The 56279-nt window shown below is 64.6% G+C and carries 54 protein-coding genes (2 of these 54 cut by a window edge); 22 read left to right on the forward strand and 32 right to left on the reverse strand.

The window, feature by feature from the left end:
- The 6 genes in view from glp to J1C49_RS08015 are tightly spaced (at most 15 nt apart) and all read right to left on the reverse strand, a layout consistent with a single transcriptional unit that may run on beyond the window.
- Positions 1-793: the 5' portion of a gephyrin-like molybdotransferase Glp gene (glp, locus tag J1C49_RS07990; protein ID WP_227445290.1), read on the reverse strand. The gene continues 374 nt to the left of window position 1, outside the view; the window shows 793 of its 1167 coding nt (coding positions 1-793); the start codon lies at positions 791-793; its stop codon lies off the left edge, out of view.
- On the reverse strand, positions 790-1269 hold the full coding sequence (gene moaC, locus J1C49_RS07995; RefSeq protein WP_227445291.1) for a cyclic pyranopterin monophosphate synthase MoaC: 480 nt from the start codon (positions 1267-1269) through the stop codon (positions 790-792). The genes glp and moaC overlap by 4 nt, the downstream gene beginning before the upstream one ends.
- Entirely contained in the window at positions 1266-2069 is an 804-nt protein-coding gene (gene trpC / locus J1C49_RS08000) for an indole-3-glycerol phosphate synthase TrpC (RefSeq protein WP_227445292.1), read from the reverse strand. Before trpC ends, moaC begins: the two co-directional genes overlap by 4 nt.
- Positions 2066-2743, reverse strand: coding sequence for a uracil-DNA glycosylase (locus tag J1C49_RS08005; RefSeq protein WP_227445293.1), 678 nt, complete (start codon positions 2741-2743; stop codon positions 2066-2068). Before J1C49_RS08005 ends, trpC begins: the two co-directional genes overlap by 4 nt.
- 15 nt (positions 2744-2758) lie before the next feature.
- Positions 2759-3781, reverse strand: a complete 1023-nt coding sequence (gene trpD / locus J1C49_RS08010) for an anthranilate phosphoribosyltransferase (RefSeq protein WP_227445294.1) — start codon at positions 3779-3781, stop codon at positions 2759-2761.
- Entirely contained in the window at positions 3778-4359 is a 582-nt protein-coding gene (locus J1C49_RS08015) for an aminodeoxychorismate/anthranilate synthase component II (RefSeq protein WP_227445295.1), read from the reverse strand. Before J1C49_RS08015 ends, trpD begins: the two co-directional genes overlap by 4 nt.
- Before the next feature lie 130 nt (positions 4360-4489).
- Between J1C49_RS08015 and J1C49_RS08020 the strand changes: the two genes are divergently transcribed.
- A complete protein-coding gene (locus J1C49_RS08020) occupies positions 4490-6118 on the forward strand; it encodes a divergent polysaccharide deacetylase family protein (RefSeq protein WP_227445296.1) in 1629 nt (542 codons plus the stop codon).
- Between the two features lie 506 nt (positions 6119-6624).
- On the opposite strand, the gene J1C49_RS08025 is transcribed toward J1C49_RS08020, so the two are convergent.
- The 3 genes from J1C49_RS08025 to J1C49_RS08035 all read right to left on the reverse strand — a co-directional run bounded on the left by J1C49_RS08025 (position 6625) and on the right by J1C49_RS08035 (position 8708).
- A complete protein-coding gene (locus J1C49_RS08025) occupies positions 6625-7212 on the reverse strand; it encodes a DUF1638 domain-containing protein (RefSeq protein WP_227445346.1) in 588 nt (195 codons plus the stop codon).
- Between the two features lie 169 nt (positions 7213-7381).
- Entirely contained in the window at positions 7382-7555 is a 174-nt protein-coding gene (locus J1C49_RS08030) for a hypothetical protein (RefSeq protein ID WP_227445297.1), read from the reverse strand.
- Positions 7556-8003: 448 nt separating this feature from the next.
- Positions 8004-8708, reverse strand: coding sequence for a B12-binding domain-containing protein (locus tag J1C49_RS08035; RefSeq protein WP_227445298.1), 705 nt, complete (start codon positions 8706-8708; stop codon positions 8004-8006).
- 193 nt (positions 8709-8901) lie between these two features.
- On the opposite strand from J1C49_RS08035, the gene J1C49_RS08040 reads away from it, so the two are divergent.
- Positions 8902-9996: a PA0069 family radical SAM protein gene (locus J1C49_RS08040; protein WP_227445299.1), complete on the forward strand. Its 1095-nt coding sequence runs from the start codon at positions 8902-8904 to the stop codon at positions 9994-9996.
- 112 nt (positions 9997-10108) lie between these two features.
- Here J1C49_RS08040 and bmt read toward each other — a convergent pair whose 3' ends face one another.
- Together bmt and guaA are read right to left on the reverse strand one after the other, a co-directional pair.
- Entirely contained in the window at positions 10109-11125 is a 1017-nt protein-coding gene (bmt, locus tag J1C49_RS08045; protein ID WP_227445300.1) for a betaine--homocysteine S-methyltransferase, read from the reverse strand.
- A gap of 385 nt (positions 11126-11510) precedes the next feature.
- Positions 11511-13094: a glutamine-hydrolyzing GMP synthase gene (gene guaA / locus J1C49_RS08050; protein ID WP_227445301.1), complete on the reverse strand. Its 1584-nt coding sequence runs from the start codon at positions 13092-13094 to the stop codon at positions 11511-11513.
- A gap of 314 nt (positions 13095-13408) precedes the next feature.
- Here guaA and J1C49_RS08055 point away from each other — a divergent pair, with 314 nt between their 5' ends.
- A complete protein-coding gene (locus J1C49_RS08055) occupies positions 13409-14953 on the forward strand; it encodes a trimethylamine methyltransferase family protein (RefSeq protein ID WP_227445302.1) in 1545 nt (514 codons plus the stop codon).
- Positions 14954-15023: 70 nt separating this feature from the next.
- Here the strand turns inward: J1C49_RS08055 and J1C49_RS08060 are convergent, their stop codons facing one another.
- Positions 15024-15311 carry a DUF6477 family protein gene (locus J1C49_RS08060; RefSeq protein WP_227445303.1) on the reverse strand — a complete coding sequence of 96 codons (288 nt, stop codon included), beginning with the start codon at positions 15309-15311 and terminating at the stop codon, positions 15024-15026.
- Between the two features lie 270 nt (positions 15312-15581).
- Between J1C49_RS08060 and J1C49_RS08065 the strand changes: the two genes are divergently transcribed.
- Both J1C49_RS08065 and lipA read left to right on the forward strand, forming a co-directional pair.
- Positions 15582-16694 carry a DUF6456 domain-containing protein gene (locus J1C49_RS08065; RefSeq protein ID WP_227445304.1) on the forward strand — a complete coding sequence of 371 codons (1113 nt, stop codon included), beginning with the start codon at positions 15582-15584 and terminating at the stop codon, positions 16692-16694.
- A gap of 407 nt (positions 16695-17101) precedes the next feature.
- The gene (gene lipA, locus J1C49_RS08070; protein ID WP_227445305.1) at positions 17102-18052 is read left to right on the forward strand and encodes a lipoyl synthase; all 951 of its coding nucleotides are present in this window, start codon (positions 17102-17104) and stop codon (positions 18050-18052) included.
- 393 nt (positions 18053-18445) lie between these two features.
- On the opposite strand, the gene J1C49_RS08075 is transcribed toward lipA, so the two are convergent.
- The 3 genes from J1C49_RS08075 to hpt form a co-directional block, all read right to left on the reverse strand.
- Positions 18446-19321: a cytochrome c gene (locus J1C49_RS08075; RefSeq protein WP_227445347.1), complete on the reverse strand. Its 876-nt coding sequence runs from the start codon at positions 19319-19321 to the stop codon at positions 18446-18448.
- Between the two features lie 8 nt (positions 19322-19329).
- Positions 19330-19785, reverse strand: coding sequence for a cytochrome c (locus J1C49_RS08080; protein WP_227445306.1), 456 nt, complete (start codon positions 19783-19785; stop codon positions 19330-19332).
- Between the two features lie 208 nt (positions 19786-19993).
- Positions 19994-20545 carry a hypoxanthine phosphoribosyltransferase gene (gene hpt / locus J1C49_RS08085; protein WP_227445307.1) on the reverse strand — a complete coding sequence of 184 codons (552 nt, stop codon included), beginning with the start codon at positions 20543-20545 and terminating at the stop codon, positions 19994-19996.
- 80 nt (positions 20546-20625) lie between these two features.
- Here hpt and J1C49_RS08090 point away from each other — a divergent pair, with 80 nt between their 5' ends.
- On the forward strand, positions 20626-21069 hold the full coding sequence (locus J1C49_RS08090; protein ID WP_227445308.1) for a type II toxin-antitoxin system RatA family toxin: 444 nt from the start codon (positions 20626-20628) through the stop codon (positions 21067-21069).
- 96 nt (positions 21070-21165) lie between these two features.
- Here J1C49_RS08090 and J1C49_RS08095 read toward each other — a convergent pair whose 3' ends face one another.
- From J1C49_RS08095 to J1C49_RS08105, 3 genes are read right to left on the reverse strand one after another with little or no spacing between them, the layout of a single operon-like run.
- A complete protein-coding gene (locus J1C49_RS08095; RefSeq protein WP_370639384.1) occupies positions 21166-21645 on the reverse strand; it encodes a CinA family protein in 480 nt (159 codons plus the stop codon).
- A complete protein-coding gene (locus J1C49_RS08100; RefSeq protein ID WP_227445309.1) occupies positions 21642-22127 on the reverse strand; it encodes a phosphatidylglycerophosphatase A in 486 nt (161 codons plus the stop codon). Before J1C49_RS08100 ends, J1C49_RS08095 begins: the two co-directional genes overlap by 4 nt.
- A gap of 52 nt (positions 22128-22179) precedes the next feature.
- The gene (locus J1C49_RS08105) at positions 22180-23328 is read right to left on the reverse strand and encodes a bifunctional 2-C-methyl-D-erythritol 4-phosphate cytidylyltransferase/2-C-methyl-D-erythritol 2,4-cyclodiphosphate synthase (RefSeq protein WP_227445310.1); all 1149 of its coding nucleotides are present in this window, start codon (positions 23326-23328) and stop codon (positions 22180-22182) included.
- Between the two features lie 276 nt (positions 23329-23604).
- Between J1C49_RS08105 and dusB the strand changes: the two genes are divergently transcribed.
- The 10 genes from dusB (at position 23605) to J1C49_RS08155 (ending at position 33910) form a co-directional block, all read left to right on the forward strand.
- On the forward strand, positions 23605-24588 hold the full coding sequence (gene dusB, locus J1C49_RS08110; RefSeq protein WP_227445311.1) for a tRNA dihydrouridine synthase DusB: 984 nt from the start codon (positions 23605-23607) through the stop codon (positions 24586-24588).
- Complete coding sequence (locus J1C49_RS08115; RefSeq protein ID WP_227445312.1) at positions 24585-25679, forward strand: nitrogen regulation protein NR(II); 1095 nt, start codon at positions 24585-24587, stop codon at positions 25677-25679. The genes dusB and J1C49_RS08115 overlap by 4 nt, the downstream gene beginning before the upstream one ends.
- Before the next feature lie 6 nt (positions 25680-25685).
- Positions 25686-27065, forward strand: a complete 1380-nt coding sequence (locus J1C49_RS08120) for a response regulator (protein WP_227445313.1) — start codon at positions 25686-25688, stop codon at positions 27063-27065.
- A 173-nt stretch (positions 27066-27238) separates the two neighbouring features.
- Positions 27239-29500 carry a PAS domain-containing sensor histidine kinase gene (locus tag J1C49_RS08125; protein WP_227445314.1) on the forward strand — a complete coding sequence of 754 codons (2262 nt, stop codon included), beginning with the start codon at positions 27239-27241 and terminating at the stop codon, positions 29498-29500.
- Between the two features lie 13 nt (positions 29501-29513).
- On the forward strand, positions 29514-30935 hold the full coding sequence (locus J1C49_RS08130; protein ID WP_227445315.1) for a sigma-54 dependent transcriptional regulator: 1422 nt from the start codon (positions 29514-29516) through the stop codon (positions 30933-30935).
- An 88-nt stretch (positions 30936-31023) separates the two neighbouring features.
- The gene (gene ccmA, locus J1C49_RS08135; protein WP_227445316.1) at positions 31024-31638 is read left to right on the forward strand and encodes a heme ABC exporter ATP-binding protein CcmA; all 615 of its coding nucleotides are present in this window, start codon (positions 31024-31026) and stop codon (positions 31636-31638) included.
- Positions 31635-32291: a heme exporter protein CcmB gene (gene ccmB, locus J1C49_RS08140; protein WP_227445317.1), complete on the forward strand. Its 657-nt coding sequence runs from the start codon at positions 31635-31637 to the stop codon at positions 32289-32291. Before ccmA ends, ccmB begins: the two co-directional genes overlap by 4 nt.
- A gap of 179 nt (positions 32292-32470) precedes the next feature.
- Positions 32471-33199 carry a heme ABC transporter permease gene (locus J1C49_RS08145; RefSeq protein WP_227445318.1) on the forward strand — a complete coding sequence of 243 codons (729 nt, stop codon included), beginning with the start codon at positions 32471-32473 and terminating at the stop codon, positions 33197-33199.
- Entirely contained in the window at positions 33196-33378 is a 183-nt protein-coding gene (gene ccmD / locus J1C49_RS08150) for a heme exporter protein CcmD (RefSeq protein ID WP_227445319.1), read from the forward strand. Before J1C49_RS08145 ends, ccmD begins: the two co-directional genes overlap by 4 nt.
- Positions 33379-33391: 13 nt before the next feature.
- Positions 33392-33910, forward strand: a complete 519-nt coding sequence (locus J1C49_RS08155; RefSeq protein WP_227445320.1) for a DsbE family thiol:disulfide interchange protein — start codon at positions 33392-33394, stop codon at positions 33908-33910.
- Positions 33911-34117: 207 nt separating this feature from the next.
- Here J1C49_RS08155 and J1C49_RS08160 read toward each other — a convergent pair whose 3' ends face one another.
- The 3 genes from J1C49_RS08160 to acnA all read right to left on the reverse strand — a co-directional run bounded on the left by J1C49_RS08160 (position 34118) and on the right by acnA (position 37965).
- On the reverse strand, positions 34118-34258 hold the full coding sequence (locus J1C49_RS08160; RefSeq protein ID WP_227445321.1) for a hypothetical protein: 141 nt from the start codon (positions 34256-34258) through the stop codon (positions 34118-34120).
- 198 nt (positions 34259-34456) lie between these two features.
- Entirely contained in the window at positions 34457-35179 is a 723-nt protein-coding gene (locus J1C49_RS08165; protein ID WP_227445322.1) for an SDR family NAD(P)-dependent oxidoreductase, read from the reverse strand.
- On the reverse strand, positions 35176-37965 hold the full coding sequence (gene acnA / locus J1C49_RS08170) for an aconitate hydratase AcnA (protein WP_227445323.1): 2790 nt from the start codon (positions 37963-37965) through the stop codon (positions 35176-35178). The genes J1C49_RS08165 and acnA overlap by 4 nt, the downstream gene beginning before the upstream one ends.
- Before the next feature lie 241 nt (positions 37966-38206).
- On the opposite strand from acnA, the gene J1C49_RS08175 reads away from it, so the two are divergent.
- Positions 38207-38920 carry a thioredoxin family protein gene (locus tag J1C49_RS08175; protein ID WP_227445324.1) on the forward strand — a complete coding sequence of 238 codons (714 nt, stop codon included), beginning with the start codon at positions 38207-38209 and terminating at the stop codon, positions 38918-38920.
- Here the strand turns inward: J1C49_RS08175 and J1C49_RS08180 are convergent.
- From J1C49_RS08180 to J1C49_RS08205, 6 genes are all read right to left on the reverse strand, one after another.
- Positions 38884-39759, reverse strand: a complete 876-nt coding sequence (locus J1C49_RS08180) for a lysophospholipid acyltransferase family protein (RefSeq protein ID WP_227445325.1) — start codon at positions 39757-39759, stop codon at positions 38884-38886. The genes J1C49_RS08175 and J1C49_RS08180 overlap by 37 nt on opposite strands.
- Before the next feature lie 218 nt (positions 39760-39977).
- Positions 39978-41036, reverse strand: a complete 1059-nt coding sequence (locus J1C49_RS08185) for a flagellar motor switch protein FliG (RefSeq protein WP_227445326.1) — start codon at positions 41034-41036, stop codon at positions 39978-39980.
- A gap of 103 nt (positions 41037-41139) precedes the next feature.
- A complete protein-coding gene (locus J1C49_RS08190; RefSeq protein WP_227445327.1) occupies positions 41140-41658 on the reverse strand; it encodes a tetratricopeptide repeat protein in 519 nt (172 codons plus the stop codon).
- A 92-nt stretch (positions 41659-41750) separates the two neighbouring features.
- Positions 41751-41906, reverse strand: coding sequence for an adenylosuccinate lyase (locus J1C49_RS08195; protein ID WP_227445328.1), 156 nt, complete (start codon positions 41904-41906; stop codon positions 41751-41753).
- A 523-nt stretch (positions 41907-42429) separates the two neighbouring features.
- A complete protein-coding gene (purB, locus tag J1C49_RS08200; protein WP_227445329.1) occupies positions 42430-43734 on the reverse strand; it encodes an adenylosuccinate lyase in 1305 nt (434 codons plus the stop codon).
- A 443-nt stretch (positions 43735-44177) separates the two neighbouring features.
- Entirely contained in the window at positions 44178-44507 is a 330-nt protein-coding gene (locus J1C49_RS08205) for a hypothetical protein (protein WP_227445330.1), read from the reverse strand.
- Positions 44508-44583: 76 nt separating this feature from the next.
- On the opposite strand from J1C49_RS08205, the gene J1C49_RS08210 reads away from it, so the two are divergent.
- Both J1C49_RS08210 and J1C49_RS08215 read left to right on the forward strand, forming a co-directional pair.
- Positions 44584-44997, forward strand: a complete 414-nt coding sequence (locus J1C49_RS08210) for a DUF6314 family protein (protein WP_227445331.1) — start codon at positions 44584-44586, stop codon at positions 44995-44997.
- 143 nt (positions 44998-45140) lie between these two features.
- Positions 45141-46439 (forward strand): DUF3422 family protein, encoded by a 1299-nt coding sequence (locus J1C49_RS08215; protein WP_227445332.1) that lies wholly within the window; start codon positions 45141-45143, stop codon positions 46437-46439.
- Positions 46440-47036: 597 nt separating this feature from the next.
- Here J1C49_RS08215 and J1C49_RS08220 read toward each other — a convergent pair.
- The 5 genes from J1C49_RS08220 to J1C49_RS08240 form a co-directional block, all read right to left on the reverse strand.
- Positions 47037-48089 (reverse strand): YeeE/YedE family protein, encoded by a 1053-nt coding sequence (locus J1C49_RS08220; RefSeq protein ID WP_227445333.1) that lies wholly within the window; start codon positions 48087-48089, stop codon positions 47037-47039.
- 422 nt (positions 48090-48511) lie between these two features.
- Complete coding sequence (locus tag J1C49_RS08225; protein ID WP_227445334.1) at positions 48512-49495, reverse strand: ABC transporter permease; 984 nt, start codon at positions 49493-49495, stop codon at positions 48512-48514.
- Entirely contained in the window at positions 49488-49646 is a 159-nt protein-coding gene (locus tag J1C49_RS08230) for a hypothetical protein (RefSeq protein WP_227445335.1), read from the reverse strand. Before J1C49_RS08230 ends, J1C49_RS08225 begins: the two co-directional genes overlap by 8 nt.
- Positions 49639-50676: an ABC transporter permease gene (locus J1C49_RS08235; RefSeq protein ID WP_227445349.1), complete on the reverse strand. Its 1038-nt coding sequence runs from the start codon at positions 50674-50676 to the stop codon at positions 49639-49641. Before J1C49_RS08235 ends, J1C49_RS08230 begins: the two co-directional genes overlap by 8 nt.
- A gap of 279 nt (positions 50677-50955) precedes the next feature.
- The gene (locus tag J1C49_RS08240) at positions 50956-52656 is read right to left on the reverse strand and encodes a peptide ABC transporter substrate-binding protein (protein WP_227445336.1); all 1701 of its coding nucleotides are present in this window, start codon (positions 52654-52656) and stop codon (positions 50956-50958) included.
- A 236-nt stretch (positions 52657-52892) separates the two neighbouring features.
- On the opposite strand from J1C49_RS08240, the gene J1C49_RS08245 reads away from it, so the two are divergent.
- From J1C49_RS08245 to argE, 3 genes are all read left to right on the forward strand, one after another.
- The gene (locus tag J1C49_RS08245) at positions 52893-54746 is read left to right on the forward strand and encodes an ABC transporter ATP-binding protein (protein WP_227445337.1); all 1854 of its coding nucleotides are present in this window, start codon (positions 52893-52895) and stop codon (positions 54744-54746) included.
- 400 nt (positions 54747-55146) lie between these two features.
- Positions 55147-55536, forward strand: coding sequence for a VOC family protein (locus J1C49_RS08250; RefSeq protein ID WP_227445338.1), 390 nt, complete (start codon positions 55147-55149; stop codon positions 55534-55536).
- Positions 55529-56279, forward strand: the 5' portion of a protein-coding gene (argE, locus tag J1C49_RS08255) for an acetylornithine deacetylase (protein WP_227445339.1). The gene runs 428 nt beyond the window's last position; only the first 751 of its 1179 coding nucleotides appear in the window; the start codon lies at positions 55529-55531; the stop codon falls past the right edge of the window. Before J1C49_RS08250 ends, argE begins: the two co-directional genes overlap by 8 nt.

Consider the following 56279-nt stretch of genomic DNA (forward strand, 5'->3'; position numbering starts at 1 on the left):
TGTGGAAGGCCTGTTCCATGCCGAGCTCGGCGGCGACCGGCGCAACCAGATCGTGATCCCCAACCGAGGCGCCACCGACCGTGATGACAAGATCCGCACCGCTGGCAAGGTCGAAACAGGTCTTGAGAGACGCGGCGTTGTCGCGCGCAATCGGCAGCAGCCTTGGCCTTGCGCCCAAGGCGGTGAGCAACGCATGCAGACCAAAGGTATTCGAAGCGATGATCTGGTCGGGGCCAAGCGCATCACCGGGCATGACCAATTCGTCACCCGTGGATATCAGCGCGACATTCGGGCGGCGCGCCACGGTGATTTCGGGCAAGTTCATGGATGCGATCAGGGCGATGTCACTGGCGGTGAGAATGCGCCCGGCTTCGACCCGCGCTCCCTTGCAGAAATCGTTACCCGCCGGGCGGATATAGCCCGCGGTGTCCAGCGCCGCGCCGATCACGATGGTGTCCCCGTCGCGGGTGACGTCTTCCTGAATGACGATCCGGGTCGCACCCGGCGGCACCGGCGCTCCTGTGAAAATGCGCACCGCCTGTCCCGCGCCAACGGCGCCGTCAAACCGCGCGCCCGCGGCGCTTTCCCCGATGACGGTCAGCCGGTCGCCGGGCCGTGCTTCGGCCACGGCGTAGCCATCCATCGCGGATGCAGGAAAAGGCGGCTGGTCGCGCTCCGCCACGACCGGTTCCGCGAGCACGCGACCGGCACCGTCCAGAAGGCTCACCCGTTCCGTGCCAAGCGGCTTGGCGAGGGCGAAAAGCAGGGCAAGGGCGTCGTCGACGGTGATCATTTGGCCTCGAAGCGCCCCGATTTGCCGCCATCCTTGAGAATCACGCGTGTGCCGCCGATTTCCATGGTCTTATCGACCGCCTTGACCATGTCATAGACCGTCAGCGCGGCGACGGAGACCGCGGTGAGCGCTTCCATCTCGACACCGGTCTGGCCGGTTGTCTTGACCGTCGCCTCGATGCGCAGTCCGGGAAGGTCGGGGTCCTGCGTCAGATCGACGGTCACCTTGGTCACCGGCAAGGGGTGACAGAGCGGGATCAGCTCCGGCGTCTTCTTGGCGCCCATGATCCCGGCGAGCCGCGCCACCCCGACGACGTCACCCTTCCTGGCGCGCCCTTCGGTGATCAGCGCGAAGGTTTCGGGCGCCATGCGCACCCAGCCTTCTGCGGTGGCAATGCGCGCCGTGACGGCCTTTTCGGAGACATCGACCATATGCGCATGGCCGGCCTCGTCGAAATGGGTCAGACCGCCGCTCATGCCGGCACCGGGTCTGCAAGCAGCGCGCGGGTCGCGCTTTCCACGTCCGTCTGGCGCATGAGGCTTTCCCCGATCAGGAAGGCGCGCGCGCCATGCCCGGCCATATCCGCCAGATCGGCGGGGGTGTTGAGCCCGGATTCGGAAATCAGGAACCGATCCTCGGGAACCGCCCGCGACAGAACCCGCGTGGTGTCCAGCGTGGTCTCGAAAGTCTTGAGGTTGCGGTTGTTGACGCCGATCAACGGCGATTTAAGAGCCAGGGCCCGGTCGAGTTCGGGCCGGTCATGCACTTCGATCAACGCGTCCATGCCCCAGCTTGCCGCGGCATCCTCCAATTCGGCAGCCTGCGCATCGGAAACGCTGGCCATGATGATCAGGATGCAGTCGGCCCCAAGCGCGCGTGCCTCGGCCACCTGGTAGGGGTCATACATGAAGTCCTTGCGCAACGCCGGCAGGCCGGTTGCCTCGCGGGCCTCCACGAGGAACGCCTTGGCGCCCTGGAACGACGGTGTGTCGGTCAACACGGAGAGGCAGGTCGCGCCGCCAGCCTCATAGGCGCGGGCAAGCGTCGCCGGGTCGAAATCCGCGCGGATCAGCCCTTTGGAGGGGGACGCTTTCTTGACCTCGGCAATCAACCCGTAGCCCTGGGTGGCAGCGGTCCTGAGCGCTTTGGCGAAGGGGCGCAAGGCAGGCGCTGCGCGCGCGGCTTCCTCTACCTCGGAAAGGGGGCGGGCGGCCTTGTCGGCGGCCACCTCTTCAAGCTTGTAAGCCTTGATCTTGTCGAGAATTGTCTGGGTCATAAGGTCGTCGTCTCGGTCTTTTCGGGGGCGGGGCCAGCCCAATCAATCGCGGTGTGTCCCTTGGCAATAAGCCACTCGTTGACCCGCGAAAAGGGGCGCGAGCCGAAAAAGCCGCGTCGCGCCGAAAGAGGAGAGGGGTGAGGGCTTTCGATCCGCAACGCCTCCTTGTGCCGGATGACCGCAGCCAGCTGCTGTGCATGTTTGCCCCACAGGATATAGGCGCGCGGCCGGTCGTCCAGACGGTGCAGCACATCGCGCACCAGATGCAGCCAGCCAAGCCGCGCATGGGCGCCTGCCTCTCCGGCAGGCACGGACAGCGCGGAGTTCAGCAGCAACACGCCTTGATCGGCCCAGAACCGCAGATCGCCGGTCACCGGGCAGGCACCGAGATCCGCCTGCATCTCCTTGAAGATATTGGCGAGACTGCGGGGCAGGGGAGTGACCTCCGGCGCCACCGAAAAGGCGAAACCATGCGCATGGCCGGGCGTCGGATAGGGGTCCTGACCGAGGATCACAACCCGCACCGTTTCGGGTGGGCAGGCGTCGAGCGCGGCAAACCGGTGCGGTTCGGGTGGCAGAACGGGACGCGTTTCCGCGGCAAGGGCCGCCCGCACTCTGGGCCACTGCGTTGTCCAGAAGGGCAGATCGGCCCAAGCGGAAGGGATGCGTGACACGGTCTGTGGCGCGTCTCAGGCGGCGGCTTGCGTCGCGGCGGCAAGCGCTTCGAGCTTGGCCCTGGCCGCGCCGCTGTCGATGCTCTCGCGCGCCATGGTCACCCCGTCGCGCAGATCCGCCGCACGCCCTGCGACCACCAGAGCGGCGGCAGCGTTCAGCAGAACGGCATCCCGATACGCGCCTGCGGCCCCATCGAGCAAGGCCCGGAACGCAGCTGCGTTTTCGGCGGGCGCACCGCCGAGGATCTCTTCGAACGGATGCACGGGCAGGCCGGCATCTTCCGGGTGGATCTCCGCTTCGCGGACCGAGCCGTCCTCTTCAAGCGCGGCGAGCCAGCTGACGCCGGTGATGGTCAGCTCGTCGGTGCCGTCGGAGCCGTGGACCAGCCAGGCGCGTTCGGAGCCGAGCTGGCCGAGCGTTTCGGCCATTGGGCGGATCAGGTCGCGGGCGAAGGCCCCGGTGAGCTGGCGTTTGACCCCGGCGGGGTTGGTCAATGGCCCCAGAATGTTGAAGATCGTGCGCGTGCCGAGTTCCGCCCGGACCGGGCCCACATGGGCCATGGCCGGGTGGTGCATGGGCGCCATCATGAAGCCGATCCCGCATTGTGCGATGGCCTTCTCGACCGCCGCGGCATTGATCATCACGGCGATACCCATCTCTCCGAGCGCATCGGCCGCGCCGGATTTGGAGCTGAGATTGCGGTTTCCGTGTTTGGCCACAGGCACCCCTGCGCCGGCGACCACAAAGGCGGTGGCAGTGGAGATGTTCAGTGTGCCCTTGCCATCGCCGCCGGTGCCGACGATGTCCATCGCGCCTGCGGGCGCTTGAACCTTGTGGCATTTGGCGCGCATGACCGCGGCGGCGGCTGCGTATTCTTCGACGGTTTCGCCGCGCGTGCGCAGGGCCATCAGGAGGCCACCGATCTGGGCCGGGGTTGCCGCCCCTTCAAACAGAGTGGTGAAGGCCCGCTCTGCTTCAGCGCGGGTCAGGGGGCGATCGGCGGCGGCACCGATCAAGGGGCGGATATCGTCACTCACGCGGGCACCTTCACGCTGTCGAGGAAAGTCTTGAGCATCGCGTGGCCATGCTCGGACCGGATGGACTCAGGGTGGAACTGAACGCCGTGAACAGGCAGCGTGCGATGGGCGAGACCCATGATCGTGCCGTCTTCGAGCGTGGCGGTCACTTCAAGGCAATCGGGTAACCCCTCGCGGGAGACCACGAGCGAGTGATAGCGCGTTGCCGAGAGCGGCGACGGCAGCCCGGCAAAGACGCTCTTGCCCTCGTGATGCATGAGGCCGGCCTTGCCGTGCACGATCTCGTCATGGCGCACCACCGTGCCGCCAAAAGCTTGCCCGATGGTCTGGTGGCCGAGGCACACGCCCAGAAGCGGGATCTCCGCCTCGGCAGCGGCGCGGGTCAGCGCAAGGCAGATGCCCGCACGGTCCGGATCGCAGGGGCCGGGGCTGAGCACGATGGCGTCCGGGCGCAGGGCGATAGCCTCTTCGGCGCTGAGCGCATCGTTGCGGCGCACATCGACCGCCGCACCAAGCTCGCCAATGTAATGCACGAGGTTCCAGGTGAAGCTGTCATAATTGTCGATCAGCAAAATCATGGGCTCACGGGTCTCCGGGGCTGGCGGCGAGGCGGCGTTCAGCGGTATACATGCACAGGCAGTCAGAGCGAGGTCAAGGGCAACGGCCCGGCGCGCGCTGGCGACGAGCGGGGCAGGAGGCAAGAGCGCCATGGCACGTGGATTTCTGATGGGGTTGGTCTGGGGCACGGTTGTGTCCGGGGTTGGTGTGGGCGCGCTGTCGGTGCTGACCGGGCCCGGGCCGGACGCGGCCAATGACGCTGAACCGCCACAGGCGGTTGTGGAAGACCCCGCGCCTGCGGCTGAGGCGCTGGGAGCAGACCCTGATGTGCCCGCACGGGTGGACGCGGCAGCGGACACTGTCGTGGCGGAGGACGCGCCGGATCAGCCACCAGCTGCGCCGCAACCCGACCCGAACAGGGCCGAAGACGAAGCGGCCTTGGCCCGTGCAGCAGAGGCGGATCCGGATGCACCGGGCCGACGCCCGCCGCCGGAGGCCGCCGTGGACCTACCCGTGCTCCAGACCGATCCGCTTGCTGCGCCGGAAACGCCGGTCGTGATCGGCGCAGACACGACTCCGCTTGCGCCGCCCGATGTGGGGGCACCGCCGGACACGGTCCTGACCGCGCCGCCGGTCCGCGACGAGGCCGCTGCCGGTCGGGGGATCGACGTGACCACCGATGGGCCGGTGCTGCCTGCGGGCCAGGCTGCAGCACCGGGTCTGGTGGATCCCGAGGCCGGGCGCGATACCGCGCTTGCGCCGCTGCAACCGCCAGCGCCGCCCTTGCCGCAGGGCGATTCGGCGCTGATCGTCGAGGAGGTCGCGGAAGACCCGTCCGCGGAGGCGGCGCCGGTCGAAGAGCCCGCGCCGGATGAAAGCGACGCGGTTGCCGAGGACGACGCCGCCCCGCCCGAGGAGCAAGACGCGGCGCCGGAAGAGGAGACCGGCCCACAGATCGGTCGCCCGGCGGTTTCTCTGGTCGAGCGCGAAGGCGCGGTCACCACGAGCCGCCTGCCACGGATTGGAGGGGGCGGTGGCGATGTCGCCGATGCCGATTCCTCTACGAATGCGGACGCGGATACGGATGCGGAAGATGAGGCGCGGCCATTGGCGCGATATGCTGCGTCGGCGGAGGCGGACCCTGCCAAGCCCCGCGTCTCCATCATATTGATCGACGACCCGACCGGCCCGCTCGGACCCGAAGCGCTCGCGCCGCTTCCCTTTCCCGTCACATTTGCCGTCGATCCCCAAACTGAAGGAGCCTCGAACCGTGCCGAAGCCTATCGCGTCGCCGGATTCGAGGTGCTTGCGATTGGCGCGATGCCCGAGGGCGCGCAGGCCTCCGATGTGGAAGTGTCCCTGTCTGCGGTGCTCGACAGCGTGCCCACCGCGATCGGTGTGATGGAAGCGCCTGAGGGTGGGCTTCAAGACAGCCGCACCGTCACGGTCCAGACCGCTCAGGCCCTGGCCGCATCGGGACACGGCCTTGTTCTGATGCCAAAGGGGTTGAATACCGGCGAGCAGCTTGCCGCGCGCGAAGGCGTGCCGTCCGTATCGGTCTTCCGGGATTTTGATGGAGAAGGGCAGGATGAGCGCGTCATTCGCCGCTTTCTGGATCAGGCAGCATTCCGGGCGCGACAGGACGGGGCAGTTGTGATGATGGGACGGCTGAGCGCGGATACGGTTTCGGCGCTGGTTCTCTGGGGCTTGCAGGACCGCGCGGCCACCGTGTCTATCGTGCCGGTGTCGCACATCCTGTTGAACCCGTCGGAAAACTGAACGGGTCGTTCGGGTTTCGGAGACGGGTGCCGCGTTTCTTGACCTTTGGTGCGGAGGGGCGGTTTGCCGCCATGGTTTGACTCTGCGCCGCGTGGCGTGCGCGAGTTGTAGGCACGAGGGCTGAGACCTCCCTTGATGTCCTGATGCCCTTCGCGCCCATGGGATGCAGGCCCTGTCCGGCGCGTGCCACGCAAGGCTGCGGGGTCGCTTGCGGCGGGCGCGGATCCACCCGGTGGCCCTGTGGTCGCTCCCGCTTGCAGTGTCAGGGCCAAGGCCAAGCGTGCCGGTTTTGGTTCGGGCGGCGGGTCGGTCTCCGGGTCTGGATCGGGCGGAAGGTCCGTCTGAAGCCGGATGACTATGCGGCGGCGTTAATCCAACCGGTAAAGGACCGTTCCGCAAAGCGGCGCGCCTTATCAGCCGTATCGATTTCTGAGGCACCGCGTCTGACGGTGCGGACAACAGGCCCCGCCAACCGCCAATGCGCAAATCCGGCGCGGACCGCGTGTCTAACCCTGCGTCACCAGAGGGGTGTCCGCCCATCTCGAAATCGTGCTTTGCAGTTCCCCGTAGCCGGTCAGTCGTCGCTCAAACCGCAAGCCGAGTCGTGCGGCGGCATCCTCTGCCTTGGTGGTCAGCGCGGGATCTTCGGTTTGCGCCAGATAGACCAATACCTCGTAATGCGCGAAATAACTGTCACGCAGGTCCGGGTGCTGATCCAGCCCGAGCGGTTTCCAGACAAAGGCATCAAACTGGCGCACAAGAAAGTCGGTCAGATAAAAGGCGGTCATTTCATCCCGCGCCGCGAAGCGCTCCAGCCCGTCAAAGAAGGCATAGCAATGCGGGCCACGGATCATCTCGACATCCAGCCGCGCACAGGTCGCTTCAAGGACGCCGCCTGTGCCGCAATCCGCGTAGGCCACGAAGATCGTCTTGTAGTGCTGGCGATGGCGCAAAACCGCATCTTCAACCGCGCTTGCAATCCGCTCGGGATGGTTGTGCAGGATTGCAGGCAGGCACGTCAGGTCCAGATGCGACCAGCCGCCAATGCGTTTGATTTCGAGGATCTCCCGGGCGAGGGCGCCGCAGGCAATCATGAGGATCGAGCCGGTGCCGACCGGTTTCAGGCCAGCCTCTGCCAAAATCGCGTCGCTGAGCGAGGCTGCATTCGATGCGCCGCTCTCATTTTGTTGCGCCGGGGAGTCGCTGTCGGAAAATAGCGGCTTGGCACGGCGACCGCGTCGCCGCTGTCCACTCCTGTTCCGCTCAGGCTTGGCCGTCGTCATAAGGGGTATCGGCCAATGCCCAGCGCAGGATCAGCGCGAGACAGAGCAGCATTGGCACCACGGTCACAAGGCCCCATGCGTTCAGTGCCCAGATCGTGAGGCCCCCGGCCGCAAGAACCGAAAAGATCAAAAGTGCCAATGACGTCACAGGCATGCTCATCTCCTTTGCCCAAATAATATGGGGCAGATTCGGTTAAAGAAAAAGGCAGGATGCAAGAATTTCCCAAAGATTGCGCGGAGCCGCGCAGGGTCTTGGCCGGCAACGCCGATTTTGACACATGCGAGACAGGCAGGCCGCTGCGGCAAGGGGCGTGACAATCGCTGTTTTGCGTTGTTTTCAAAGAGCTTTTGACGATGCCATTTTTTGCATCGATTTGCGTCTCGCCATTGCTCAAGGACTGGGCGTCGCCGGTCGCGCGCTGAAACACACCGTTTCTGTTCCGTGTTTTGCGGGCCACTAACGCCGTATTTCACGGGGCAGCCCGTTGGCCAGCGCGCGCTCCGGGTCGGGCTGCTGTTGCCTGAATGCGCCCAGGGGCAGGCGTTCTGCGGTTCGCCGAACCGTGAGGGACGGCGCGGCAAACCGGAAGGGTCTGGTCCGCTCAGCCAGCGGCCATCTGGTTGTGTTTGCGCGCGATGAACGACTTTGCCGTTTCCACCGCCACGGCCGCATCGCGGCAATACGCGTCCGCGCCAATGGCCTTGCCGAATTCCTCGTTCAGCGGTGCGCCACCGACGAGAACGATGTAGTCATCACGGATGCCCTGTTCGACCATCGTGTCGATCACGACTTTCATATAGGGCATCGTCGTCGTCAGCAGGGCAGACATCCCGAGGATATCCGGTTCCTCGGTGGCGATGGCTTCCATATAGGCGTCGACGGCGTTGTTGATGCCCAGATCGACCACCTCGAACCCGGCACCTTCCATCATCATGGATACAAGGTTCTTGCCGATGTCGTGAATGTCGCCCTTCACGGTGCCAATGACCATCTTGCCCATGCGGGGTGCGCCGGTTTCGACCAGAAGCGGCTTGAGAATTGCCATGCCGCCCTTCATGGCATTGGCGGCCAAAAGCACTTCCGGCACGAAAAGGATCCCGTCACGGAAATCCTTGCCCACGATGGTCATGCCAGCCACCAGCGCCTTGGTCAGAATGTCGTATGGCTGCCAGCCACGTTCGAGCAGGATGTTGACGCCTTCTTCGATCTCTTCCTTGAGACCGTCGTAAAGGTCGTCCCACATCTGTTCCACAAGCTCGTCGTCGCTCAGCTCGGACAGGATGATGTCGTCTTCTTCGTCGGACATGATGTCCTCCTCGGCGGGGCTCTGCGCTGGGCAGAGGGGCTTCGTCTCACTCAGGCTGTCCTGAGCATTCGTCTTTTCGGGCCCGTCACACTTTCCCTAATGCGACATGGGGCGCGATATCTCCGACTTTGCGCGGGGCAGGATTGCGAATGTTCTCTTTGTGTTCTAGTTTTGCACTCTGGAGGCATCCGCGATGGACAGACCAATTGAAGCGGCGCGACCGGTTCCGGCAGAGCGGCGCAAGGGGCGCGGCGCGCTGAGTTGTGACACCGGGCGCTACGAGTGCCATGTGCGGGTCGATGAGCATGACGGCTGGGATCTGAGCGAAGAGCAAACCGTGCTGCGCACCGAGGTGAGCGAGGAGCGGCCGCGCTCCGTGATCAGCTATGTGCGCTCGCCGGATCTGCCCTTTGACCGGACGCTCAACCCGTATCGCGGCTGCGAGCACGGGTGCATCTATTGCTTCGCACGGCCAAGCCATGCCTGGCTTGGACTGTCTCCGGGACTTGACTTCGAAACACGGTTGATTGCCCGGCCGGAAGCGCCGCAGGTGCTTGATGCGGAGCTGCGCAAAGCCCGGTATCGCGTGGCGCCCATTGCCATCGGAACAAATACCGATCCATACCAGCCGATCGAGAAAGACCACGGCGTGATGCGTGACTGTCTCGAAGTGCTCGCGGCGTTCCGGCATCCGGTGGCGATTGTGACCAAGGGCGCCTTGATCGAGCGGGATATCGATGTGCTCGCTCCGATGGCGGCGCAGGGGCTGGTGCGCGTCGGGATCTCCGTGACGACGCTTGATCCGGTGCTGTCGCGCAAGATGGAGCCGCGCGCCCCGGCGCCCGCGCGCAGGCTCGCCACAATCCGCCGCCTCGTCGACGCTGGCATCCCGGTGCGGGTGATGGCCTCTCCCATGATCCCGGCGCTCACCGACCCCGAACTGGAGGCCATTCTCGATGCCGCGCAGGGAGCCGGAGCCGACGCGGCCAGCTGGATCATGCTGCGCCTTCCGCTGGAAGTTGCGCCGTTGTGGCGCGACTGGTTGGCCACGCATTACCCCGACAGGGCGCGCCGCATCATGGGGCATTTGCAGGCCATGCATGGCGGGAAGGATTATGACAGCCGGTGGCATGTCCGGATGCGTGGTGAAGGACCCTATGCGGCGCTGATTGCACAACGATTTCGCCGCGCGGTGCGGCAGTTGGGACTGGCCGAGCGTGCCGCGCCCCTGCGCTGCGATCTGTTCCGGGCGCCGCCACGTGCCGGCGATCAATTGTCGCTGTTCTGAAACCGGCCATGACGGCGTGTCACGGCACTGCGGGTGCGCCGTGGCGCGCGCGATGCGGGAACACGCGGAAGACGCGGGCAGATTTGGGAGGACCGCAGGCAAGGCAGCGCTCTCACGCGCGTTTGCGGGGTCGGCGGCGCGTGCGTGTTGGCGCAACGTCGTCCCCGGTGCCGTCACCGGCGGAGGAAAACCCGCCCAGCGCCTCGGTGATCTGCTCCAGTGTTGGCGTCGTGCCACGTGGCCGGCTCTCCAGCGCGGCGCGCATGGCCGCGAGATGCGGAGGGGTCGTGCCGCAGCAACCGCCGATGATCCGCGCACCGCTGTCGCGGGCAAGCACGGCATAATCCGCCATCAGGTCGGGCGTGCCGTCATAGTGAATATGGCCGTCTTCGAATTTCGGGATGCCCGCGTTTCCCTTGGCAATGATCGGACGGTCTGTGCCTTGCGCGGCAAATCCAAGGACCGTGCGTAACAGGTCCGACGCCCCGACCCCGCAATTGGCCCCGAAGGCGATGGGCGGGTTCGGCAGGGCCTCGACCATGGTCACCATGTCAGCGGAAGTCATGCCCATCATGGTCCGTCCCGCGGTGTCAAAGCTCATGGTGCCGCACCACGGCATGTCCACCTTGGCAAAGGCTTCGGCAGCGGCCTTGAACTCCTCGGGTGCCGAGATCGTCTCGACCCAGAGCACATCCGCGCCGCCATCGCGCAGCCCGGCGGCGGTTTCCTCGAACATGGCAACCGCATCTTCGTGGGAGAGCGTGCCCGCTGCGCCCATGATCTCGCCGGTGGGGCCGACGGATCCTGCCACGATGATGTCGCGCGCGCAGGCATCCGCGATCTCGCGCCCCAGTTCCGCGCTGAGTTTCGACAGGGCGTAGGCGCGGTCTGCTGCATCGTGCAGTTTCAGGCGCGAGGCGTTTGCGCCGAAGCTGTTGGTCAGGAACAGATCCGAACCGGCGTCGACAGCGCCACGGTAGAGCGCGCGGATCTTGTCGGTTTCGGTTTCGTTCCAGAACTCAGGCGCGTCTCCCGACATGAGCCCCATGTTGAAGAGGTTGGTCCCGGTCGCGCCATCGGCAAGAAGCCAATCGCGGGAGGCAAGCGCGCGGGTGAGGGCATCAGACATGAAACGGGACCTTTGCATTTGGATGTCCAGCATGTCGCATGGCCCTGATCGTGACGCAAATTCATAATCTGCATGTTTTACATGAGGTGCATTGAGATGTCGGGGCGACGCGCGTCGCTGAAGCGACGACGCCCCGCCCGCCATCCCGCAGGCTTTCCCGCAGCCGGTGTGACGCATCGCTCGTGCGCAGGCGAGGGCGCTGCGCGGGGGGGTATTGGGGGCGCTGCCCCCGGCACAGCGAGGCTGTGCCTCCCCCGGAGGTATTTGTGAGACAGAAGAAACCCCAGCGGGCGGCGGTCTTGCCCGGCCCGGTGCCGCAGGCCGGTGCCGCAGGTGTCGATCGTCTTTTGCGCGTCTCAGGCGCGGGCGCATTCCGGGCCGGAGGTCACTCCCATTCGATCGTGCCCGGAGGCTTGGAGGTGATGTCGTAGGTCACCCGGTTGATACCGCGCACTTCGTTGATGATCCGCGTGGCGGTTTCGCCAAGGAACTCATGGCTGAACGGGTAGTAATCCGCCGTCATCCCGTCGACCGACGTGACTGCGCGCAATGCGCAGGCGAAGTCATAGGTGCGACCGTCGCCCATCACGCCCACGGTCCGGACGGGCAGGATGGCGCAGAACGCCTGCCAGATCTCGTCGTAGAGCCCGTGTTTGCGGATCTGGTCAATGTAGACCGCATCGGCCTTGCGCAGGATCTCGAGCTTTTCGCGGGTGATTTCACCCGGGCAGCGGATCGCGAGCCCGGGTCCCGGGAAGGGGTGGCGGCCGATGAAGTGTTCCGGCAGGCCCAGTTCACGGCCCAGCGCGCGGACCTCGTCCTTGAACAACTCGCGCAGCGGCTCGACCAGCTTGAGCCCCATCTTCTCGGGCAGACCGCCGACATTGTGGTGTGATTTGATCGTCACCGATGGGCCGCCGGAAAAGCTGACGCTCTCGATCACGTCCGGGTAGAGCGTGCCCTGGGCCAGAAACTCGGCGCCGTCGATCTCGTTGGCGTATTTCTGGAACACGTCGATGAAGAGCCCGCCGATGATCTTGCGCTTGGTTTCGGGGTCGGAGACGCCTTCGAGCTTGCCGAGAAACAGGTCCTGTTCCTGAGCATGAATCACCGAGAGGTTCATGTGATCGCGGAACATGCCCACGACCTCGTCAGCCTCGTTAAGACGCAACAGCCCGTGATCCACGAAGACGCAGGTGAGCTGATCGCCGATCGCTTCGTGAATCAGCGCCGCCGCAACCGAGCTGTCGACCCCGCCGGAGAGCGCGCAGATGACCTTCTTGTCGCCGACCTGGTCGCGAATGCGGGCCACGGCCTCTTCGCGATAGGCGCCCATCGTCCAGTCGCCGGTAAAGCCTGCGAGCCGCACAAAATTTTCATACAGCCGCGCGCCGTTGGGGGTGTGATGAACCTCGGGGTGAAACTGCACCGCGTAGAAATGACGCGCCACATCCGCGGTGATGGCGAAGGGCGCACCGGGCGAGGTGCCGTAGACCTCGAAGCCGGGGGCGAGCGTGTCAACGTGGTCGCCGTGGCTCATCCAGACCTGCTCGCGCCCTTCTGCAAACCAGCCCTCGAGCAGTGGCAGATCCTGTTTGGGCTCGACATAGGCGCGCCCGAACTCCGCCGTGCCCTCGCCCGAGACCACGCGTCCGCCCAACTGCGTCATCATCACCTGCTGGCCGTAGCAGATGCCGAGGATCGGCAAGCCCATCTCGAAGAGCGCATCCGGCGCGCGCGGACTGCCTTCACGGGTCACGCTATCTGGTCCCCCGGACAGGATCACCGCTTTCGGTGCGATCTCGGTCAGTGTCTCGGCGGTCAGGGTCTGGTAGGGGTGGATCTCGCAATAGACGTCCAACTCGCGCAAGCGGCGGGCGATGAGCTGCGTGACCTGGCTGCCGAAATCGACGATCAGCAACGTTTCATGCGCGATGGCGGGGCGGGGGGAGACGGCGGACTGGGTCATGTCGCAGTCTCTAGGTCCGTGCGCGGGATTCGGCAACGCCTCCGTGCAGGCAAGGTCGACCCGGTGGCCCTTGTTGGTTTCCCGGACGGGTGGGGCAAGGCGTTTCCGGGCACAGGGCGATGCTTTTCTCCGCATGGGGCGCCGCCTCTTCGCGTCACGGCCGGACGGCGTAAAACGGCGTTGCCGCGCCTGTGTGTCGCTTTCGTCTGCGTAAGGGCGTTATCGCAGCAGGGGGCGTGCGCGCAGCGGGGTAAACCCCGCCCTACGGGCCGTGGCCCGACAGAACCGGAATGGCGCGACACGAGGGTTTGAGCATGGCAGAAGCGGGCACACGCAGACGGGCACGGGGTGGCGGTGGCGCGGCACGACGGGCCGAGCGCAGCGCAATCAGCGTCGAGACGGCGCGGTATATCGAACGCAATATTCCCAATCTGGATATCCTCAACGAAGAGGCGCTCGAAATCATCGAAGCCAACGCCGAAATCCTGCTCGAAGAGATCGGCGTGAATTTTGTGAACAACCCGGCAGCGCTGGACCGCTGGCGCGCGGCCGGTGCGACGGTCGAAGGAGAGCGGGTGCGTTTGCCGAAGGGGCTTGCGCGTAGCCTTTGCGCCACGGCCCCTGCCGCGTTCACGCAGCACGCGCGCAATCCCGAACGCTCCGTGGAAATTGGTGGGCGCTCCCTCGTTCTGGCACCGGTTTATGGCCCGCCCTTCGTGCATTGCATGGAAAAGGGCCGCCGGTATGCCACGATGGAAGACTTCGAGAATTTCGTGAAGCTGGGCTACATGTCCAAATGGCTCCACCATTCGGGCGGCACGGTTTGCGAACCGACGGATATCGCGGTCAACAAGCGCCATCTGGACATGCTGCTGGCGCACATGACCTTGTCGGACAAGCCGTTCATGGGGTCGGTCACCGAACCGAGCCGCGCGCAGGATAGTGTCGATATGGCCGAGATCCTGTTCGGCAAGGAGTTTGTCCAGCAAAACACGGTGATGACCTCGCTTATCAACATCAACTCGCCGCTGACCTTCGATGACGTGATGATGGGGGCGCTCGAAGTTTATGCGAAAAACAACCAGGCGGCGATCATCTCACCCTTTATCGTGGGCGGAGCCATGGCGCCGGTATCGGTTGCGGGGACGTTGACGCAGGTTTTGGCCGAGGTTCTGGCAGGCATTGCCTATGCGCAAATCATCCGGCCGGGCGCTCCGGTGATCATGGGCACGTTTGTGACCTCGATCGACATGAATTCCGGCGCGCCGACCTTCGGGACACCCGAAGCGGCTCATATCACCTATGGCGCTGGGCAATTGGCCCGGCGGCTGGGCTTGCCTTACCGCTCGGCGGGCTCGTTCAATGGCTCGAAGCTGCCCGATGCACAGGCGGCTTACGAGACCGCGAACTCCCTGAATGTCGGGTTGCTTGCGGGGGTCAACTTCATGTTGCACGCCTGTGGCTGGATGGAAGGCGGGCTGGTGTCTTCCTACGAGAAATTCGTGATGGATGCGGATCAGCTCGGCACGTTGCATCACCTTGCGAAAGGCGTGCAGATCGATGAGAACGCCCAGGCGATGGACGCGATCCGCGAGGTCGGTCCGGGGGGGCATTACCTTGGTTGTGCGCATACCCAGGCGAATTTCAAATCCGCCTTCTGGCGGTCTGACCTGCTGGATTACAAGCCCTACGAGACCTGGGTCGAAGAGGGCGGACGCGACAGCGCGAGCTTCGCGACGCAGCGGTGGAAAAAGCAGCTTGAGAGCTACCGCAAACCCGAAATGGACCCGGCGACGGAAGCGGCCTTGCGCGACTATGTGGCAGAAAAGAAGGCGTCGATGCCAGACAGCTTCACCTGACCATCGCAAAGACCGCCTGTCTTGCTGTCCGTTGCGCGGAAGGGTCCGCGCAACCGGGCGGTTTCGGGTTTTACTCGGTCTTGGAGCGCAGCAGGCGTGCTTCGCCCATCATGGCGACCAGGATTTCCACGTGTTTGGAAATGGAATAGCTCGCGGCCTGTGCGCGGCGCTGGTCGTTCAATTCGCCTTCGATTTCCATCAGGGTCATCAATGCCTTTCCCGGTCTGGGCAGGCGTCCATACCCGATCAGGCGATGCAGATGCGGATCGCGCCGGTATTCCTCTGATCCGATTCGTGCGGCGCGAATGAGGAGCCGCGGACGGCGCAATGTCGAAAGTATCCCCAGGATATCCTGCATGGTTCTTGTCCCTCGTGACAGTGAGTCGTTTGCAACATCTCCACTGATACACAACCTTAGCGAGTGTTGCGCCCTTGCGCGCCTCTCCGAACGGTCGTTTCAGATTTGTTTATCATTCCTCTCAAATAGTTGGAAAATCCCAGATGCGTTAAGCATCCGGTAATAAATGCACGTATAGGTTGTCAATCCAAGGTTGAATCTGCTGCTTGAACCGTTGTTTGAACGCCTGGGGCTGGGCTTTGACGCGGGGATCACGAGGGGAAAGTCGATATGGCAGAGCGAGAATTTATCCACAGCCCCGGGCCGGATTTGCCCGGTTGGGTGCCAGACGCCGCGCGCGCCTATTTGGCGCATACGGAGTACGGCCAGCCGATCCGCCAACTTGCACGGGATGCGGGCATTCATGCTTCCACGGTGCTGCGCCAGGTGCGCAGGATCGAGACCCGGCGGGACGATCCGCTGGTTGATGCGGCCTTGCGCGTCCTTGGCGGCGCGCAGAAGGATGAGGCGTCAACCGGATTTGGTCTTGGCGCTTGCGACGAGGGCGCGATGCCCGGCTTGCCCGATGAGGCAACGCTGGCCCGCGAAGCGCGGCGCGTCTTGCGGCGCCTGTGCGAGAGCGGGGCGGTGCTTGCCGTGGCTGCCGAAATGGATAAGGCGGTTGTGGTGCGCGACACTGGGGATGGCGGGAGCGCCCGTACCGCGGTGGTCGACGCGCCGATTGCGCAGGCCATGGCGCTCAAGGACTGGATCGCTTGCGAGGCACCCGGTCGGATTTCGCGCTACAGGATTACCGCAACCGGCCGAACAGCGCTGAGCGCGCTCATGGCGCAACAGGAAAACCGGGTGCGAGGTTTTGCTGAAGCGCAGGCCGGTTTTGACAGCGGCGTGGCCGCAGAAGCGGCGCTCGAAGAAATCGACCGCGACCCGCGCAGCCGCAAGGGCAAGTATCTGCTTGCAGAAAGTCCGTTGACGGTTCTGTCGCGACGACGCGACAAGGACGGCACGCCTTTCCTGCCCGATGCGCTGGTGCTCGCGGGCGAACGGCTGCGCGAGGATTTCGAACTGGCGCAAACCGCGCAGGCACCGGGTCAAAGCTGGGATGCCTTCGTCGCAATGGGGCTGGAGACCGAACAGACCCCTGCGGCGGTGCGCGGCAGCATTCCCGCGCGCGTTCGGCTCAGCCGCGCGTTGCGCGATCTGGGCCCGGGGCTGGGCGATGTCGCTTTGCGATGCTGCTGCTATCTCGAGGGTCTGGAGGCGGCGGAAAAAGCGTTGGGCTGGTCGGCACGGTCTGGAAAGATCGTGTTGCGCATCGCGTTGCAACGGCTCAAGCGCCACTACGAGGAACAAGCCGCCGAGGGTGGCGACATGATCGGCTGAGCGCCGCCGCGGGATCCCCCATGCACCGGCCCCAACGCGATCATGCCGGGACCGATGGCGCGGCCTGTCCTGCTGTGCAGGCTGAGGGTGCCGCGATTGTGCCATCGGGGAGAGGCGCAGAGGGGCGCGGGCGCTGATCGTTCATAGCATGTCTCGACCAACGCGCCCCATGGGCCGCCCCGAATGTGGCGCCATCCGAGCCTTGCATTGCTTGCATGTCCGTCACCCCGTCGCGCGCGAGGTTTCGAGGGAGGCAGTGCAAGCTATTGAAATAAAATGGCGATCGCACAGGGAGCACTCGTTAGAACGGGGCTGTTCCGCGCGGGTGTGACAGCGCGGATACTGGTAACTCTCCCTGCTTGCTCTTAATAGAGGGGGAACCGGAACCACTTCGCGGGGAAAATACCGTGCGCGACCTCAAGCTGCCCGACCAGCGCCATCCTGAAAAGGCGCATCGCAAGGACAATGCCCAACCGAAAAAGCCCAGTTGGATTCGCGTCAAGGCGCCCGGCGGCGAAGGCTATAACGAGACGCGCCGGATCATGCGCGAGCACAAGCTTGTCACGGTTTGCGAAGAGGCTGGTTGCCCCAATGCCGGTGAATGCTGGAACCAGGGCCACGCCACCATGATGATCATGGGCGAGATCTGCACCCGTGGCTGCACCTTCTGCAACGTGGCGACCGGACGGCCCGATGCGCTGGACCTCTTTGAACCCGGACGCGTCGCCGATGCGGTGCAGAAACTGGGGTTGAACCACGTGGTCATCACCTCGGTGGATCGCGACGACCTCGAAGACGGTGGGGCAGAGCATTTTGCCCAGACGATCCGCGCCGTGCGGCATCGGTCCCCGGAGACAACGATCGAGATCCTGACGCCTGACTTCCTGCGCTGTGGTCCTGACGCGCTGGAAACTGTCGTGGCAGCACAGCCGGACGTGTTCAACCACAATCTTGAAACCGTGCCGGGCCTTTACCCGGAGGTGCGCCCCGGTGCGCGGTATTTCCACTCGCTGCGTCTGTTGCAGCGCGTGAAGGAAATCGACCCGTCGATCTTTACCAAGTCGGGTATCATGGTCGGGCTGGGCGAGGACCGCCAGTCAGTCTTGCAGGTCATGGATGACATGCGCGCCGCTGATGTCGATTTCCTCACCATCGGCCAATATCTGCAACCGACGCCGAAACATCACGCGGTGGACCGCTTCGTGCATCCGGATGAGTTTGTCGCCTACGAAAAGGCGGCCTATGGCAAGGGGTTCGAAATGGTCTCCGCAACGCCATTGACCCGGTCATCCTATCACGCGGGAGACGATTTCGCACGGCTCCGCGCCGCAAGGATGCGCAAGCTGGCGACCCAATAGCGCGGATCAAGGCGCACAGCAGCCTCTAGGACAGAGAGCTCGAAGCGAGATGCAGGCGCTCGTCTTGCGCATCGCTTGCCTTGCAGGCCGCGGCCGCGACCCTGCACGTCTCACGCCTTGCACGCGGGGCCGGGCGTGATCCGAAGGAGCGCTTCCGCGCGCTTTTTTTCAGGCAGTGTTGCCGGGACACGTCCAAACCTAGGCTGGTTCTGCCCGGGTGCCCGTTGCGGTTTCCGCCAAGACTCAGGTCAGCCGCAGATTGAGGCGGATCATGTTCCGCGCGGAGGCCTGTTTGTCGTCGCGGCACGCACAGGGAGGCGGGCCGCGCCGGTGCCGTCGAGGCACGATCCTCGCGCCGCCATGAGATTGGCGCGCGTCGTGCCAACGAGCGGATCAGGGGGCAGGCAGCGCTTTCACATAGGCGGCGACCGCCGCGCGGTCCTCGGGACCAAGCTTCGAGAAATTGTCTATCACCGCAGCCATATGACCGCCGGCGCTGTCATATTCCGGGGTAAAGCCGGTCTCGAGGTAATACGCGATATCATCGGCGGACCAGTCCAGCTTGTCCGGCGTGAGCGGCGGGATCGTGCCTTGACCCGACGGGTTCGGCGCGCCCGCCATCCAGCGCGCGGTGTCCAGGGCGCCAAGCGCGTTGCGCGGCGTGTGGCATTCGGCACAATGCGCGAGCGCTTCCACAAGATACCGGCCCCGCTCCAGCTCTGAATCGGCTTCGGTGACAAACCCGTCATCCATGAACAGGAATTTCCACCCGCCCACGGAGCGGCGGATGTTGAACGGGAACCCAACGTCATGCGGCTTGGACGGTGTCGCATCCGCCGGGAGCGTCTGCATATAGGCCCACAGATCGACCAGATCCGCGTCCGTCATGCGGACGTAAGACGTGTAGGGAAAGGCAGGGTAATAGTGCTGACCCTCCGGGGAGACGCCGCGCAAAACGGCGTTGGCAAACGCGATTTGGCTCCAGCCGCCGATCCCTTCCTCTGGATGGGACGAGATGTTGGGCGCATAAAAAGTGCCGAAATCAGAGGCGAAGGCCTGGCCGCCGGCCAGAACCAGCTTGTCTTCCGAGCCCTTGACGGTATGGCAGGACGCGCAGCCCGATGCCGTGAAGACGGTTTCGCCGCGCGCAGCATCGCCGGACAGGGCTTCGAAACGCGCTGCCTCAACGGTGCTTGGGGCCGTCACCCACAGGCCAATGCCGGCTGCGATGACCGCAGCCGGGATGGCAAGCATCAAGAGCTTGCGCAGCATCGCGTTTACTCAGGCGTCCGGTAGTTGTCGTGGCACGCCTTGCAGGTGCCGCCGAGCTTGCCGAGCGCGGGGCCGATCGCCTCTTGGCCGGTGCCGGCCACTGCCTGCAATTCCTGCGCCGCCATGGTCAGGTCGCCAAATTTGGACAGGACGTCCGGCAGGTTCTCCCAGATTGCCGGTTCTGCGCGCGTGCCGTCGATGGACATGCTGTCGGACCCCTCCGGCCAGAGCGGGCCTTGGTTGATCATGGTCACGGCAACGATGCTGTCTGCTGCGGCCTGTGCGGCTTCCGCGTCGTACTCGGTCGCGCCACGCGCCATGCCACCAAGGATCCCGAGGTTGATGGCCAAAACTGCAAACTGACCTTGGCGGGCCTGAACCGGCATTTTGAAATCCTGCGCGTAAGCGGCGGTTCCAAGAACGGTTGCCGTAGCGGCTGCGAGGGCGATGAACGTTTTCATGGGGTGCTCCCTGTGTGAGAAAAGCGCTGCGATTAATTGACACAGCGTAAGGACAACGACCTATGCGTGTAAAGTGTAATGTCCAGTTGACAGCTGTGTGAAATCGCTCAGGGCTGCTGCGATTTGCGCACCAAGAAAACGCTTGGTGCCCTGCGGGAAGACGCATCTCAGGCAAATCGTGACATGCTGAGCCGGAGCGCTCAGAGGGTCAGGCAGGCTCTGGATCGGTGAAACGCACCTTGCCGATATAGGGCAGGTTGCGGTTGCGCTGGGCAAAGTCGATCCCGTAGCCCACCACAAACTCGTCGGGGATCTCGAAACCGGTCCAGTCGGCGCGCACATCGACTTCGCGACGCGTCGGCTTGTCGAGCAGCGCGATAGACCGCAGCCGCCGGGGCTCGCGCGATGCAAGCAGTCGCAACACGTGGTTCATCGTGTGGCCGGTGTCGATGATATCCTCGACCACCAGCACGTCGCGCCCTTCAATCGCGCCGCGGAGATCCTTGAGTATCCGCACTTCGCGTGAGCTTTCCATCGCGTCGCCGTAAGAAGACGCCTCCAGAAAATCGACTTCGACCGGAAGATCAAGCTCGCGCACCAGATCGGCGATGAATACGAAAGACCCCCGCAACAGACCCACGACGACGAGTTTGTTGGTATCCGAAAACTCCTGCGTGATATCGCGGCACAGCGCCTCGATCCGGGCCGCAATGGACTTTGCGGAGATCAACTCTTCTACGACATATGGACGCTGGGTCATGGGACATCCCTTGAAATTCCGCGCCGAGCATACGAAATCAGCCAGCAATGTCACGGACGTAACGGTAAAAAAGGGGCGACATGCCGACCCACTCGGAGACCCGCACGCTGCCCTACACGGCGCAGCAGATGTATGACCTGGTTGCCGATGTCGGCTCCTATCCGCAATTTCTGCCGTGGACGGCCGCGGCGCGGATCCGGTCCCGCGAAGAGCGCGGCGACAGCGAGGTGATGCTTGCCGACCTCGTGATCAGCTTCAAGGTGTTCCGCGAACGGTTTGGCTCGCGGGTGGTTCTGTGGCCGCAGGACAAACGCATCGACACCGAATATCTCGATGGTCCGTTCAAGCACATGGTATCAAAGTGGAAATTCACTGATGTCGATGGCGGAGTGGAGGTCGATTTCTTTGTTGATTTCGAGTTTCGCAACCGCATCCTGCAAGGGGCGGCGGGCATGTTCTTTTACGAGGCGATGCAACGCATCGTGCGTGCGTTCGAGCGGCGTGCCGCTGTGCTGTATGGATGATCCGGGCCCGGTCTGCCTGCCGTGAAACGCTGTGGGGTGGCGTGCCTTTCGGCGGGCGATCCGGGGCGGGCAGGTCGCGCCCCTGCCATGTCGATGTCATGGCTCTCGCGCGGCATCCAGCAAAAGCGCCAGCGCATGGGCGACAGCGGCGGCGCGAACGGCGGCGCGGCCGAGGGCGCCATGCTCGACGGTCTGCGTGCGCAGGCCGGCCTGCGTCGCGAGCGCGTAACACACACGCCCTTCGGGCTTGAACTCCGATCCACCGGGGCCGGCAATGCCGCTGATGGCAACGGCGATCTGGGCACCTGCGCGGCTGCGCGCCCCTTCGGCCATCTCTGCGACCACGGGTTCGGATACCGCGCCATGCACATCGAGCGTGGCGGGGGCAACGCCCAGCATCTCGGTCTTTGCACGGTTGGAATAGGTGACAAACCCCCGCTCGAATACGGCTGATGAGCCTGCGATATCCGTAATCGCCGCGGCGACGCCGCCGCCTGTGCAGCTTTCGGCTGTGGTTGTGGTCCAGCCGCGCGCAGAGAGCGTCTCGACCAGCGTTTTCGCGGCGGGCAGGCTCACATCAGCACCCCGTGCGCGATCCCGGCCAGCACGATGACGCCAATGGCCGCAAAGACACCGGCCCAGATGTCATCGAGCATCACGCCCATCGCGGTTCCCATCCGGTCGGCGCGGCCCACAAGCCACGGCTTGGTGATGTCGAACAGACGGAAAAGCACGAAGGCTGCGACCCAACCCGGCCAGAGTCGCCACAGGTCCGCACCCATCATGCCCGCGCCATATCCGACGGGCAGGAGCGCGATCCACTGTCCGACCAGCTCGTCGATCACCACCCAGGACGGATCGTGATCGTCACCGTCACGGATCACCCGGTCGGTGGCGATCCAGCCGGTGACAAAGGCAAAGACCGTCAGGTTCACAAAAAACCAGAACCCGCCAAAAGACAGGATGCCGTAGGCCAGCGGCAGCGCCGCGAGCGACCCCCAGGTGCCGGGGGCAGGGCGCAGGAAGCCGATCCCGCCGAGAGACGCCACCCACTTCATCGCGGGGCTCCCGCGAAGCCGCCCGGCCGGGCGGAAGAGCACGCCCGCCCGATCACGGTGCCACCAGCGTCGCGGTGGCCAGCGCGGCGATGCCTTCTTCGCGCCCGGTAAAGCCGAGTTTCTCGGAGGTCGTGGCCTTGACCGATACCCGCCCGGTCTCGATCCCGAGGATCTGTGCCAGAGCGGCGCGCATCGCCTCCGCATGCGGGCCGATCTTGGGGCGTTCACACACCAGCGTCACGTCGACATGGCTCAGGACGAAGCCCCGCGAGGCCGCAAGCTCGGCGGCATGGCGCAGGAAAATATGGCTTTCGGCGCCTTTCCATTGCGGATCGCTCGGCGGAAAGTGCCGCCCGATATCGCCTTCGGCCATGGCGCCATAAATGGCGTCGGTCAGCGCGTGCATCCCGACATCGGCATCCGAATGCCCCATCAGCGTCGCCGCGTGAGGCACCGCAACACCGCAAAGCATGACGTGATCGCCGGGCCCGAACCGGTGCACATCGTAGCCATTGCCAACGCGAATATCCATTTTGCCGTCCTTCTCGCTCAGGATCCTGTCCGCGCGCCGGAAATCTTCCGGTCCGGTGATCTTGAGGTTCCTTTCATCGCCCGGAACGATGGCCACGTCCAGACCCGCCGCGCGCGCCACCGCCACATCGTCCGCCGCTTCCGGTCCGTCCGTGGGCCACGCGCGATGGGCGGCGAGGATTGCGTCGAAGCGGAACCCCTGCGGCGTTTGCGCGCGATAGAGCCCCGTGCGGTCTCGCGTTCCCGACACGCGGCCCTCCGCGCCGGTCCACAAAGCGTCCGTGACCGCAAGGGCCGGTGCCGCGCCGGGCGTTTCGGCCAATGCCGCGCAGACCCCGTCGATCACTGTTTGCGACAAACAGGGGCGCGCAACATCATGGATCAGCACAATCCCGGGGGGATCGGCGGCGAGCGCCTCGAGCCCGGCCAGGACGGATCCCGCGCGCGTCGATGCCCCCTGCACCAGCGTCACCGGCAAGCCCGCGGCGGCGGCCTTGGCCTCGACGCGGTCATCGGGGTGAATCACCATGACAATTCTGTCGACGCGCTCGAATGCCTCCAGCGTCCAGCGTGCCACGGGCCGACCGGCAACGTGGCGCCATTGCTTCGGGATACCCCCACCAGCGCGACGTCCGCGCCCGGCGGCGACGATGAGGGCGGCAACTGTCATCGGGCGGTCTCCGGACAGGTCGGCCGGGGTCAGGGACGCCCGCACCGAGGGGTGGGTTCAAGGCGGTGAAGCTGCGCATTGCGCCGCGCCGCGCCGCGCGACTGGCAGAGGCACGCGTGCCAGCCATAGGCGCTGCTTTGCGCAAGCGCAACAATCCGGGCAAATCGCCTATTTTTTGGGCGGTGACCCTGTGACACATCGTGCTTTCGTCGTCATTTTATTGAATGACGCCGGGTGCAGGGTTACCTCGAAAGCAGTTGCACAAGGATTGAGCATTTGCCCCTTTCTCTCGGTGACAGGCCCATCACACCGCCTGTCCTGCTGGCTCCGCTGGCGGGAATCACCGATTTGCCGTTTCGCGACCTTGTCAGCCGGTTTGGCGCGGGCCTTGTTGTGTCGGAGATGATTGCGAGCGGGGAATTCCTCACAAGCCGCCCCGGAACCCGCGAAAAGGCAGAGCTTGGTGCCGCGGTGGAAAACACCTCGGTGCAGATTGCCGGGCGTGAGCCTGAACCCATGGCGGAGGCCGCGCGGCGCGTTGCGGACATGGGCGCACGCGTGATCGACATCAATATGGGCTGCCCGGCCAAAAAGGTGACAGGGGGCTGGAGCGGCTCCGCGCTGATGCAGGTGCCCGACCATGCCTTGCGCCTGATCGAGGCGGTCGTGGCAGCGGTGGATCTGCCGGTGACGCTCAAGACACGGCTCGGCTGGGACGACACCGCGCTCAATGCGCCCGACCTGGCGCGCCGGGCCGAAGGGGCCGGGGTGCGTATGGTCGTGATCCATGGGCGCACCCGGTGCCAGTTCTACAAGGGCCGTGCCGACTGGGCGGCAATCCGGGCGGTCAAGGAGGCCGTTTCGATCCCGGTGGTTGCCAATGGCGATATCGTGGACGCCCAGACGGCCCGCGAGGCCCTCGACAAATCCGGCGCCGACGGGGTGATGATCGGTCGCGGCGCGCAAGGTGCGCCGTGGAGACTGGCGGAAGTGTCTGCCGCGCTCTACGGCACCGTTGCGCCACAAATCCCCCGCGATGCCGATCGCGTGGCGCTTGTGATCGAGCATTACGAAGCGATGCTGGCCTTTTACGGTGCCGCATTGGGCAACCGCGTCGCGCGCAAACATCTCGGATGGTATATGGACGCGGCCCGCACCCCGGCGGCGCTGCGCAAACGGGTTCTGACCGCAAAGGATCCGGCGGCGGTGATCGCGCTCCTGTCCGATGCCCTCATGGCGGGGGAGGACGCGGCGGCATGACCGAAGATACCGAGGCCATGATCTGGTCCTCCCTGCCTGTTCCGGCGATTCTCATCGATCCCGACGACCGGATCGGCGACCTCAACCCGGCGGGCGAAGGGTTTCTCAACAATTCCGCGAAATGGCTTCAGGGGCAGCCCGTCTGGGACAGGCTTGCCGTGGACGCGCCCTTGGAAGAGAGCCTGGCGCGTGCGCGCAACCAGGGCACCCCGCTCTTTGTGAACGATGTGGATGTGGGCACCGGCAACCGCGCGCCTCTGGTGTGCAACCTGCAGATCGCGCCGCTCATGGGACGGCCGGGCTGGATGGTGATGCTGATCAGCCCGCGCGAGCTGGCCGGGCGCATGACCCAGAGCCATTCGGTGAAATCGGCCGCCAAATCGGCGATCGGCATGGCCGAGATGCTGGCGCACGAGATCAAGAACCCGCTGGCAGGGATTGCCGGCGCGGCGCAGCTGCTGAGCATGAACCTCGCCTCGGAAGACCTTGAATTCACGGATCTGATCGTTGCCGAGACCCGCCGTATCGTGAAGCTGCTCGAACAGGTCGAGCAGTTCGGCAACCTGTCCGAGCCGGAGCGGCGGGAGGTCAACCTGCATGATGTGCTGGACCGCGCGCGCCGCTCCACGCTTCTGGGTGTGGGCGCGCATATGCGGATCATCGAGGATTATGACCCGTCGCTGCCAATGGCGTATGGCGATCCGGATCAGCTTTTGCAGGTCGTGTTGAACCTGCTGCGCAACGCGTCCGAAGCGGCGGACCCTGTCAAGGGCGGGACGATCCGGCTGCACAGTTTCTATGAGCACAGTTTCCGGTTGCGCCGCGCCGATGGCGAGGGCCAATCCTTGCCCTTGCAGATCGAGATCATTGATGACGGCCCGGGTCTACCCGCCGATATCCGCAGCGATATCTTCGATCCCTTTGTCTCGAGCAAGGAGAATGGCACCGGGCTTGGCCTCGCGCTGGTTTCCAAGATCGTGTCGGACCACAACGGCTGGATTTCGGTCGACAGCGCACCGGGCAAGACCGTGTTTCGAATTTCCCTGCCGCGCGCACCGAAACCGGTGTCGGCGAGCAAAACTGAGGAGTAGAGCAAAATGGACGGGACCGTTCTTGTTGCCGATGACGACCGCACCATCCGAACGGTGTTGACACAGGCGCTGACGCGAGCGGGGTGCAAGGTTCACGCAACGTCTTCGCTGACCACGCTGATGCGCTGGGTGGGTGAGGGCAAGGGCGATGTGGTGATTTCCGATGTCGTCATGCCCGACGGAAACGGGCTGGAAATGCTGCCCAAGATTGCCGAGGACCGCCCCGGGCTCCCGGTGATCGTGATATCGGCGCAGAACACGATCATGACGGCAATTCAGGCGGCCGAGGCGGAAGCCTATGATTACCTTCCCAAGCCCTTTGACCTGCCCGATCTCATGAAGCGCACCGCGCGCGCGCTCGAAACCCGTGGCCGCACGGCGGTGGACGTCGAGCAGGTCACGGTCGGCGCCGACGAGCCCGATGAGCTGCCCCTTGTTGGACGCACGCCGGCAATGCAGGCGCTTTACCGTTTGGTGGCGCGGGTGATGAATACCGATCTTCCGGCGCTCATCACGGGCGAAAGTGGCACGGGCAAGTCCTTGATTGCGCGCGCGATCCACGATTTCTCCGACCGGCGGACCTTGCCCTTCGTGACGGTGACCGGCGCGGATCTGTCGGATCTGGAAGGGCCGGCGCGCGTGCTGGCGCGGGTCAAGGGCGGCACGCTTCTGATCGACGAGATCGCCGATATCGACGACGAGATCCAGGCGCGGATCGTCCGCATGATGGACAGTCCCGGCGATCACGCGCCGCGGTTCATGGCGACTTCGCAAATGGATCCGGCACGGCTCATGGAGGAAGGTCGCGTGCGACAGGACCTGTTCTATCGGATGGACGGTGCCGCGATTGCTGTGCCTGCGCTGCGCGAACGGGTCGAGGATATCGCGCTGCTCACCGAGCATTTTCTGAACCGCGCCGAACGCGAGGGCGCGCCGCGGCGCAAGCTGTCCGAGGAGGCCGAGGAACTGCTTCGGCTCTACAGCTGGCCGGGCAATGTGCGCCAGCTTGAAAACGCGGTGCGGCGGCTGGTCCTGACCTCGCGAAACGAAATGATCCCACGATCCGAAGTGGAGGCCGTGCTCGGCAACCAGCCCGAGACAGGACCGGTGCTTTCGGGTGGCGCGAGCGACAATGAGAAGCTTGGCGCGTCGGTTGCGCGGCATCTGCGGCGGTATTTCGATCTGCATGGCGCGATGCTGCCACCGCCGGGCCTGCACAGCAGGATCATCCGCGAAGTGGAGGCGCCGCTTATCGAAATCGCGCTTGAGGCAACCGGGGGGAATCAGGCGAAATGCGCCGATCTGCTCGGGATCAACCGCAATACTTTGCGCAAGAAGATCACTGACCTTGATATTCGCGTGACACGCCGCCGCAAATTGATGTAAAACGGTCACATCACTGTGGCCCCGCCGCTTCGGTCAACCGATCAGCGGTGAGAAGGTCGCTAGATATGGCGGTTGTGACGTTTGTGCCTCCGAAGGGAGGGATGGGGTCACGGATCAATGCGAGGTTGGCTGTGGCCACACGGGCACGGAATTCGGCTCCGGGCTTGTCCGGTATGCTCTCTTCGAGCGTGAACTGGACGGCGTTGGTGCGTTTGCGGCGCAAGCGCGCGGTGCAGAACGCGGCGACTCTGGCACTTGTGCTGCTGGGGCCGATCCTGGCGTTCCTGACATTCCTTGTGCTGGGGCCGCTGGACACCGGGGACCGGCTGACGACCCTCCGTCTCGTGCTGCTTGCGGATCTGGTCTATGTGCTCTTGCTGGCGGCACTCGTGCTGGCGCGGGTGGCGCGGATGGTGGCGGCGCGGCGCGCCCAATCGGCCGGATCACGGTTGCACCTGCGCCTCACGGGCGCTTTCGCGGTCATGGCGCTGCTGCCAACCATCACCGTTGCTGTCTTTGCCGTGCTGACGATCAATATCGGGCTCGAGACCTGGTTTTCCAGCCGCGTCCAGAACGTGGTCGGCGCCTCGCTCGCCGCGGCGGAAGCCTATGAGGAAGAACAGCGCGACGGCCTCGTGCAGGATGTCGCGGCACTGGCGCGCTTTCTCGACGCCACGGGACGTGCGACCTTTGCCATGGATGGCGGCGATCTGCGACTGGCCCTCGGGCAGGGGCAGGCGCAGATCCAGCGCGGGCTCCGAGAGGCCTATGTCATCGACGGTGACGGAGAGATCCGCGCCCGAGGGGAAGGATCCTATCTGTTTGATTACGAACGTCCCTCGGCGGACGTTTTCGCCGCGTCCAATCGCGACGGGGTGGCGGTTGTTGCAGACTGGGACAACAACGAATTCCGCGCGCTTGTGCCCCTGCGCGCCTTTGTCGACCGTTACCTTTACGTCAGCCGGGAGGTGGACGGGCGCATCCTGAACCTGCTCGATGAGACTGCCGAAACCGCGCGGTTTTATCAGCAACAGGAAACAGAGCGCGGCCGGCGGCTTTTCGATTTTGCGCTGCTCTATCTCGGGTTCGCCATGTTGCTGATCCTTGCCGCCACTTGGGCAGGGCTGTGGTTTGCCGAGCGGCTGTCGCGGCCCGTGGGGCGTCTGACCGGGGCCGCACAACAGGTCGGTGCCGGCGATCTCGACGTGCAAGTCCCCGAGGAAGAGGGCGATGACGAGATCTCGATGCTCGGGCGCTACTTCAACCAGATGACCCGGCAGCTCAAGGGGCAGCGCGAAACGCTGCTGGAGAACACGCGCCAGATCGAACGCCGCCAGCGCCTGTTTGACAGCGTTCTCACCTCGGTGACCTCCGGGGTGGTCGGGCTGGACGCGGATGGCAAGGTGACGTTTGTGAACCGCTCCGCCGAACGGCTTCTTGGCTGGCATGAGACGCGCTCTGCGGTCCCGCTGCCGGTCGCGGTCCCGGAATTCGGTCCCTTGTTCGATCTTCTGCGCGAGTCCGGCCGCGAGACGGTGCAAGACGAGATCAAGGTCAGCCGCGAAGGGCGCCTGGAGAACCTGCTTGTCCGCATTTCGGTGCGGCGGCGCGATGACGGGTCGCTCGAAGGCTACGTGCTGGCCTTTGATGACGTGACCGACCTTGTCAGCGCGCAGCGCATGGCGGCATGGGGCGACGTGGCGCGCCGAATCGCGCATGAAATCAAGAATCCGCTCACGCCGATCCAGCTTTCGGCAGAGCGCATCCAGCGCAAGTTTGCCCGTCAACTCGACGAAGAAGACGCGGGCAAGTTGCAGGATATGACCGGCGTGATCGTGCGCCAGACCGGTGATCTGCGCCGGATCGTCGACGAGTTCTCCAAATTCGCGCGCATGCCGGAGCCGGAGCGCAAATCCCTCGACCTGACCGAGCTGCTTCGCGGAGCGGTCCTGTTGCAGGAAACCGGTCAGCCGGATGTGCGCTTCGACACCGATTTGCCGAGCACGGCCATGCCCGCGGAACTGGACGCAACCATGATCGGACAGGCGTTGACAAACCTGATCAAGAACGCCGGCGAAGCCATTGAGAGCCTCAAGGAGAAAGGGGCTCCGGAAGGTCATGTGCCGCAGATCCGCGTGACCGCGGAACGGGTCGAGGACATGGCGCTTATTCGGATTTCGGACAACGGGATCGGGTTGCCGGAGGACCGCGCGCGCCTGTTCGAACCCTATGTCACCACGCGCGATAGCGGCACCGGCCTTGGCTTGCCGATCGTCAAGAAGATCATCGAAGAGCATGGCGGAACGCTCGTTCTCGAGGATGCGGATCCGTTCGAGCCGGGCGCCCATCGCGGCGCGCGTGCCGTGATCCGCCTGCCATTGGTTCCCGCGGCGCTGGTGGGCGCCGCCGCACAACAGACAGAAGAGACGACATGAGAGGGCAAGAGCAATGAGCGACATTCTGATCGTCGATGACGAACGCGACATTCGTGAGCTGATCGGGGACATTCTCGAAGACGAGGGGTTCACCACCCGGCTGGCGGGCAACTCGAACGATGCGATGGCCGAAATCAACGCCGAGCCACCGGCGTTGCTGATCCTCGATATCTGGCTGAAAGACAGCAAGATGGACGGGATCGACATCCTCAAGGCCGTCAAGCGCGACAACCCGGATGTGCCCGTGGTCATCATCTCGGGCCATGGCAATATCGAGATCGCCGTCGCCGCGATCAAGCAGGGCGCCTATGACTTCATCGAAAAGCCGTTCAACATCGACCAGCTTCTGGTGGTGATCCGGCGGGCCATGGAGACGTCGCGCCTGCGCCGCGAGAACCAGCAACTCAAGCGAGGCGAGGTCAAGCAGGCCTCGATGATCGGCGAAAGCTCCGCCTATCGCGCGTTGGTGAGCCAGCTCGACAAGGTCACGCGCTCGAACGGGCGGGTGATGCTGACAGGCCCCGCGGGTGCCGGCAAGGAAGTCGCCGCGCGTTATATCCATGCAAAGTCCAACCGCGCCAACGCGCCGTTCGTCACGGTGAATTCCGCCGGTGTCGAGCCGGAAATGATGGAAGCGATGCTGTTCGGGCGCGAAAGCTCGAAGCGCGGGGTGGAGCCGGGCCTGCTCGAGCAGGCGCATGGCGGCGTGATCTATTTTGACGAGGTGGCGGATATGCCGACCGGCACCCAGTCCAAGATCCTCAGGGTGCTGGTCGATCAGCAATTCACCCGGGTGGGCGGGGCCGACAAGGTGCGTGTGGACCTGCGGGTGATCTCCTCGACCAATCGCGATCTGAAGGAAGAAATCGCCGCGGGCCGTTTCCGCGAAGAACTGTTTCACCGGCTCAACGTGGTTCCGATCGCCGTGCCGTCTCTGGCCGAACGGCGCGAGGATATCCCCGTTCTGGCCCAGCACTTCATCGAAGCCTGCAATGCGAGCCAGGGCCTGCCGTTGCGTGAACTGAGCGATGACGCCATCGCGCTGATGCAGACCATGACCTGGCCCGGCAATGTCCGCCAGCTCAAGAACCTGGTGGAACGGGTTCTCATCCTCGGGGATGGCACAGGGCCCATCGAGGCGCGCGAGCTGCCACAGGAATCCGCCCCGAGCGAGCAGGAACAAGATCGCGTGATTCTGTCCGGCACGCTCGCGACCATGCCACTGCGCGAAGCGCGCGAGGCCTTTGAACGGGAATATCTGCTCACGCAGATCAACCGCTTCGGCGGCAACATCTCTCGCACCGCGAATTTTGTCGGCATGGAGCGGTCTGCTCTGCACCGAAAGCTGAAATCGCTCGGCGTGGTGACCTCCCAGAAGGCCGGGGCGCGCGTTGCCCGGCTCGAAGACGACGAGCCGATCGAGCGTGCCTCCTGACGCCCAGGCCGTCCTGATGCTGCGGTATACCGGTCACCGCGCGCTTTTGGCGCGTGTCTCCCGCGCGCCCTTGGGGTAGGTCTGGGGCATGGATTTGACGGTCAGGAACCTCGCGGTTGCACGCGGCGGCATACCCGTTCTCGCGGGGGTGCAGTTCACCGTGTCGCCGGGCCGGGCGCTCGTGCTGCGCGGCCCGAACGGGTCGGGCAAGACGACGCTCTTGCGCACGGTTGCCGGGCTGCAACCGCCCTTCGAAGGGTCGGTTACGGGGGCCGAGGACAGGATCGCCTATGCCGCCCACGCGGACGGGATCAAGTCGATGCTGTCAGTGACGGAGAACCTGTCTTTCTGGGCGCGTGTCTTTGGCACGGGCGAGATCGCACCCGCCCTCGCGGCTTTCGATCTCGACGCCTTGCGCGACCGGTTGGCAGGAAACCTGTCTGCGGGCCAGAAGCGCCGCCTCGGCCTGGCCCGGCTCATGGTCACCGGACGCCCGGTCTGGGTGCTGGACGAGCCGACCGTGTCGCTCGATGCCGCCTCCGTCGCGCTTTTTGCAGAGGCCGTGCGCGCCCATCTGGCGCAGGGCGGCTCCGCGCTGATGGCAACGCATATTGATCTTGGCCTGACCGAGGCAGAGCCGTTTGACGTCACACCCTTTCGCGCGCGGCCGCAACTCTCGCATGCCGACGAGGCCTTCCTGTGATCGCGCTGCTCACGCGGGACATGCGGCTCGCGGTGCGTGCAGGCGGGGGCTTCGGTCTGGGTCTGGCCTTTTTCCTGATCGTGGTGGTGATGGTGCCCTTTGGTGTTGGCCCCGAAACGGCGCTGTTGTCGCGGATTGCCCCTGGTGTGCTCTGGATCGGCGCCCTGCTGGCCTGCCTTCTGTCGCTCGACCGCATCTTCGCGCTGGACTGGGAAGACGGCTCGCTGGATCTTCTGGCGACCGCGCCGCTGCCCATGGAAGCCATCGCCGTGGTCAAGGCGCTGGCGCATTGGCTGACATCCGCGCTGCCACTGGTCCTGGCGGCGCCGGCGCTGGGTGTTTTGCTCAACCTGCCACCCGCCGGCTACCTGTGGCTGATCCTGTCACTTGCGGTGGGCACACCGGCGCTCTCGGTCATCGGTACATTCGGCGCCGCGCTGACCGTCGGTCTGAAGCGCGGCGGCCTGTTGTTGAGCCTGCTGGTTCTGCCGCTCTACGTGCCGACCTTGATCTTTGGCGCCGAAGTGGCCCGGCGCGGCGCTGAAGGGCTTGCCGTTGCCACGCCGCTTGCCATGCTCGCCGGGATCAGCGCCGGGGCCGTGGCGCTTCTTCCCTTCGCCTCGGCCGCCGTCTTGCGCATCAATCTGCGCTAAGCGTCCGGCTTCCCGGTTTCTTTGGGCGTAAAATATCCTCCGGGGGGCAAGGGGGAGGAAAACCCCCATCGGCGCGGCGGCACGCCGTGCCGATTCCGGGTCGCAAATGCGGCCGCGTCATCTTGCCTCTGACGGGGATTTGAGGTGTAACCGACGTGGATCAGGGATAGATTTTCGCCATGTCGTTCTGGGAATATGCAAACCCCGTCAAGTTCATCCGCACCACCGACCGGCTTTTGCCCTGGTTGTCGGTGACCGCGGTCCTGTGCCTTGCGGTCGGCCTCATCTGGGGCTTTTTCTTCACGCCGGATGATTTCCGGCAAGGCTCCACGGTCAAGATCATCTATTTGCACGTGCCCTCCGCGCTGATGGCGATCAACGCCTGGCTGATGATGCTGGTCGCCTCGATCATCTGGATCGTACGCCGTCACCATGTCAGCGCCCTTGCGGCGCGCGCCGCAGCGCCGGTCGGGGCGATGATGACGGTGATCGCCCTTGCCACCGGTGCCATCTGGGGCCAGCCGATGTGGGGCACCTGGTGGGTCTGGGATCCGCGTCTGACGTCGTTTCTCATCCTGTTTCTGTTCTATCTCGGCTACATCGCGCTCTGGAGCGCCATCGAGGATGACGATACCGCCGCGGATCTGACATCGATCCTCTGTCTGGTCGGATCGGTGTTTGCGCTGTTGAGCCGGTACGCGGTGCTGTTCTGGAATCAGGGCCTGCACCAGGGTGCATCGCTTTCCCTCGACAAGGAAGAAAACGTGCATGATGTGTTCTACTTCCCGCTGCTGGTGTCGATAGCGGGCTTCGTCCTGCTGTTCATTGCCCTTGTCTTCCTGCGCACCCAGACCGAGATCCGGGCGCGCCGGGCGCGGGCATTGCAGGCACGGGAGCGCTTGGCATGATGCCTGATCTCGGCTCTTACGCCCAATATGTGCTGAGCTCCTATGCCGTGTCGCTGGTGTTGATCGTGGTCCTTGTGGCGATGAGCATGCACCGCGCACGCAAGGTCAAAGCCGAGCTCGAAGCCATCGAGGCCCGGGTGAAACGCCAGTCAGGTGAGCGGGCGACCCGCAATGGCTAAAGTCTCTCCGCTCATGATTCTGCCGCCGGCGATTTTTGGCGCCTTCGCGCTGATTGCCTTCTTCGGTCTAGGGCGCGATGGCGCAGGTGATCTGGAAAGCCGTTTCGAGGGGCGCCAGGCCCCGGCCTTGCCGACCGAAACGCTGGACGGTTATGCGCCAGCGAGCGACGACATGCTGCGGAATGGCGAGGTCACGCTGGTCAATTTCTGGGCGAGCTGGTGTCCGCCGTGCCGGGCCGAACATCCCGTGCTGCTTGAAATGCAGGACGCGGGTCTGCGCATCATCGGCGTGAATTACAAGGATCGCCCGGAGCAGGCCATCAGCTATCTCACAGAGGATGATAACCCTTTCATGGCTGTCCCGGTCGATCCGGTCGGGCGCACCGCGATTGAATGGGGCGTGACCGGCCCGCCGGAAACCTTCATCGTCGCGGGCGATGGCACGATCCTCTACAAGCATGTCGGCCCCTTGGTGGGCAGCTACTACGAGCAAAGCTTCGTTCCCAAGCTCAACGCCGCGCTGGGCCGCTGATCGATTGCACGCGGTGCGGGGACCGGGCTTGTGCTCGGCCTGCGGGTTTTGGGCGGTTGCCCCCGGCCATCCTGTGTCTCAAAGGGCTGCAAACGCGGCGACCATACTACGTATGCGATTGGCCGGGCCCATGGAGCTTGCGACCTGACGCGCGGGATTGGGACATCGGCCCGGCTCAAAGGCCCCGTCAGCGGTCGCGCTCGGGGCTCAAAGATCGACCAGGTCGCAGCTGGCGGTGGGGGCCTCGTCGGGCAAAGGGCATGCGCCCGCTGCCGGATCCTCGGCCTGCACACCGATCACCGCGAGGATCAATAACGCGATGGCCTGAACGATGGTAATGGGTTTCATGTCGAGCGCCTCAAGGATCGTTGTTTTCTGCTGTCTTCAGAAAAGCGATCTTGAGGCAGATTTACAGGGGGAAAACGGGGCGCCCCGAGTCACGGGGCCTCTGTGGGCGCAGATTCGCGCAGTCATGCTGCGTTGCGGCGAAAACTTGCGCAACATATGAACGGACATCCCCGGCCAAGCGGCGCGGCCTGTTGAAGATCAATGCCAGCCACCATGCAGACCAATGGTTTCTCCGGTCAAAAAACCGGCCTGCTCTGACACCACGAACCGTGCAAGATGCGCGACATCGGTCACCGAGCCAAAGCGGGGCAGGGCGGTCTTTGACCGGATCTTGTCCCGCAGAGCGTCCGGTCGCGGCGCATCCGCGCGCTCGATCGGACCAGGCGCGATGCCGACAACGCGAATGCCGCGGGGACCAAGTTCCAGCGCCAGCGCGCGCGTCGCCGCATCCAGCCCCGCCTTCATGGCGGCAAAGGCCGACACCGTTGCGGGCGGTTCGCGCCCGTTCAGCGACGAGATGTTCAGGATCACATCACCCGCGCCCATTCCGGGCGTCACATGGGCGGAAAGTTCGAGCGCAGAGGCGAGCCCCACTTGCGTGATCTCGCGCATGGCGGCCCCGATCCCGGGCTCAAGCGGTGTCGCGCGCCCGGGGCCTGCGTTGTTCACGAGGATCGAGACCTGTCCCATGGCGCGTGTCACGGTCTCTGCCAGCGCTTCGGCGGCATGGGGATCTGCAAGATCGCAGGGAAAGGCCTGCGCGTCGACACCGACAGAGGCCATGCGCGCCACAAGCGCCTCCGCTCCGTCGCGATCCTCCCGATAGGAAAAGGCGAGCCGATGGCCCGCCTTTCCAAACTCTTCCACGATGGCGGCCCCGATTCCGGACGATCCGCCCGTCACCAGAGCCAGCCGGCTCATTCCGCGGCCATCGGCGCCTGAGAAGCGAGGTTGCGCAGCACGTAGTGCAGGACGCCGCCATGCTCGATATACTCGATTTCGATCGCTGTATCGATCCGACACTTGATGTCGATCTCTTTGCGCGTGCCATCGGCATAGGTGATGGTGCATTTCACCACTTCCAGCGGCTTGATCGTATCGAGACCGGCGATATCGACGGTTTCCTCACCCGTGAGCCCGAGGCTCTTGCGCGTGTCGCCTCCGGTGAACTCGAACGGGATCACGCCCATGCCGACCAGGTTGGAGCGGTGGATACGCTCGAAGCTCTCCGCGATCACGGCCTTGACCCCGAGCAGCGCCGTGCCCTTGGCGGCCCAGTCGCGAGACGAGCCCGCGCCATATTGTTCGCCGCCGAAGATCACCAGCGGTGTGCCTTGCTCCTGGTAGGCCATGGCCGCATCGAAGATCGAGGTCTGCTCGCCATCGGGGCCCTTGGTGTAGCCGCCTTCGACCCCATCGAGCATCTCGTTCTTGATGCGGATATTGGCGAAGGTGCCGCGCATCATGATCTCGTGATTGCCGCGCCGCGAACCGTAGGAGTTGAACTCCCGCACCGGCACCTGCCGCTCGATGAGATACTGACCGGCCGGTGTGGTTTCCTTGAAGGACCCGGCGGGCGAGATGTGGTCGGTTGTGATCATGTCGCCAAGGAGCGCCAGAACGCGCGCGCCCGCGATGTTGGAGATCGTGCCCGGCTCCTTGCTCATGCCCTGGAAATAGGGCGGGTTCTGGACGTAGGTTGAGGTCGACGGCCAGTCATAGGTCTCGGCGTCGGTTGTTTCCACGCTTTGCCATTTCTCGTCACCCTTGAAGACGTCGGCGTATTTCTCCTGGAAGGCTGCGCGCGTCACGGTCTGTTCGACCAGGTCGGCGACCTCCTTGGCTGTTGGCCAGATGTCCTTGAGGTAAACGTCGTTGCCGTCCTGATCCTTGCCGAGGCTGTCTTTCGTGATGTCCACGTTCATGTCGCCCACGAGCGCGTAGGCCACGACAAGCGGCGGGGAGGCGAGGTAGTTGGCGCGGACGTCGGGCGAGATCCGGCCCTCGAAGTTGCGGTTGCCCGACAGGACCGAGGTGGCGATCAGGTCGTTGTCATTGATGCATTTCGAGATTTCCGGCGCGAGCGGGCCCGAGTTGCCGATGCAGGTCGTGCAGCCATAGCCCACGAGGTTGAAGCCGATTGCGTCCAGATCGTCCTGAAGCTCAGCTGCCTCGAGATAGGCGGAGACCACCTGGCTGCCGGGGGCAAGCGAGGTCTTGACCCACGGCTTGCGCGTCAGGCCTTTCTCGCGTGCCTTGCGGGCCACGAGACCGGCGCCGATCATCACATAGGGGTTCGACGTGTTGGTGCAGGATGTGATGGACGCGATCACGATCGAGCCGTCATGCATCTGGTAATTGCCATCGGCGGAGGAGACGTAGCCGCGCTTATGGTGGCCTTCGTCACCGGGAATGTCTACGGGCTCGGGCGCGCCGCCTTCACCTTCCCATCGGACTTCTTCTTTCGGGGTGGCGTCTTTGCCTTCCCGCTGGCCCTTGACGTATTCAGCGAACGCCTTCGAAGCCACGTCGAGCGCGATGTAGTCCTGCGGACGCTTCGGGCCGGAGATGGCCGGCACGATGGTGCCCATGTCGAGCGTGAGCGTGTCGGTATAGACCGGCGCATAATCGTCACCACGCCAGAAGCCGTTTTCCTTGGCATAGGCTTCGACCAGCGCGATGCGGTCTTCGTCGCGGCCCGTGGTGCGCAGATAGCGCAGCGTCTCGTCGTCGATGGGGAAGAAGCCGCAGGTCGCGCCGTATTCGGGCGCCATGTTGGCAATGGTGGCGCGGTCGGCGAGCGGCAGCGTATCGAGACCGGAGCCGTAGAATTCCACGAACTTGCCGACAACACCCTTTTCACGCAGCATCTCGACGACCTTGAGCACGAGATCGGTGCCGGTGGTGCCTTCGACCATCGCGCCGGTCAGCTCGAAGCCAACCACCTCGGGGATCAGCATGGAGATCGGCTGGCCGAGCATCGCCGCCTCGGCCTCGATGCCGCCCACGCCCCAGCCGAGAACCGCGGCGCCGTTGACCATCGTGGTGTGGCTGTCGGTGCCGACAAGCGTATCGGGGTAGGCGACGGTCTCGCCGTTCTGGTCCGTATCGGTCCAGACGGTCTGGGCGAGGTATTCGAGGTTGACCTGGTGGCAGATGCCGGTGCCCGGGGGAACGACGCGGAAATTGTTGAACGCGGTCTGGCCCCACTTGAGGAAGGTGTAGCGCTCCATGTTGCGCTCGTATTCGCGGTCCACGTTCATCTGGAACGCGCGCGGATTGCCGAACTCGTCGATCATGACCGAGTGGTCGATGACCAGATCGACCGGGTTCAGCGGGTTGATCAACTGCGGGTCGCCGCCAAGCGCCTTGATCCCGTCACGCATCGCGGCGAGGTCGACGACGGCGGGCACGCCGGTGAAATCCTGCATCAACACGCGGGCCGGGCGGTAGGCCAGCTCGCGATCGCCCTTGCCGCCGTTCACGGCCCAATCGGAAAATGCCTTGATGTCGTCGGTGGTGACCGTCTTGCCGTCCTCGAAGCGCAGCATGTTTTCCAGCACGACCTTGAGCGCCGCCGGCAATTTGGAGAAATCGCCGAGCCCGGCCGCTTCGGCCGCGGGAATGGAATAATAGGCGATGGACTGACCGTTGACCTCAAGGGTTTTGCGGGTGTTCGATGTATCGTGACCGACGGTGATGGGCATGGGCACTCTCCCTTGGGTGTGATAGGCATGCGTGGCTCGTTCTTAGGGGCTATCTGCCCGAACCGGCGACACCGATCAAGGGGGGTGCGGCGATTTTGTATACCATTGCACACACTTTGCGGCTCGCGACACCCGCCCACGGGTGCGGGTCTGTGTAACAGCCTCTCTCGAAACCTTGATTGGTCATTTCAGCCCGCATTCACTAGACCGGTCGCCACGCTGCTGGAGTATAGTGCTGCTTATGTCCCGTTTTCTTGTTGTTGTTCTTGGCCTTCTGACCTTTGCTGCGAGCGCTTTGCCGGGCGCCCGTGCGCAGGCGGAACCCATGCCGGTGGTCGTCGAGTTGTTTACCTCGCAGGGCTGTTCTTCCTGTCCGCCGGCAGATGCGCTGCTCAAGGAACTGGGCGCGCGGGACGACATCATCGCTCTGGCGCTGCATGTGGACTACTGGGACTATATCGGCTGGAAAGATCGCTTTGCCCAACCGGAATTCACCCAACGCCAGAGAGGGTATGCACGCGCTGGCGGATGGGGAGTGATCTACACCCCCCAGATCGTGGTCAACGGGTCCGAAGACGTGGTTGGCTCGCGCCCGGAGCGTGTGCGGGACCTGCTGACACACCATGCCAAGCGGGACGCGCAGGTTACCATCGCGTTGACACGCGGCACCGATGGCGCGCTGCGCATCGAGGCACGCCCCTTGGGTGACGGCGGACCGTGGGACATTCACATCGTGCGCTACACACCTGGAAAGACGGTGAAAATCACCAAAGGTGAGAATCGCGGCCGGACATTCGACTATGGGTTCATCGCGACCGATTGGGATATGGCGGCGCGCTGGTCCGGCAAGGCGCCGTTCATTGGTGATGTGCCCATGGTGTATGACCAGCCGGTTGTCGTGCTGGTCCAAGAGCCCGATTACGGCGAGATCGTGGGCGCGGCGCGCTTGCGCTGACGCCGTTCCTGACGCCCGGGTTTCCACCGCCGGTGGATCCAGAACCACTGACCGGGATCTTCATTGATCCGTGCTTCAAGGCGCCGGGTTGCTTCCGTCATCATGGCGACGGGATCGCCATGTGGGATTGGCCGCTCGAACACGGCGTCAAAGCTGACGCCATCGGCCCTGCGAATGCCGAAAAACGGCACCATCACCGCATTTGTGCGCAGGGCGATGTCGGCCGCCGAAGTCAGGGTTGGCGCGGGCTTGCCCATGAAGTCGATCGGCGTCCCTGCGCTGTCATAGACGTCAAACAGCAAGACGCCCATACCGCCCTCCTTGATATGCCGGATCAACCCCATCGTCCCGCGGCGGCCCTGCTCGAACACCGGATCGCCGAGCGCGTGCATGTTCGCGGCGTAATGGGCGTTGAAATAGGGATTGGACATCGGGCGATACAAGCCACCGATCCGCCAGCCGCGGGCAACAAGCGCCGCGCGCGGGGCTTCGAAATTCCCGTAGTGACCGGTGACAAAAAGCACCGGCCTCCCGGCGGCCCGGGCCTCTTCGATCGCGGCCAGCCCGTCGCCTGTCGGGGTGACATCCTTCATCCGTGCGAGCAGGCCGTTGACGTCGTAATTCTCGATCATCGTGCGCCCGGCATTGTCGGCCACCGCGTCCGCGATCCGGCGGCGCTCCTTGGGGTCGAGATCCGGCGAGACATAAGCGAGATTGGCCATCGCGCGGTCCCGCCAACCCACCAGCGGTGCCACCACGCGGCGCATCAGGCCGCCCATCAAACGGACCCGTGTCCTGTGTGGCAAGGCAAGCGCGCTTGCGATGACAGCCCGGATCACGAGGTCCGCCACTCGATCCCGGAAGGTGCCGACAGGGACGGCGGCTGCGGGTGGTTTGTCTGGGGGCACGGGAGCTGGGGGCACGGGAGGGCGAAGGCTCGTCTTGGGCGGGTCTCGCCCAGACTTAGGCCGCGCTTCGCGATGCCACAAGTCCCGATCGGCCTTTGCGTCGGGCGGCTGGCCGGTGCGTGCGCGCCGGTGCCGGCGCGATCAAGCGGTCAGCCGTCCTCTTCGTCATCGGGTTGGCGCAGTTCGATCTCACCGTTATCGACAAGCGCCCGGATCGCGCTCACCACCTGTGCCATGGCGCGGTCGGCCTTGCGGCCGGACACTTCTCCGAGCTGATCGGCTTCTTCCTTGATCGCGGTGGCGAGACGCTTGGAACTGTTGGACAGGATGAAATCCACGGCGGCGACTTCTTCGTCCGAGGCGGCAGCGGCGACACAGAGCGCTATCACGTCCTGCGGAACGTCCCGCATGATCTTGGGAACATCGACCTCCTTCATGCGCGTAGGAATGTTTGCAAAGGTGAAGATCGCTTTGCGCACGGAGTCCGCGAAATGTGCATCCTGCTCCTCGAGCGAGCCCAGCAATTCGTCGCGCTTGTCGGAGGCAGAGTAGTTCAGGATCGCGCCAAGCCGCTCATTCGGCTTGCTTTTGAAGGCTTTGAGCGGTTCGGCGTCAAGCTGTGCCGCGAGGCTGATCCCGATACGATCCACGGCATCGGGCGTGACCGAGGCGGTCATGGAGACCGCGAAGCTGATCCGGCGCGCGCGGTCTCCGGGCAGGGCCCCGAGCACTTTGGCAGCCTTGGCCACGTCGATCTTGGACATCATCACGGCCGCCACCTCCGTGCTTTCGGACTGCACAAGGTCAACCAGTTTCTCGACCTCGAGCCCGTTGATGCGGACCCATGGATCACCCGTCTGACGCACACCCGCTTCCTTGCGCAGGCGCTGCGCCGTGCGGGTCGAAATCTTGCCATCCAGAGCGGTCAGCGCGTTGGCCATGTTGCCCGGGAAACTCAGCCCCACCCCGTCAAGTTCGTCGGCAAATTCCCGCACCACGGCGTTAAGCGTGTTGCGATCCACGTAGCGCATGTTGCCCAGCAGCAGCGTCAGCTCGGCCTGAAGCTCCTCCTCCAGTGACGCAAGCGGCACGTCCGCGCCTTCGTTGAGCAAAAACTGCACGATGATTGCGGCCTTGGCTTTACGCGACAGACCATCGGGGCCGGAGATCCGGGCCGGGGGCGGAAGCGGCGTCGGGGCAGGCAACATTGTCTGGGTGTCCTCGTTATTGCTCCGTCCGGGCCGCGAGAAGAGGCCCGGATGAATATCTCAACGAGTATCCCGACAAGGTTTCTGCGTGGTTAAGCCCCGCTCAATAAGACGAAGTTTTTCCCGACTGCAGGGCAAGCCGCAGCGAGGCTTCCGCCCAGGTCCCACGGCCGCCGCGCGCGCGGATTTCGGAAAGCTGTGCGCGGGCGGCATCGGTATCGCCGTCCGTGACAAACCCCTGGCCCATGTAGCTGCGCGCAAGAATGTTGTCGGGATTGATCTCCAGAGCCGCGCGATACCATGTCATCGCCGCTTCCATGTCACCACTTTTACGTGCAATAAAACCGTTGTAGGTCAGTGCGTTATCGGCTTCCGGATTGTCGAGCGCCGCGATCACCATCCGAGCCGCGTCAAAGGCATCGGCATAGGCGTATTCGCGCACCGCCTGCATGCGTTCGGCGTCGTCGAGCCGGGCATCCTTGGGAGCCACGCATTGACCCGATTGCGCGTCCTTGACCTTGCCGTTGGTGCAGGCCGGGGAGGCGGGCGGTGTGGTGGTGTCGGAGCCAGCGGCAAGGACACCGGTGGGCAGGGCGATCATGAGAGCGGCGAGAAGGCGCATGGGAAACTCCTGTTTGCGATTGCTGCAAAGGTAGTGCGCATGAAAAAGGCGACCACATCGGGCCGCCTTCACAAAGTCGTATCGGTGCAGGTTTAGCTGCTGACAACCTTGCAGCTGTTGCTCTCTGCGTCATAGACAGAGCCTTCTGCGCAGCTCATCGCCTGCTGGTGCTTGCCCCAGGAACACTCTGCCGTTGCGGCGAGCGAAGAGGCCACGATCAGCGCGGCGCTTGTCAGGATTACTTTCATAACGGATCTTTCCTCCTCACGATTGCACGCATGACGATAGCACGCGATGACCCTGCGTCAAAACGCGATCATTAAAATGATCGATTTTTCGCGCATCTTTTCGGAGCGGCGATGAGAATTGCGCCGTCTGGCGGCGGTCGATCCGGCGGACGCCCTCGTTGGTCGGGTGCGTCATGCGGGCATCGCGGCCCATGCACAACGCATGCACAATCCATGCACATTTCATGCGCATGATCCGTGCGCCCGTGGCGCGACGGGGCCAATCCCAAATCCTGACCGTATTAGGGGTTTGTCATCTTTTGCGGTCAGGGTGAGGCACCGAAGGCGCATGTCAGGGCACCTGCGCGAGTCCGCGCCGCGCGACGACTCCCAAGCGGGCATGCTCCGGATATGGTCATGGATATGAAGGAGGGAGCGCATGCCGTGAGGTTTAAGTTCGATCACCGCAGCGGAGGAGCGGATCACGGCAAGCGGGGAAGACCCGGGGCCGGACCTGGCCCCGGATGGGTTGTCTGCACGCGGATCAGTCTCCGAAGACCCGGGCAAAGATCGTGTCCACATGCTTGGTGTGGTAGCTGATGTCGAACTTCTCGTTGATCTCCTGCTCCGAGAGTGCGGCGCGGACCTCTTCGTCGGCCAGAAGCTCTTCGCGGAAGTCGGTGCGCTGGTCCCAGACCTTGAGCGCGTTGCGCTGCACCAGGCGATAGGCGTCCTCGCGGCTCACGCCGGCTTGGGTCAGTGCGAGAAGAACCCGCTGGGACATCACGAGCCCGGGGAACTTGTTCATGTTGTCGAGCATGTTCTGCGGGTAGACGAGCAGCTTGTCGATCACCCCGGTCAGGCGCGCCAGCGCGAAGTCGAGCGTGATGGTGGCATCCGGTCCGATGTTGCGCTCCACCGAGCTGTGGGAGATGTCGCGCTCGTGCCACAGGGTGACGTTCTCCATGGCGGGCACGACGGTCATGCGCACAAGCCGCGCCAATCCGGTGAGGTTCTCGGTGAGGACCGGGTTCTTCTTGTGCGGCATGGCCGAGGAGCCTTTCTGGCCCATGGAGAAGAATTCCGCGGCCTCAAGCACCTCCGTGCGCTGCATGTGGCGGATTTCGGTGGCGATGTTTTCGACGGAGGAGGCGATCACCCCGAGCGTGGCAAAGAACGCGGCGTGGCGGTCGCGCGGGATGACCTGGGTGCTGATCGGTTCGGGCACAAGCCCGAGCTTGTCGCAGACATGCTCTTCGACCGCGGGGTCGATATTGGCGAATGTGCCGACCGCGCCGGAGATCGCGCCGGTTGCGATCTCGGCCCGCGCATCGCGCATGCGCGACAGGTTGCGATCCATCTCCGCGTAGAAGCGCGCAAAGGTCAGGCCCATGGTGGTGGGTTCGGCGTGAATGCCGTGGCTGCGCCCGATGCGCACCGTGTCCTTGTGCTCGTAGGCGCGGCGCTTGAGCGCGGCGAGCAGCGCTTCGAGATCGGCAATCAGAATGTCGGCCGCGCGGGTCAGTTGCACGTTGAAGCAGGTGTCGAGCACGTCTGAAGAGGTCATGCCTTGATGCACGAACCGGGCTTCCTCGCTGCCGACATGTTCCGCCAGATGGGTCAGAAAGGCGATGACGTCATGCTTGGTCACGGCCTCGATCTCGTCGATGCGGGCCACGTCGAATTCCACGTCCTTGGCTTTCCAGACGGCTTGCGCGTTTTCGCGCGGGATCACGCCCAGATCGGCCATGGCGTCACAGGCATGGGCCTCGATCTCGTACCAGATTCGGAACTTGGTCTTTGGCGACCAGATGGCGACCATGTCAGGGCGGGAATAGCGGGGAATCATCAAGCGAGCCTTTCTGGTATGGGTTGCGGATCGGGGCGCGTCGCGCGCGGTGTAGACCGGGCGCGGTGCACTCACAAGGGCTGCGCCATGAGACCGATTGCCCCCGTTGGGGGACGCGGCGCGCGCCTTCGCCGGGGTGACGCGCTGCGCATGACGGCGCAGGGCAGGGCGATGGTGGCCGGGACCTTGGCGCGAACGCCTGTGCCCCGAACGGGTTTTGATCGCGTTGCGGTCTATGGCTGGGGTCCGGGCCTCCGATTGGTGCCTGCGATTTCGGCGTCGCGGTTCGGCTGCCCGGCTTTGGCTGTCTTGGCGTGCGCGCCGCGGCGTTGGCGGTTCCGGGGGCAGGCGCTTCGGTTTGGCCGCCCCGGATTCGGTGTTCGGGCGCGTGCCGAGGATCGGTCACGCGCCGCCGGCTGCGGGCGGCGCGGCTGTCCCGGCGCTCAGCGCCTGCCTCGGAACCAGCGCACAAGCAGCATCAAGGTCAGCGACAGCCACCCGAACAACGCCGCGCCCAGCACGAACAGCGCCCGCTCCGTCACGGTGTTGGCGACCATGTCCGGCGCGATGCTGCACGCGCTGTGCCCAACAAGGAGGCTGCCGCCGGTGCAATTGACATCCATGGCCACAATCGCGGCCAGGGCGCCGAGCCAGAGCACCGCAAAGACCATCACTCCGGTGCGGTAAAATGGCCAGGAGGTGCGCCGCGCCGCCAATGCGGCCAAGAGCGGCAACGCCACCAGCACCGCAAGGGTAAAGATCGTCTCATACATCCCGCCGCTCCGGCTTTGCCTGCGCCCGGCACCCATGCTAGGCGGGCAGCGGCGCGAATGGCAAGGCGGGCGATGCATGACACGGGTTCTGGAGGATTTTCGTGGGCTCTGGCGCCTTGAGCGCATGATTTCCCACGGCGATGGCACAACCGCGCGCTTTGAAGGCCGCGCGGCATGGGCAGCCGCGGCAGAAGGCGCGCCGACCGATCTCGACTGCGTGGAGACCGGGACGCTCATTCTCAACGGACAGTCTTTTGAGGCCGAGCGGCGCTTTCGCTGGGACGATACGCTGCGTGTCTGGTTCGACGATGGGCGGTTCTTCCACCAGGTGCCGCCCGAGGGCGGCACGGCCGCACATTGGTGCGACCCCGACCAATATGACGCCGCCTATGATTTCAGCGGCTGGCCCGGCTGGTGCTGCACATGGCGGGTCAGGGGGCCGCGCAAGGATTACCGCATGGTATCGCGCTACGAACGGATAAGTGCCTGATTGCGCCCGAGAAATTGCAAAAACGGCGCTCTGTATACAGTTGCATTCGGTTAAGATATTGAAACTGCTGGATTTTTCCGCTTTACTTGCGGCGTGTCAGACGTAGTTTGCACTGTAAGCCAACCCGTGGAAGAAAGATCGCCATGCCGCCCATTCAGGACCACCCGCTGCGCTACCGCCTGGCCAATGAGTTGCACGCCCGTCCGTTTCCTTCGGTCAACGTGCCGTGCCGCGCGATTTACCTTGCGATCAAGCGGGCCAGCGAGGCCGCGTCGCGGGACCGGACGGATGATCTCAGGCACCTGATCGACCTTCTGGACCGCTACGGCACGCAGCACCCGCAGCCGGGTGCGACGCATTTTTCCGGCCAGATCGGGCAGTTTGTGCTCAAATGGGAGCAGCACACCGAATTCGTGACCTATACGGTGTTTTTGCCGGGCTTGGGCGAGCGGCCATTTGATCCGGCGGATTTCGATATCTTTCCTTCCGACTGGCTCAGCGAGGCCCCCGGGGTGCGGATGACATCGGCGCTGATCCGGGTGTGCGAGCGAGAAAGCGACGAGGCGGTGGAGCACCTGATCGACGATTGGTTCGTGTCGGAATCGATCGCTGTGAGCCGCGTTCTGGACGATGATGCGGTGGTGGCGGGTGACTTCCGCATCGATCCGGCCGGGCATCAACGGTTTGGCGTGTTCACCAAGCCGGGGATCGGCAAGCGCCGTGTCGGGCGGATCGTGCAGCGCCTGTGCGAGATCGAGACCTACAAGACCATGTCGATGCTCGGCTTCAGCCGGGTGCGCGAGATCGGGCCGCGGATGTCGGAGATCGACGCGGAGCTGTCGCGCCTCATGGAGGCGATGACCAGCGGTGCCGGACCGGAAGAGGAAACGCTGAAGTCGCTTCTGACGACATCAGCGGAACTGGAGAGCCTGTCGGCCCAGACCTCGTTCCGCCTTGGCGCAACCGGGGCCTATGAGGCGATCGTGGCGCAGAGGATTCAGGTGCTGCGGGAGGAGCGCTTTCAGGGTCGGCAGAATTTCGCGGAATTCATGATGCGCCGGTATGATCCGGCGATGCGCACGGTGAAGGCGACGGAGCGGCGCTTGGGCACGATGGCGGACAGGGCGATGCGGGCGGGCGATCTCTTGCGCACGCGGGTCGAGGTGCAACGGTCGGCACAGAACCAGCAATTGCTTGAAAGCATGAACCAGCGTGCGGATATGCAGCTGCGCCTGCAACGCACGGTCGAGGGGTTGTCGGTTGTGGCGATCAGCTACTACGCCGTGTCGCTCGCGGGCTACGTGCTTTACCCGATTGCCGATGCGATCGGGCTTTCGAAGGAAATGATGACGGCGCTTGTGGCGTTGCCGGTGGTGGGCGTGGTCTGGTTGATGATCCGCCGGATCCGCCACGCGGTGGAGCGCAGCGGCCCGGATATGTAGCTGCGTTGGTCCTGTGCGGGGTGCCGACCGGCAGCACAGGGAGTCTGCGCGACCGGCTGCTGAGCCTATCCTATGGCCGGGACGGTGCCCGAGATCGTGCCCAATACGGGGAAGGTCTTCCCAAAGCCGAGGCTGTGGCGGAGAGCGTGAGGCGTCTCCCCCGGAGCTGGGCTGCGCCGGAGCGGTCCCGAAAAGCCCGGCGGGTCCCCCGGACCGTGTCAGAGCGAGAGACCACACACCAATCGTCTTGAGGAGAGCAGTCAAGGGGACCCCGGGACGGGATGTTCCGCTTGGTTCGAGGCGGTTGGCGTGGGTCTTTCTCGTCGTCCCGTCCCGTCCCGTCCAGTCCCGTCTCGTCTCGTCCCGTGCCGAACCCGCGGGTGCGGTCTCTTGGCCATCGCTGGCGCCCGCTGCGATCCGTGTCTCCAACCGGTGGGCTATCCCGCCGGTCGCGGGCCAGCCTCTGTGGCGGGCAGAGCGCAGCCCAAGTGTCTGGCAGTGACCGGCCGAGATCGGGGAAACAGACCATGCCGCCTCCGGATTGGCGGAAGCGGCATGACGGGGTTTCGCGGCAATACGCTCAGAGCGGCATCGGCGTTATTCGGCGGGGTGCGCAACGACGCGTCCGGGGGCGCGGGTCAGGAGCGCCTGTGTTGTGAGCGCCCCGGCTGCGATGGCGCCGATCGCCAGAAGCGCCGCGAAGGACAGGGTCGGCACCCCGGCCAGACCGGCCCCCACGGTGCAGCCGCCGGCCAGCACGCCGCCGACGCCCATGAGCGCCGCCCCGGCCAGATACCGCACGGTTTCGCGCGGGCCGGAAAAGCTCACCGGCGCAAAGCGGCGCGCCGCCAAAGAGGAGAGCAGCGCGCCCCCGATCACACCGCCAACAAGGCCAACACCAAAATTCGCCGGGATTGCCGAGGACGCGATGGTCCAGAACAGGGTGTCGGCATAGGGGGCGGTGAAGCTGAGGCTTTCCAGCGCGATGGGGTCGAAGTCGTCATAGAGAACGAACCCCGTGCCCGCCCAGCCCAGCGGCACAAGCGCACCGAGCAGCGCCGCAAGCACCAATGTGCCGATCCGGTTGCCGGAGCGCAGGGCAAAGGCCAAGGCGCCGAGCGCGATCAGCCCGGTCCACACAAGGGCGCCACCGGGCAGTGCGGCGAGCGAGGTCAGCCCGCCGAGATCGACGGTCACGGCGCCCACGGCCGTGCGCAGCGGCGCCAGAACACCCTTGAGCGTGGCATGCGCCACGACGGCAAACACCACGAGGACCGTGAGGGCGCGCAGGTTGCCGGAGCCGAGCAGCACCGTAAGACGCGACACGCAGCCGCGCGTGAGCACCATGCCCGCGCCGAACATCAGGCCACCGGCGAGGATGGCGAGCACAGGCAGATCGTTGACCATGAAGCGGTGATCGGCGAAGTCGATCCAGCCGAGCCAGACCACGGCCTGCGTGCCAAGCAGCGCCACCGCCAATGCGGTGAGCCAGACGCCCATGGCGCGCCGCCTGTCGTCGCCCACAAGCCCGCGGCGGAAGCAGAATTTCGTTTGTTCGGCAAGCACGCCAAAGGCGACACCAAGCACGGCGCCGAAACCGACGGCAGCCTGTGGCGCGGTCAGGGTTTCAAATCCCAGGGTCTCGAACATTGCTGGATCTCCTGCCAGAAGGGAACAGCGTTCCAGATGAGGCGCGGTAACCGGTTCGTCAACGCCCGTGAGGCGCGTTGAGGCCGGTCATGCAGGAACGATGTTCTGTCATGGGCCGCGTGCGGGGATCATGGTCCCGCTCTGTCGGGCAGGGGCGAACGGCCGTGCCGTTGCGGAAAGCGGCGCATGCCACGCGTTCTTTTTTGGCCGCGTCAGGCGGGACCCGGCCACGCGACCCAAGGGTTTTGCCGGGGCGTTTTGAGCACGGGCCGCATTGCGATAGGCGTGGGCCGGACTGCGTTAGGCATGGGTCGGACTGCGATGAGCCTAGGCCGGGCTGCGATAGGCACGCGGCGAATTGCGATAGGCGCGGGCCTGATCCCGGCCTGCGGCAAACGCGCAGGCCGGGGAAGGATGCGGTCTCAGCGGCCGCGAATGCGCGGGTCGAGCGCGTCGCGCAGACCGTCGCCGAGATAGTTGACCGACAACACGGTGAGCGAGATGGCGATCCCGGGCAGCAGCACGCGTTCAGGGAATTGCTCCATCCGCTGCACCGCGTCGGCGAGCATCTTGCCCCATGTGGGGAAGTCCGAGGGGAAACCGACCCCGAGGAAGGACAGGGCCGATTCGGTGATGATGGCCGTGGCAAGGCCAAGCGCGGCGGAAACCATGATGGGCGACAGCACGTTGGGTAGAAGATGCCGCCCGATGATGCGGAACGGGGTTGTCCCGATGGAGCGCGCGGCGAGCACGAATTCCCGTTCCTTGATCGCCAGTATATCGCCCCGCACGATCCGCGCCGTGGGCATCCAGGAGGTGATGGCGATCACCGTGACGATCAGGATGAACATGCCGCCTTCCGGTCCGAAACTCGCACGCAACGGTTGGCGGAAGAGGGTCACCGCCACCAGCAGGAGCGGCAGGATCGGCAGCGACAGGAACAGGTCCGTCAGCCGCATCAGAGGCCCGTCCAGCTTGCGGAAATAGCCCGCAAGCACACCGATCAGCGTGCCGATCACGAGGCTCAGGATCATCGCGGCCCAGCCAACGGCCATGGAGGCGCGGCCCCCGGCGATCATCTGGGCGAGGTTGTCGCGCCCGAGTTGGTCGGACCCAAGCGGCTTGTTCCAGCCGACCTTGGCGTCGCTGTCCCACAGGGCGGTATAGATCGGACGCATGTCCTTGTTGCGGATGTCCAGCGCCTGCGGATCGACGGTGTAGATATAGGGGCCGATCAGCACGGCGAGCGTGATGAACAGCAGGAAGCCGCCGCCGAACATGGCGCCCTTGTGCTTGCGGAACTGGTCCCAGACGTCGCGCCATTGGCTGCGCGGCGGCTTGGTGGGCTCCTTGTCCTTGAGCGCTTCGATGGCGGCGATCGGCGTGGCGGGAACGGGCTCAGTCATGGCGCAGGCTCCGGAGCGGCGTGGCGGCGAGGGCCGAGAGGCCCGAGGGCAGGGCGGCGGCGCCGGTCAGGCCGGGCGCGGCCTGGACAGGGCCGGGCGCCGCGATGGGCATCAGGGCCGGGGCGGCGGGCAGGGAGCGGCGCTCAGTCATAACGGATCCTCGGGTCCAGCACGCCGTAGAGGATGTCGGCGATCAGGTTGAACATCACGATCAGCACCGCGAAGATGAAGGTCAGGGTCATCACCATCGGCAGGTCGTTGGCAAACAGCGCCGTGATCAGGAGCTGTCCGATGCCGTTCACCTTGAAGACGTTCTCGGTGATGATCGCGCCACCGAAGATCGACGGGATGCCAAGCGCGATCACGGTCACGACCGGGATCATCGAGTTGCGCAGCACGTGGACCCAGACCACGACATTCTCCGACAGCCCCTTGGCGCGCGCGGTGCGCACGTAATCCTGATTGAGATTGTCGAGCATGGAGGCGCGCATGTACCGGCTGAGCTGGGCGGTGATCTGGAAGGCAAGGACCATGACGGGCATGATCATCTGTTGCAGTTGCAGTTTGAAATTGGCCCAGCTGTCGACAACGAGCGTGGTGTCGTAGATCGACGGAAACCATCCGAGCGAGACCGAGAAGATCACGATCAGCAGCGGGCCGGTGAAGAAGGGCGGCACGGAAAAGCCGATCATCGTCACGAAGGTTCCGGCCTGATCGAAGGTCGAATACTGCTTGTAGGCGGAGTAGATGCCGATCGGCAGGGCGACGATGATGGCCACGATATAGGCGATTCCCACGACCCAGAGTGTTTGGGGGATGCGCTGGATGATGATGTCCATCACCGGCGAGCGGGTCTGCCAGGAGATCACGCGCAGCTCGCCATTATAGAGCTTGGTGTCGGGCAGCCAGCCGAACAGGAATGTGTCGCGGGTCAGCCAGTCGATGAAGACCTTGGGTTCGATCCAGCCGACCTGCACCAGCCATTTCCAATATTGCACCAGCGCCGGTTCCCCCACGCCGAGCGCCTCGCGCATCTTTTCCTTCACCTCGGGGGGCACGGTCAGGGGCACCTGCGCCATGGGATCGCCGGGGGCGAGCTGGAGCAGCATGAAGACGATGAAACTGATGAACAGAAGCGTCGGGATCGAGAGGATCAACCGTCTGATGGCATAGGTAAGCATGGCGCCTCGGGTCAGAAGTTTCGGGGGCACGGTGTTGGGCCGTGCGGGGCAGTGCAGACGCAGGATCTGCGCGGCGTTCAGGGGCGGCTTCCACGGGTCCGGGGCGGTGGCACGCTGGCCTGCGTCCCGTCTGTGCACTTGCACGGAATGACCGCGTTACGTCGAACGTGGTGGCGGGCTCGTGGCATGGCCCGGGCCGGGCCGTGACCGCCCATTGCGGTGACGGGGAGGGGCGCGACGCCGGCCGCGCCCCCGTTTGGTCCTGTCACGCGGGACGGATCACATGTCGATGCGATACCAGTCCGCCACGTTCCAGAGCTCGCTGTCCCAGACGTTCAGGACAACGCCGCCGAGGCTGTTGGCGTGGGCGGAGAGACGACCCCGGTGCACCAGCGGGATCATGCCGCCATTGTCGGTGATCATGGCGCTGAGCTCACGGCCGATGCGCTGGCGCTCTGCCATGTCGGCGGTCTGCGACAGCTCGGCGTGCAGCGCGTCGAACTCTTCCATGCAGAAGCGCGAGATGTTCTCACCCTGCCACTGCGTCTCCGGGCGCGGGGCCTTGTCGCACAGACCGTTGCCGAGATAGGCCTGCGGGTCGGTGCCGTTGAAGGTGTTGGCATACATCTCCACGTCCGCATAGAACTTCTGGAACGTGTCGGGCGACCCTGCATCGCCGCCGAAGAACACCGACGCGTCGATGTTGCGCAGCTCGACTTCCATGCCGATCTGTTCCCACCAGTCCTTGATCAGCGCCTGGAAATCCTGACGCACGGCGTTGGTGGACGTCTGGTAGACGATGCTCAGCGGCACGCCGTTGTGCTCGCGCACGCCGTCGCCGTCGCTGTCCACGATGCCCGCTTCGTCGAGCATGGCTTTCGCGCCTTCGAGATCCTGCACTTCACAGCCTTCGAAGGTCGAGGCGAAGGCCTCGGGTGCCGGAACCCAGGAACAGCCGACCTTGCCGGCCTGACCGTAGCCGATCTCGACCAGCAGCGGGCGGTCGATCGCCATGGACATCGCCTTGTAGACCGCAGGCTCGCCGAGGAACGGGTGCGGACGGATCACGGAGCGCTCGTCCGGGCCGAGATTCGGATCGGGGTTGGTGTTGTTGAGCATGATGCGCTCAAGCAGCGGGCCGAAGCCGGCGATCGGCTTGCCCTTGCCGCCTTCTTCCATCTTGGCGATCACGTCGGGCGCGAGCTGCAGGTTCCACGCGTAGTCGAACTCGCCGGTTTCCATCACGGCGGTGCCGGATGCCTGCGCGGAGCCGCCGCCCTTGAAGGTCACGGTGGCGAAGGCGGGCTTGGCCGGATCGCGGTAATTCTCGTTGGCGGCCATCGTGATCACGTCGTTCGGCTTGAACTCGGTGACAACGAAGGGGCCGGTGCCGATCGGGTTGAAGTTCTGCTCGGTGCAGGTGGAGGCTGCCGCGCCAAGGCAATCGGCAAACTGCGCCGCCTGGAGGATCGGGCTCTCACCGCCCACGAACGGGCCATAGGGGTTCGGGGTCGGGCCTTCGAAGGTCACAACCACGGTCAGGTCGTCCGGGGTCTCGACGGAGGAGACGCCCTCGAACTTGGTCAGCTGCGCGCAGCCGCCTTCGGGGTGGGTGCAATATTCGTAGGTGAATTTCACGTCGGCAGAGGTAAAGGGCGTGCCGTCGGACCATGTCAGGCCTTCGGTGATCTTCCACGTGATCTGGGTCAGGTCCTCGCTGACACCGCCATTGGCCACGGTCGGCACTTCGTCAACCAGCCACGGAACCAGCTCGCCCATCTCGTTGTAGCGCGCCAGCGGCTCGATGATCATCGAGGCGCTCTCGACGTCCTTGGTGCCACCCGACAGGAACGGGTTCAGGATCGACGGCGCCTGCCAGTAGATGATCTTCACTTCGCCATCCGAACCGCGCTCGGCAAAGGCCGCCGGTGCGATGGCAAAGGCGGCCGCTGCCCCCAGCATCAGGGTTTTGAGTTTCATGTCTCTCTCCATGTTGGACGGGGTTCGGTTGCTCCGGTCCCGTTCTTGGCTATTGGCGAACCCGGCCCACGGATCTGTTCCGTTTTCGAGAGGGGCCTTCCGCACTAAGGGTATCGAACCCCATAAGCTGCCCAAAATGCAAGCGTTCCCGCGGATAAATCGTCCACGTTGTTTGACTTTGCACAATTGCTGTCGTTAGCGTTCGCATGTCACCCCCATTCGAGGAGCCTTTGCCCATGCTCGACGACGCCAACCCCGCCGCCGCACCGGCCAAGGGCCTTCCCGTTGCCCAGATCGACAACCTGCGTGTGGAGTTTCAGACCAAGGACGGCACCGTCGTCGGGGTCGAGGATGTCAGCTTTGACATCAAATCGGGCGAAACCGTCTGTATCGTTGGCGAATCCGGGTCCGGAAAATCGGTCTCCTCGCTCTCGCTGATGCGGCTGATCGAATATGGCGGAGGTGAAATCGCCAAGGGTCAGCTGATGTTCTCGCGCAAGGACAGCGATGCCATGGACCTTGCCAAGGTGGGTCAGGGCATGATGCGCCAGATCCGCGGCAACGAGATCGGCATGATCTTTCAGGAGCCGATGACGGCGCTCAACCCGGTCTTTACCGTGGGGCGCCAGCTCACCGAGGGGCTGCGCGTGCATCGCGGCATGAGTAAAAAACAGGCAGAGGCCCGGGCGCTTGAACTGTTGCGCGAGGTGCGAATCCCGGAGCCGGAGCGGCGGCTGGTGCAATATCCGCACGAGCTGTCGGGCGGGATGCGTCAGCGGGTGGTGATCGCCATGGCGATGGCGTGCAAGCCGCGGCTGTTGATCGCGGATGAGCCGACCACGGCGCTTGACGTGACCATCCAGGCCGAGATCCTCGCGTTGATGGACCGGCTCAAGCGCGATACCGGCACCGCTGTCATGTTCATCACCCATGACATGGCCGTTGTCGCGCAGATGGCGGACCGAGTGGTGGTCATGTTCCGCGGCAACAAGGTCGAGGAAGGCCCGGTGGAGCAGATCTTCGAGGCGCCGCAGCACCCCTATACCAAGGCGCTTCTGGCCGCGGTGCCGAAGCTTGGCGAGATGACCGGCAAGGATTACCCGGAGCCGATGAAGCTTCTGGGGCAGGAAGATCAGCCCATCGTGCCGATCAAGGGCTCTGACGAGGTGTTGCTGACGGTGGAGGGGCTGACGACGCGGTTTCCGGTCAAGGGCGGGTTCTTTCGGCGCACCGTGGCCAATGTGCACGCGGTCGAGGATGTGTCCTTCAAGATCAACAAGGGCCAGACGCTGAGCCTCGTGGGCGAATCGGGATGCGGCAAATCCTCTGCGGGGCGGTCGATCTTGCGGCTGGTGGAGCCGACCTCGGGCAAGATCGACATCGGTGGCATGGATATCATGGCGCTGGACCAGAAGGGGCTGCGCGAGGCGCGGCGCGAGATGCAGATGATCTTTCAGGATCCCTTTGCCTCGCTCAACCCGCAGATCCAGCTGGCCGACCAGGTCGCGGAACCGATCCACAATTACGGCACGCACAAGGGCTCGGCGGTGATGGACGTGGTCGGCAACCTGTTTGACCGGGTGGAACTGCCGCGCAGCTTCATGCGGCGCTTTCCGCACGAGCTGTCCGGCGGGCAGCGGCAACGGATCGCCATTGCACGCGCGCTGGCCCTGAATCCCAAGCTGATCGTGGCCGACGAGGCAGTGTCGGCACTCGACGTGTCGGTGCAGGCGCAGGTGCTGAACCTGATGATGGAGCTGCAGAGCGAGCTGGAGCTGAGCTATCTCTTCATCAGCCATGACATGGCCGTGGTGGAGCGCGTCAGCCATCGGGTCGGCGTGATGTATCTTGGCCGAATCGTGGAGATCGGGCCGCGCCGTGCCGTGTTCGAAAACCCGCAGCACCCCTATACGCGCGCGCTCATGAAGGCGGTGCCGATTGCCGATCCGCGCAAGCGCAAGGCGGAAAAGGATCTCAATTTCAAGCCGATCCCGTCGCCGATCCACGGGCTGGACTACGATCCCGGCCCCTCGGTCTACCAGGAGGTGGAGCCGGAGCATTTCGTGCTGACCTCGGAGAGCGGATACTGAGCGATGGCGCGGTCGTGGAACGATTGTGTCCGTGGAGCAGGCGCGCCGGGATCGGCGGGGCGCGGTCCCGCGGGGGTGCGATTGCCGGGTCCCGTGTCGCGGGCTTCCATGTCGGTGGTCTCCATGTCGGTGGTCTCCAAATCGGCGGTGTTCGTGTCGGCGGCGTCCGTGTCGCCCGCGTCCATGCCGCCTGTATCCGCGCCGCCTTTCTCCGTGTCGGCGGGCGGTGGCAGCGGTGATGCGCAATGGTCCGGCGCTGCGTGCTGGGGGCGGTTTGAGCGCACCAACGGAGGGGCGCGCGAAGCGGCGCCGGGGGAGGGGGGCTGTCTGCCCCCCGCTTGCCGGTGGCAAGCCCCCCCGAGGATATTTCCGGCCCAAAGAAAACCGGGGGTGCGGCGCGATGTCTGATGCGCCGCGCCTGACGCAGATCACGCCCTTTGTGCCGTGCAGCGATCTGGCGCGGCAGATCGGGTTTTACCGCGATGTGCTGGGGTTCACGGTCGGGTTCGAGGCGGAGGGCTACGCGTTCCTGCGCCGCGATGCGGTTGCGGTGCGGTTGGTGCAGGTGGATGACAGCGTCGATCTGGGCCATCCCGAGCGGCAGGGCGCCTTCTATATCGACGTGGTGGAGATCGACAGGCTCTATGCCGGGATGGAGTCCCGGCTCGCAGGGCTTGCGCCGGGCCGTGTCAGGGCGCCGTTCGACCAACCCTATGGGCAGCGGGAGTTTCATGTGAAGGACGAGGATGCGACGCTGATTTTCTTTGGAGAGGCGCTGCGCGATGGGTGACGCGGTCGCGGCGGCCGAGCGGTTGTCGCCACGTGCGATTCTGGATCGGCTGGTGGGCTTTCCGACCGTGAGCCGGGACAGCAACCTGCCGTTGATCGACTGGGTGGAGGGCTATCTGGGTCGTCACGGGATCGCCTGTCATCGGCAGTGGAACGCAACCGGAGACAAGGCCGGGCTTTTTGCGCATGTCGGCCCCGCCGTGGCAGGCGGCGTTGTCCTGTCGGGTCACACGGATGTGGTGCCGGTGGAGGGCCAGCCCTGGAGCACGGATCCCTTTGTGGTGACCGAGCGCGACGGGCGGCTTTACGGTCGTGGCACATCGGACATGAAGGGGTTCGATGCGCTGGCGATCTGGGCCATGGTCGAGGCACGGCATCGCGGGGTGCGGCGGCCGCTGCAGATTGCGCTCAGCTATGACGAGGAGATCGGCTGCACCGGGGCGCCACCGCTGATCGAGGCGATGGCGGTGTTGCCGAAGGCGGCGGATGTGATCGTGGGTGAGCCCACATGGCTCAAGGTGGTGTGCGGTCACAAGGGCAGTTTGAACTATGACGTGCATGTGCATGGGTTCGAGGTGCACAGCGCGATCCTGCATCGGGGGGTCAGCGCGATCATGTGGGGCGCGAAGCTCATTGAATGGGCCAACGAGGTCAACGCGGCGCAGGCGGTGGCCGAGCCGCAGGGCATGGGCGCGTTGTTCGATCCGCCTTACAGCAATGTGCATGTCGGCCAGATCTCCGGTG

Source organism: Cognatishimia sp. F0-27, from assembly GCF_020667845.1.
Lineage (GTDB): Bacteria > Pseudomonadota > Alphaproteobacteria > Rhodobacterales > Rhodobacteraceae > JAFMPQ01.

Excerpts from the sequence above, each read along its gene's own strand:
- moaC (WP_227445291.1), bottom strand. The coding sequence starts at position 1,269 with ATGAGCGGCGGTCTGACCCATTTCGACGAGGCCGGCCATGCGCATATG.
- trpC (WP_227445292.1), bottom strand. The coding sequence starts at position 2,069 with ATGACCCAGACAATTCTCGACAAGATCAAGGCTTACAAGCTTGAAGAG.
- J1C49_RS08015 (WP_227445295.1), bottom strand. The coding sequence starts at position 4,359 with ATGATTTTGCTGATCGACAATTATGACAGCTTCACCTGGAACCTCGTG.
- J1C49_RS08020 (WP_227445296.1), top strand. The coding sequence starts at position 4,490 with ATGGCACGTGGATTTCTGATGGGGTTGGTCTGGGGCACGGTTGTGTCC.
- J1C49_RS08025 (WP_227445346.1), bottom strand. The coding sequence starts at position 7,212 with ATGATTGCCTGCGGCGCCCTCGCCCGGGAGATCCTCGAAATCAAACGC.
- J1C49_RS08030 (WP_227445297.1), bottom strand. The coding sequence starts at position 7,555 with ATGCCTGTGACGTCATTGGCACTTTTGATCTTTTCGGTTCTTGCGGCC.
- J1C49_RS08035 (WP_227445298.1), bottom strand. The coding sequence starts at position 8,708 with ATGTCCGACGAAGAAGACGACATCATCCTGTCCGAGCTGAGCGACGAC.
- J1C49_RS08040 (WP_227445299.1), top strand. The coding sequence starts at position 8,902 with ATGGACAGACCAATTGAAGCGGCGCGACCGGTTCCGGCAGAGCGGCGC.
- bmt (WP_227445300.1), bottom strand. The coding sequence starts at position 11,125 with ATGTCTGATGCCCTCACCCGCGCGCTTGCCTCCCGCGATTGGCTTCTT.
- guaA (WP_227445301.1), bottom strand. The coding sequence starts at position 13,094 with ATGACCCAGTCCGCCGTCTCCCCCCGCCCCGCCATCGCGCATGAAACG.
- J1C49_RS08055 (WP_227445302.1), top strand. The coding sequence starts at position 13,409 with ATGGCAGAAGCGGGCACACGCAGACGGGCACGGGGTGGCGGTGGCGCG.
- J1C49_RS08060 (WP_227445303.1), bottom strand. The coding sequence starts at position 15,311 with ATGCAGGATATCCTGGGGATACTTTCGACATTGCGCCGTCCGCGGCTC.
- J1C49_RS08065 (WP_227445304.1), top strand. The coding sequence starts at position 15,582 with ATGGCAGAGCGAGAATTTATCCACAGCCCCGGGCCGGATTTGCCCGGT.
- J1C49_RS08080 (WP_227445306.1), bottom strand. The coding sequence starts at position 19,785 with ATGAAAACGTTCATCGCCCTCGCAGCCGCTACGGCAACCGTTCTTGGA.
- hpt (WP_227445307.1), bottom strand. The coding sequence starts at position 20,545 with ATGACCCAGCGTCCATATGTCGTAGAAGAGTTGATCTCCGCAAAGTCC.
- J1C49_RS08090 (WP_227445308.1), top strand. The coding sequence starts at position 20,626 with ATGCCGACCCACTCGGAGACCCGCACGCTGCCCTACACGGCGCAGCAG.
- J1C49_RS08100 (WP_227445309.1), bottom strand. The coding sequence starts at position 22,127 with ATGAAGTGGGTGGCGTCTCTCGGCGGGATCGGCTTCCTGCGCCCTGCC.
- J1C49_RS08105 (WP_227445310.1), bottom strand. The coding sequence starts at position 23,328 with ATGACAGTTGCCGCCCTCATCGTCGCCGCCGGGCGCGGACGTCGCGCT.
- J1C49_RS08115 (WP_227445312.1), top strand. The coding sequence starts at position 24,585 with ATGACCGAAGATACCGAGGCCATGATCTGGTCCTCCCTGCCTGTTCCG.
- J1C49_RS08120 (WP_227445313.1), top strand. The coding sequence starts at position 25,686 with ATGGACGGGACCGTTCTTGTTGCCGATGACGACCGCACCATCCGAACG.
- J1C49_RS08125 (WP_227445314.1), top strand. The coding sequence starts at position 27,239 with ATGCTCTCTTCGAGCGTGAACTGGACGGCGTTGGTGCGTTTGCGGCGC.
- J1C49_RS08130 (WP_227445315.1), top strand. The coding sequence starts at position 29,514 with ATGAGCGACATTCTGATCGTCGATGACGAACGCGACATTCGTGAGCTG.
- ccmA (WP_227445316.1), top strand. The coding sequence starts at position 31,024 with ATGGATTTGACGGTCAGGAACCTCGCGGTTGCACGCGGCGGCATACCC.
- J1C49_RS08145 (WP_227445318.1), top strand. The coding sequence starts at position 32,471 with ATGTCGTTCTGGGAATATGCAAACCCCGTCAAGTTCATCCGCACCACC.
- ccmD (WP_227445319.1), top strand. The coding sequence starts at position 33,196 with ATGATGCCTGATCTCGGCTCTTACGCCCAATATGTGCTGAGCTCCTAT.
- J1C49_RS08155 (WP_227445320.1), top strand. The coding sequence starts at position 33,392 with ATGATTCTGCCGCCGGCGATTTTTGGCGCCTTCGCGCTGATTGCCTTC.
- J1C49_RS08160 (WP_227445321.1), bottom strand. The coding sequence starts at position 34,258 with ATGAAACCCATTACCATCGTTCAGGCCATCGCGTTATTGATCCTCGCG.
- J1C49_RS08165 (WP_227445322.1), bottom strand. The coding sequence starts at position 35,179 with ATGAGCCGGCTGGCTCTGGTGACGGGCGGATCGTCCGGAATCGGGGCC.
- acnA (WP_227445323.1), bottom strand. The coding sequence starts at position 37,965 with ATGCCCATCACCGTCGGTCACGATACATCGAACACCCGCAAAACCCTT.
- J1C49_RS08175 (WP_227445324.1), top strand. The coding sequence starts at position 38,207 with ATGTCCCGTTTTCTTGTTGTTGTTCTTGGCCTTCTGACCTTTGCTGCG.
- J1C49_RS08185 (WP_227445326.1), bottom strand. The coding sequence starts at position 41,036 with ATGTTGCCTGCCCCGACGCCGCTTCCGCCCCCGGCCCGGATCTCCGGC.
- J1C49_RS08190 (WP_227445327.1), bottom strand. The coding sequence starts at position 41,658 with ATGCGCCTTCTCGCCGCTCTCATGATCGCCCTGCCCACCGGTGTCCTT.
- J1C49_RS08195 (WP_227445328.1), bottom strand. The coding sequence starts at position 41,906 with ATGAAAGTAATCCTGACAAGCGCCGCGCTGATCGTGGCCTCTTCGCTC.
- purB (WP_227445329.1), bottom strand. The coding sequence starts at position 43,734 with ATGATTCCCCGCTATTCCCGCCCTGACATGGTCGCCATCTGGTCGCCA.
- J1C49_RS08205 (WP_227445330.1), bottom strand. The coding sequence starts at position 44,507 with ATGTATGAGACGATCTTTACCCTTGCGGTGCTGGTGGCGTTGCCGCTC.
- J1C49_RS08210 (WP_227445331.1), top strand. The coding sequence starts at position 44,584 with ATGACACGGGTTCTGGAGGATTTTCGTGGGCTCTGGCGCCTTGAGCGC.
- J1C49_RS08215 (WP_227445332.1), top strand. The coding sequence starts at position 45,141 with ATGCCGCCCATTCAGGACCACCCGCTGCGCTACCGCCTGGCCAATGAG.
- J1C49_RS08220 (WP_227445333.1), bottom strand. The coding sequence starts at position 48,089 with ATGTTCGAGACCCTGGGATTTGAAACCCTGACCGCGCCACAGGCTGCC.
- J1C49_RS08225 (WP_227445334.1), bottom strand. The coding sequence starts at position 49,495 with ATGACTGAGCCCGTTCCCGCCACGCCGATCGCCGCCATCGAAGCGCTC.
- J1C49_RS08230 (WP_227445335.1), bottom strand. The coding sequence starts at position 49,646 with ATGACTGAGCGCCGCTCCCTGCCCGCCGCCCCGGCCCTGATGCCCATC.
- J1C49_RS08235 (WP_227445349.1), bottom strand. The coding sequence starts at position 50,676 with ATGCTTACCTATGCCATCAGACGGTTGATCCTCTCGATCCCGACGCTT.
- J1C49_RS08240 (WP_227445336.1), bottom strand. The coding sequence starts at position 52,656 with ATGAAACTCAAAACCCTGATGCTGGGGGCAGCGGCCGCCTTTGCCATC.
- J1C49_RS08245 (WP_227445337.1), top strand. The coding sequence starts at position 52,893 with ATGCTCGACGACGCCAACCCCGCCGCCGCACCGGCCAAGGGCCTTCCC.
- J1C49_RS08250 (WP_227445338.1), top strand. The coding sequence starts at position 55,147 with ATGTCTGATGCGCCGCGCCTGACGCAGATCACGCCCTTTGTGCCGTGC.